The sequence below is a fragment of the Roseburia lenta genome (assembly GCF_014287435.1).
GTDB classification, from domain to species: Bacteria; Bacillota; Clostridia; order Lachnospirales; family Lachnospiraceae; genus Pararoseburia; species Pararoseburia lenta.
Genome location: NZ_JACOPG010000003.1, coordinates 115,344 through 173,014, shown reverse-complemented (window position 1 = coordinate 173,014; position 57,671 = coordinate 115,344). Strand labels below are relative to the sequence as shown.

50 protein-coding genes, 4 tRNA genes and 1 riboswitch (2 of these 55 cut by a window edge) are annotated in these 57,671 nt (G+C 46.4%); of the genes, 7 read left to right on the top strand and 47 right to left on the bottom strand.

Annotated elements, in window-relative coordinates; all coding sequences use genetic code 11:
• The 4 genes from H8R94_RS08300 to H8R94_RS08285 form a co-directional block, all read left to right on the top strand.
• Positions 1-391, top strand: partial view of an MATE family efflux transporter gene (locus H8R94_RS08300; protein WP_186854385.1) — the final stretch only. 974 nt of this gene lie to the left of the window's left edge; only the last 391 of its 1,365 coding nucleotides appear in the window; the start codon falls outside the window, past its left edge; it ends in the stop codon at positions 389-391.
• Between the two features lie 4 nt (positions 392-395).
• A complete protein-coding gene (locus H8R94_RS08295; protein ID WP_186854384.1) occupies positions 396-1,304 on the top strand; it encodes an RluA family pseudouridine synthase in 909 nt (302 codons plus the stop codon).
• Positions 1,305-1,370: 66 nt separating this feature from the next.
• Positions 1,371-1,937 carry a glycerol-3-phosphate responsive antiterminator gene (locus tag H8R94_RS08290; RefSeq protein WP_178010748.1) on the top strand — a complete coding sequence of 189 codons (567 nt, stop codon included), beginning with the start codon at positions 1,371-1,373 and terminating at the stop codon, positions 1,935-1,937.
• A 20-nt stretch (positions 1,938-1,957) separates the two neighbouring features.
• Positions 1,958-2,587, top strand: coding sequence for a TetR/AcrR family transcriptional regulator (locus H8R94_RS08285; protein WP_118281504.1), 630 nt, complete (start codon positions 1,958-1,960; stop codon positions 2,585-2,587).
• Here the strand turns inward: H8R94_RS08285 and H8R94_RS08280 are convergent.
• The 12 genes from H8R94_RS08280 to H8R94_RS08225 form a co-directional block, all read right to left on the bottom strand.
• Complete coding sequence (locus H8R94_RS08280) at positions 2,584-3,495, bottom strand: alpha/beta hydrolase fold domain-containing protein (RefSeq protein WP_158573044.1); 912 nt, start codon at positions 3,493-3,495, stop codon at positions 2,584-2,586. The genes H8R94_RS08285 and H8R94_RS08280 overlap by 4 nt on opposite strands.
• Before the next feature lie 220 nt (positions 3,496-3,715).
• The gene (locus H8R94_RS08275; protein WP_186854383.1) at positions 3,716-4,918 is read right to left on the bottom strand and encodes a cation:proton antiporter; all 1,203 of its coding nucleotides are present in this window, start codon (positions 4,916-4,918) and stop codon (positions 3,716-3,718) included.
• A gap of 158 nt (positions 4,919-5,076) precedes the next feature.
• Entirely contained in the window at positions 5,077-5,850 is a 774-nt protein-coding gene (gene murI, locus H8R94_RS08270; protein ID WP_243069545.1) for a glutamate racemase, read from the bottom strand.
• Between the two features lie 89 nt (positions 5,851-5,939).
• Positions 5,940-6,010: transfer RNA gene (locus H8R94_RS08265), tRNA-Gly, on the bottom strand.
• Between the two features lie 3 nt (positions 6,011-6,013).
• Positions 6,014-6,086: transfer RNA gene (locus H8R94_RS08260), tRNA-Phe, on the bottom strand.
• 97 nt (positions 6,087-6,183) lie between these two features.
• Complete coding sequence (locus H8R94_RS08255) at positions 6,184-8,862, bottom strand: AAA family ATPase (protein ID WP_186854382.1); 2,679 nt, start codon at positions 8,860-8,862, stop codon at positions 6,184-6,186.
• Complete coding sequence (locus tag H8R94_RS08250; protein ID WP_186854381.1) at positions 8,859-9,950, bottom strand: metallophosphoesterase family protein; 1,092 nt, start codon at positions 9,948-9,950, stop codon at positions 8,859-8,861. The genes H8R94_RS08255 and H8R94_RS08250 overlap by 4 nt, the downstream gene beginning before the upstream one ends.
• An 82-nt stretch (positions 9,951-10,032) precedes the next feature.
• Positions 10,033-12,735 (bottom strand): translation factor GTPase family protein, encoded by a 2,703-nt coding sequence (locus H8R94_RS08245; RefSeq protein WP_186854380.1) that lies wholly within the window; start codon positions 12,733-12,735, stop codon positions 10,033-10,035.
• Positions 12,736-12,738: 3 nt separating this feature from the next.
• Entirely contained in the window at positions 12,739-13,611 is an 873-nt protein-coding gene (locus H8R94_RS08240; protein ID WP_186854379.1) for a M15 family metallopeptidase, read from the bottom strand.
• An 86-nt stretch (positions 13,612-13,697) separates the two neighbouring features.
• Positions 13,698-13,781 (bottom strand) — tRNA-Leu (locus tag H8R94_RS08235).
• 153 nt (positions 13,782-13,934) lie between these two features.
• Positions 13,935-14,016: transfer RNA gene (locus H8R94_RS08230), tRNA-Tyr, on the bottom strand.
• 71 nt (positions 14,017-14,087) lie between these two features.
• The gene (locus tag H8R94_RS08225; RefSeq protein WP_186854378.1) at positions 14,088-14,726 is read right to left on the bottom strand and encodes a methylated-DNA--[protein]-cysteine S-methyltransferase; all 639 of its coding nucleotides are present in this window, start codon (positions 14,724-14,726) and stop codon (positions 14,088-14,090) included.
• 306 nt (positions 14,727-15,032) lie between these two features.
• Between H8R94_RS08225 and H8R94_RS08220 the strand changes: the two genes are divergently transcribed.
• Positions 15,033-15,554, top strand: coding sequence for a restriction endonuclease subunit S (locus tag H8R94_RS08220; protein ID WP_207722474.1), 522 nt, complete (start codon positions 15,033-15,035; stop codon positions 15,552-15,554).
• On the top strand, positions 15,544-16,470 hold the full coding sequence (locus tag H8R94_RS08215) for a site-specific integrase (RefSeq protein ID WP_186854377.1): 927 nt from the start codon (positions 15,544-15,546) through the stop codon (positions 16,468-16,470). Before H8R94_RS08220 ends, H8R94_RS08215 begins: the two co-directional genes overlap by 11 nt.
• A 55-nt stretch (positions 16,471-16,525) precedes the next feature.
• On the opposite strand, the gene H8R94_RS08210 is transcribed toward H8R94_RS08215, so the two are convergent.
• The 27 genes from H8R94_RS08210 to metK form a co-directional block, all read right to left on the bottom strand.
• On the bottom strand, positions 16,526-16,738 hold the full coding sequence (locus H8R94_RS08210) for a DUF3791 domain-containing protein (RefSeq protein ID WP_186854376.1): 213 nt from the start codon (positions 16,736-16,738) through the stop codon (positions 16,526-16,528).
• Positions 16,735-17,205 carry a DUF3990 domain-containing protein gene (locus H8R94_RS08205; protein WP_186854375.1) on the bottom strand — a complete coding sequence of 157 codons (471 nt, stop codon included), beginning with the start codon at positions 17,203-17,205 and terminating at the stop codon, positions 16,735-16,737. Before H8R94_RS08205 ends, H8R94_RS08210 begins: the two co-directional genes overlap by 4 nt.
• Positions 17,202-17,441: a DUF3791 domain-containing protein gene (locus tag H8R94_RS08200; RefSeq protein ID WP_186854374.1), complete on the bottom strand. Its 240-nt coding sequence runs from the start codon at positions 17,439-17,441 to the stop codon at positions 17,202-17,204. The genes H8R94_RS08205 and H8R94_RS08200 overlap by 4 nt, the downstream gene beginning before the upstream one ends.
• 16 nt (positions 17,442-17,457) lie before the next feature.
• Positions 17,458-17,694 carry a hypothetical protein gene (locus tag H8R94_RS08195; RefSeq protein WP_186854373.1) on the bottom strand — a complete coding sequence of 79 codons (237 nt, stop codon included), beginning with the start codon at positions 17,692-17,694 and terminating at the stop codon, positions 17,458-17,460.
• A 67-nt stretch (positions 17,695-17,761) separates the two neighbouring features.
• A complete protein-coding gene (locus tag H8R94_RS08190) occupies positions 17,762-20,722 on the bottom strand; it encodes a type I restriction endonuclease subunit R (protein WP_186854372.1) in 2,961 nt (986 codons plus the stop codon).
• A 15-nt stretch (positions 20,723-20,737) separates the two neighbouring features.
• Entirely contained in the window at positions 20,738-21,361 is a 624-nt protein-coding gene (locus H8R94_RS08185) for a restriction endonuclease subunit S (RefSeq protein WP_186854371.1), read from the bottom strand.
• Positions 21,362-21,363: 2 nt separating this feature from the next.
• Complete coding sequence (locus H8R94_RS08180; protein ID WP_186854370.1) at positions 21,364-22,959, bottom strand: type I restriction-modification system subunit M; 1,596 nt, start codon at positions 22,957-22,959, stop codon at positions 21,364-21,366.
• Between the two features lie 30 nt (positions 22,960-22,989).
• Positions 22,990-25,026 carry a glycoside hydrolase family 13 protein gene (locus H8R94_RS08175; protein WP_186854369.1) on the bottom strand — a complete coding sequence of 679 codons (2,037 nt, stop codon included), beginning with the start codon at positions 25,024-25,026 and terminating at the stop codon, positions 22,990-22,992.
• Positions 25,027-25,359: 333 nt separating this feature from the next.
• Positions 25,360-27,219 (bottom strand): ATP-dependent zinc metalloprotease FtsH, encoded by a 1,860-nt coding sequence (gene ftsH, locus H8R94_RS08170; RefSeq protein WP_207722473.1) that lies wholly within the window; start codon positions 27,217-27,219, stop codon positions 25,360-25,362.
• Between the two features lie 12 nt (positions 27,220-27,231).
• Positions 27,232-27,753 (bottom strand): hypoxanthine phosphoribosyltransferase, encoded by a 522-nt coding sequence (hpt, locus tag H8R94_RS08165; protein ID WP_118281495.1) that lies wholly within the window; start codon positions 27,751-27,753, stop codon positions 27,232-27,234.
• Positions 27,746-29,173, bottom strand: a complete 1,428-nt coding sequence (tilS, locus tag H8R94_RS08160; protein ID WP_186854368.1) for a tRNA lysidine(34) synthetase TilS — start codon at positions 29,171-29,173, stop codon at positions 27,746-27,748. Before tilS ends, hpt begins: the two co-directional genes overlap by 8 nt.
• Positions 29,174-29,176: 3 nt before the next feature.
• Complete coding sequence (locus H8R94_RS08155) at positions 29,177-31,018, bottom strand: SpoIIE family protein phosphatase (RefSeq protein ID WP_186854367.1); 1,842 nt, start codon at positions 31,016-31,018, stop codon at positions 29,177-29,179.
• 102 nt (positions 31,019-31,120) lie between these two features.
• Positions 31,121-31,423: an FtsB family cell division protein gene (locus tag H8R94_RS08150; protein ID WP_186854366.1), complete on the bottom strand. Its 303-nt coding sequence runs from the start codon at positions 31,421-31,423 to the stop codon at positions 31,121-31,123.
• Entirely contained in the window at positions 31,420-31,845 is a 426-nt protein-coding gene (gene yabQ, locus H8R94_RS08145; RefSeq protein ID WP_186854365.1) for a spore cortex biosynthesis protein YabQ, read from the bottom strand. The genes H8R94_RS08150 and yabQ overlap by 4 nt, the downstream gene beginning before the upstream one ends.
• Complete coding sequence (gene yabP, locus H8R94_RS08140) at positions 31,845-32,129, bottom strand: sporulation protein YabP (protein WP_118281490.1); 285 nt, start codon at positions 32,127-32,129, stop codon at positions 31,845-31,847. The genes yabQ and yabP overlap by 1 nt, the downstream gene beginning before the upstream one ends.
• Before the next feature lie 69 nt (positions 32,130-32,198).
• Positions 32,199-32,438, bottom strand: coding sequence for an RNA-binding S4 domain-containing protein (locus tag H8R94_RS08135; RefSeq protein WP_118281489.1), 240 nt, complete (start codon positions 32,436-32,438; stop codon positions 32,199-32,201).
• A gap of 79 nt (positions 32,439-32,517) precedes the next feature.
• A complete protein-coding gene (locus H8R94_RS08130; protein WP_118281488.1) occupies positions 32,518-32,790 on the bottom strand; it encodes an HU family DNA-binding protein in 273 nt (90 codons plus the stop codon).
• 182 nt (positions 32,791-32,972) lie between these two features.
• Positions 32,973-34,706 (bottom strand): phospho-sugar mutase, encoded by a 1,734-nt coding sequence (locus tag H8R94_RS08125; RefSeq protein ID WP_186854364.1) that lies wholly within the window; start codon positions 34,704-34,706, stop codon positions 32,973-32,975.
• 44 nt (positions 34,707-34,750) lie between these two features.
• The gene (locus H8R94_RS08120; protein ID WP_186854363.1) at positions 34,751-36,010 is read right to left on the bottom strand and encodes a PEGA domain-containing protein; all 1,260 of its coding nucleotides are present in this window, start codon (positions 36,008-36,010) and stop codon (positions 34,751-34,753) included.
• Positions 36,011-36,024: 14 nt separating this feature from the next.
• Positions 36,025-37,032, bottom strand: a complete 1,008-nt coding sequence (locus H8R94_RS08115; RefSeq protein ID WP_186854362.1) for a phosphotransferase — start codon at positions 37,030-37,032, stop codon at positions 36,025-36,027.
• 78 nt (positions 37,033-37,110) lie between these two features.
• Positions 37,111-38,451: a CCA tRNA nucleotidyltransferase gene (locus H8R94_RS08110; protein WP_118535442.1), complete on the bottom strand. Its 1,341-nt coding sequence runs from the start codon at positions 38,449-38,451 to the stop codon at positions 37,111-37,113.
• The gene (proS, locus tag H8R94_RS08105; RefSeq protein WP_118281483.1) at positions 38,451-39,890 is read right to left on the bottom strand and encodes a proline--tRNA ligase; all 1,440 of its coding nucleotides are present in this window, start codon (positions 39,888-39,890) and stop codon (positions 38,451-38,453) included. The genes H8R94_RS08110 and proS overlap by 1 nt, the downstream gene beginning before the upstream one ends.
• A 93-nt stretch (positions 39,891-39,983) precedes the next feature.
• A complete protein-coding gene (locus tag H8R94_RS08100) occupies positions 39,984-40,961 on the bottom strand; it encodes an AI-2E family transporter (RefSeq protein ID WP_147403372.1) in 978 nt (325 codons plus the stop codon).
• An 11-nt stretch (positions 40,962-40,972) separates the two neighbouring features.
• Entirely contained in the window at positions 40,973-41,629 is a 657-nt protein-coding gene (locus H8R94_RS08095; protein ID WP_118281481.1) for an RluA family pseudouridine synthase, read from the bottom strand.
• Positions 41,630-41,682: 53 nt separating this feature from the next.
• Positions 41,683-42,375 (bottom strand): response regulator transcription factor, encoded by a 693-nt coding sequence (locus H8R94_RS08090; RefSeq protein WP_118281480.1) that lies wholly within the window; start codon positions 42,373-42,375, stop codon positions 41,683-41,685.
• Positions 42,368-43,495: a sensor histidine kinase gene (locus H8R94_RS08085; RefSeq protein WP_118281479.1), complete on the bottom strand. Its 1,128-nt coding sequence runs from the start codon at positions 43,493-43,495 to the stop codon at positions 42,368-42,370. The genes H8R94_RS08090 and H8R94_RS08085 overlap by 8 nt, the downstream gene beginning before the upstream one ends.
• A 124-nt stretch (positions 43,496-43,619) precedes the next feature.
• Positions 43,620-44,801: a methionine adenosyltransferase gene (metK, locus tag H8R94_RS08080; RefSeq protein ID WP_118281478.1), complete on the bottom strand. Its 1,182-nt coding sequence runs from the start codon at positions 44,799-44,801 to the stop codon at positions 43,620-43,622.
• A gap of 104 nt (positions 44,802-44,905) precedes the next feature.
• Positions 44,906-45,005: riboswitch (SAM riboswitch) on the bottom strand.
• A 292-nt stretch (positions 45,006-45,297) separates the two neighbouring features.
• On the opposite strand from metK, the gene H8R94_RS08075 reads away from it, so the two are divergent.
• Positions 45,298-46,491, top strand: a complete 1,194-nt coding sequence (locus H8R94_RS08075) for an HD-GYP domain-containing protein (protein WP_118281477.1) — start codon at positions 45,298-45,300, stop codon at positions 46,489-46,491.
• 74 nt (positions 46,492-46,565) lie between these two features.
• On the opposite strand, the gene H8R94_RS08070 is transcribed toward H8R94_RS08075, so the two are convergent.
• The 8 genes from H8R94_RS08070 to glgD all read right to left on the bottom strand — a co-directional run.
• The gene (locus H8R94_RS08070) at positions 46,566-47,858 is read right to left on the bottom strand and encodes a UDP-N-acetylglucosamine 1-carboxyvinyltransferase (RefSeq protein WP_186854361.1); all 1,293 of its coding nucleotides are present in this window, start codon (positions 47,856-47,858) and stop codon (positions 46,566-46,568) included.
• A 123-nt stretch (positions 47,859-47,981) separates the two neighbouring features.
• Positions 47,982-49,736 (bottom strand): ABC transporter ATP-binding protein, encoded by a 1,755-nt coding sequence (locus H8R94_RS08065; RefSeq protein WP_186854360.1) that lies wholly within the window; start codon positions 49,734-49,736, stop codon positions 47,982-47,984.
• An 18-nt stretch (positions 49,737-49,754) separates the two neighbouring features.
• A complete protein-coding gene (locus H8R94_RS08060; protein ID WP_186854359.1) occupies positions 49,755-51,491 on the bottom strand; it encodes an ABC transporter ATP-binding protein in 1,737 nt (578 codons plus the stop codon).
• Positions 51,492-51,551: 60 nt separating this feature from the next.
• Positions 51,552-52,571 (bottom strand): peptidyl-prolyl cis-trans isomerase, encoded by a 1,020-nt coding sequence (locus H8R94_RS08055; protein ID WP_118281473.1) that lies wholly within the window; start codon positions 52,569-52,571, stop codon positions 51,552-51,554.
• A 94-nt stretch (positions 52,572-52,665) separates the two neighbouring features.
• Positions 52,666-56,208 carry a transcription-repair coupling factor gene (gene mfd / locus H8R94_RS08050; protein ID WP_186854358.1) on the bottom strand — a complete coding sequence of 1,181 codons (3,543 nt, stop codon included), beginning with the start codon at positions 56,206-56,208 and terminating at the stop codon, positions 52,666-52,668.
• Positions 56,205-56,783 carry an aminoacyl-tRNA hydrolase gene (pth, locus tag H8R94_RS08045; RefSeq protein ID WP_186854357.1) on the bottom strand — a complete coding sequence of 193 codons (579 nt, stop codon included), beginning with the start codon at positions 56,781-56,783 and terminating at the stop codon, positions 56,205-56,207. The genes mfd and pth overlap by 4 nt, the downstream gene beginning before the upstream one ends.
• A gap of 156 nt (positions 56,784-56,939) precedes the next feature.
• The gene (spoVG, locus tag H8R94_RS08040; protein WP_118281470.1) at positions 56,940-57,212 is read right to left on the bottom strand and encodes a septation regulator SpoVG; all 273 of its coding nucleotides are present in this window, start codon (positions 57,210-57,212) and stop codon (positions 56,940-56,942) included.
• Positions 57,213-57,215: 3 nt separating this feature from the next.
• On the bottom strand, positions 57,216-57,671 hold the 3' end of the coding sequence (glgD, locus tag H8R94_RS08035; protein WP_118281469.1) for a glucose-1-phosphate adenylyltransferase subunit GlgD. It continues 684 nt past the right edge of the window; 456 of the gene's 1,140 nt are visible here — the last part of the coding sequence; its start codon lies beyond the right edge, outside the window; its stop codon occupies positions 57,216-57,218.

The following is a 57,671-nucleotide window of genomic DNA, read 5'->3' as shown; positions in this document are numbered from 1 at the left end:
CAGCCTGACCTACTCTGTCATCCTCTGGATCTGCGTGCAGGCATTTCCGCAGATTTTTGCCGGTATGTTTACAAACGATGCCAGCCTTTTAGCCTTCTCCGCTAAGGCTCTGCGCATTTACTGTGGTGCACTCTTTATGATGGGTATCCAGATCGCCTGCCAGATGACCTTTGTCTCCACCGGCAATGCAGTCTGCTCCATCATTGTTGCTATCATGCGTAAATTTGTGCTCCTGATCCCGCTCATTTACATTCTGCCACATTTTCTTGCCGACAAGACCATGGCTGTTTACACTGCGGAACCGATCGCTGACATCTTAGCCGTCACCTTTACGATCATCCTCTTTACCGTCCAATTCAAAAAGGCATTGAAAAATTTAGGGCAGGCATAGATACATGAAACGAACGATTGACTATCAGATCACAAGAGCAGATGAAGGTATACGCATCGAGCATTTTTTAAGGCGGCAGGGCTTCTCCGGTCAGAATCTGACACTCATCAAGCGCATGCCTCAAAACATCCTGCTCAACGGTCAATTTGTCTATATGAAGGACAAAGTCCATGCCGGCGACCACTTGCGCGTCCAGATCAATGAGGAGGTTTCTTCTGAAAAGATCCCTCCCGTAGACCTGCCACTGGATATTATCTATGAGGATGAGGATATCATTGTTCTCAACAAGGCAGCCGGCATGCCCATTCATCCTTCCATGGCAAATTACGAGAATTCACTTGCAAACGCTTTGGCATATTACTATGAGAAACAGGGCAAGCCTTTTATTTTCCGCTGTACCAACCGTCTGGATCGCGACACATCCGGTCTTACCATCGTTGCAAAGCATTTAGTAGCATCCAGTATCCTGTCCGATGCTGTGGCAAAAAAGGAGGTGCGACGGGAATATCTTGCCATTTGCAGTGGCATCCCGGATCCCACCACCGGCACCATTGATGCTCCCCTTGCCCGGGTAGACGGAACCATCCTTGCAAGAGAGGTCGATTTTTCGTGTGGCGATCGTGCCATCACCCATTATAAAGTCGAAAAGGCACTAAACGATCACGCCCTTGTCTCCCTGCAACTGGAAACCGGTCGCACACACCAGATCCGCGTACATATGAAATACATCGGGTATCCTCTGATCGGCGATTATCTCTACAATCCCGATATGCGCTATATGAAGCGGCAGGCACTCCATTCCTATCGCATGTCCTTTATTCATCCGATCACAAAGGAACCTATGACCTTTACCGCAGCTCTGCCACAGGATATGGAGGATGCACTTATTTGTCTTTGTCCAGACAGGTTATAACGCTTTTCTACTTGTTTTGTGCTACAATCATGACAATAGTAGGTTGATTTTACAAGGAGTATTCACATGAAAAAAGAATTTAAAGAGGCATTGGAGGACTCTCCCATCATTGCAGCCATCAAAGATGATGCAGGACTTACCCGCTGTCTGGACTGTGACAGCCAGATCATCTTCATTCTTTACGGCGATATCATTACCATCCCTTCCATCGTAGAAAAGGTAAAAGGCAGTGGCAAACTGGCATTTGTACACATGGATCTGATTCAGGGGCTGAGTTCCAAAGAAGCAGCCGTTGACTATATCTCCAAATTTACCAAAGCTGACGGCATCATTTCCACGAAAGCCCCCCTGATTTCCAGAGCCAAGGATTTGGGCTTGTGTACCATTATGCGTTTCTTTTTTATCGATTCCATGGCATATGACAGCATTGAGAAACAATTAAAAAACACAAAGCCTGACGTTATAGAAGTCTTGCCCGGGCCAATGCCAAGTGTCGTCCGCCGCATCCGTAAAATGAACCACCAGCCGCTAATCTCCAGCGGTCTGATCAGTGAAAAGGAAGACGTCTACGCACTTATCGATGCCGGTGCAACTGCTATTTCAACCACCAATCAGGATGTATGGTTTTTATAGATATAAGATAGGAGAATCATATGAAAAGAATCAAACAATTTGAGCGCACCGACCGGGATATTACCAATGCCCTCTTACTTCTGCTAGAAAAGAACCGTTTTGAAAAAATCACTGTGGCTCAGATTATTGAAGAAGCCGGGATCAACCGTTCTACCTTTTATCAACACTTCAGCGATAAATACGAGATCGTTGAGCGTCTGCAGGCCAAGTACCTGGACGAGTTTGTCGCTGTGGCACAGTCTGTCGGCGCCATGGAAAATCCGGATCTCAATGATTATGCTATCGCACTGCAGGCCTATTTTCAAAAAAACCGCTCCATTTTAAAAAAGATTTTTTCCATACAGTCTAGTTCTCTTCCGCTCAAAGACCGGATCCGTCAATATCTGGAAGAGATGTTGGGGAAAAATCTTCATCAGATTTCACCTTTAGAAGCCAGTCTCTTCGCCGGAATGACCATAGATTATATGCTCTACTATCTGAATCTGGATTCCAGCCTTGACACAGATTTTATCAATCTCTTTTTCCAGACTTTTTATAATATGGCAAAAAACTTCTTCCGCCTGGAGTCACCCGAGGCAGAAGAAGCCTTTCAAAATCTTTTACAGAACTATTCATCCCGTCACTTTTCTGTAGCTGACAAACCTGTCTAAGCCTGTGTTTTGTATTTTTCAAAAAAAGCTATGGTATCGCGCAGAACTTCACGGCTTTCTTCCGTGCCACGTCCTGCTGTTGCAAAGGCATGAAAGCAGTCCGGATAAGACTTATACTGACAAGGGCTGCCCTGTTTTTCCAACTTGTCCACAATTATCTTCTGATCCACTGCCAAAGACTCCGATTCATCCCAGGCTAAGAGCACCGGACAAAAGCCATGCAAATCATCCAGATACGGGTTGGCATACACATTATCCAGATCCTTTTCTTCCAAAAGCATATCTTTCAGTGTTTCCAAGCCGTCCGGCGTCACTGTAAAGTCTTTATTGCCCTCAAAATGACGATCAATGCGCCCAGCGAAATCAATCGGTGCAGAATATGGTACAATGCCTGCAGGTTTCTTAACCTCCTCATCACGACACTTCATCATGGTTGTAATACATAGGTAGGCACCTCCTGATTCCCCGATCAGGAAAATCGGTGTATTCTTGTGTTCCTCCAAAACTCCCTGATAAAAAGCAAAGGCATCATCCACAGCCGCCGGGAATCTATTTTCCGGAGCCAGCCGGTAATCCAGTGTATAGACATCCCGCTTCGTTTCTGCCGCCAGCATAGAGGCATAACCTCTGGACGAAAAGGCATTACCACAGATCAACCCGCCGCCATGGATATAGATAATGATATAGTCATCTTTCTTTTGCTCCGGTCGATTGATCTCTCCGGTCACTCCACCGTAGGTAACCGGAAGGAACTCTATGCCTGGTTCTGCCGGCATGCGTTTTTGCGCTGCGAAGACCACTTCACGCAAATTCAAAGGATCCATCTTTCCGTCAAATTTTGGTGCAAAGCCTTTCTCCATCATCATCTTCATTCCTGTTTTTAATGTTTCCATTTCTTGACTTGCCATCATTGACCTCCTAAAAATTATTTTTTCTAGGATTAATATAATAGGTTCTATGACATCTTCCCACCATTAAAAAAGCATTTATGTGTGTTTATCATACGCTTTGTTGTTTTTGTATGTTTAAATACATAGAAAAAATGTGCCTTTTATACAAAAAATCCGACAGTCGGGCAATATCACATGCCACATCTGTCGGATTCCATTTCATATTTATTTCCCAGACTTATGCTTTCTCTACTGCACTTTCTGCCGGCTCATCACCCTTGAACACTACCTTCAAAAGGATTGGGGTGATCAGCGTGGTGACAATAACGACCAGAATGATCGGTGCAAACAAATCTTCGTTGATCAGTCCTACCTGACGTCCTTTTTCTGCAACGATCAGGGCAACCTCACCTCGGGAAATCATACCAACACCTGTCTGCAAAGACTCTTTCCATGTAAACTTGCAGATCTTTGCGCCAAGTCCGCATCCTACCATCTTGGAAATGATAGCGATAAGTGTCAGGATCACTGCAAACATCCATACCTTTAAGGTCATACCACCAAGGGTAACCTTTAAACCTACACTGGCAAAGAAGATACATGAGAAGAATACAGTTGATACATCATGGATCTTGACATCAACATAATCTCTGATCTTTGACTGGCATAACATAACACCGGCAAAGTATGCACCGGTAATATCCGCGATACCAAAACCGATCTCTGATACATAGGCTAAGATAAAGCAGAATGCAATGGCAAAGATTGCCACACGTCTCTTGTGGTCATTTTTTTCGATCGCAAACTCCAGGCGGCTGGTAACCATAAAGAGGATCAGGATCAATACAAAGTATAATACAATCTTGATCAATACGGTTGTTGGCTTTACGGAAGTATCCTTCATGCTGGAAACAACAGCCAGAACGACCATACCCAGGATATCATCGATAATGGCTGCACCCAAGATGGTCATACCAACCTTGCCGGACAATCTGCCCATCTCTCGCAGAGTTTCTACCGTGATACTAACGGAAGTCGCCGTCAGTACAACACCGACGAAAAGACTCTGTAACATCTGATCGTAATTGCTCAGATCTTCTCCAAAGTAAATGGCATAACCGATCATACCACCGATCAGAGGTACAATAACACCGATCAATGCCGTAACAAAAGAGGCTCCGATATTGGCCTTTAATTCCTTTAAGTCTGTATCCAGACCTGCGGAGAACATAAGGAAAATAACGCCCATCTCTGCCACATATGTAAGCAGTGTACCGGTATCGCCCTCCATAGACATAAGTCCCAGTGCAGAAGGTCCTAAGATCACACCTGCCAAGAGTGCTCCTACAACCTCCGGCAAATGTACTGCCTTACACAGCAGTCCCAATACTTTTGTCGAAATTAAAATCAAAGCAATCCAAAGTAAAAATTCGTAATTCATAACGCTCACCTTTTCTTTCTTTCATTTTATATATTTGTAAAACCATACGGTTTCCTTTGAACCGCAATTATTTTACTCCTATCATATTCCTAATGCAAGCGTTTATGGGTTTTTCCACACCTTGATGAATTCGCCTCTTATTCCCATAATCTTACTGCCTAGTAGTGCAATAATTTTTCAAATAAATCTTCTCTTTCTTTGGTAAGATCACTGTTGTGAAATTCGATTTTTCCTTGTCTTCCGGTCGCTTCCCGCAAAAGACCGTCCACAGCAAGCCGTCTGCGCATTTCCCGCGCTGTCCCGGCACCGCCGTCAAAGATCTCCACCTGATCGCCAACGATCCGTTCGATGACCTTGCGCACAAAAGGATAGTGGGTGCATCCCAAAACGACCGCATCCAGATTCTTTTGATAGGGTTCCAACAGATCGCGCAGGAAACCATAGAGTTCCGGGCTGTCAATATTGCCCGCTTCCACAAAATCCATAAGTCCCGGACAGGCAAGCGGCATCACGTTAGCATGACCGCCAAATTTTTCAATCAAATGATGCAGTTTTTCTTCCCGGATCGTGATCGGTGTCGCCATCACAAGGATATTGCCCTGAGGATACTTTTCTGCTGCCGGTTTGACCGCCGGCTCGATCCCTACCAGCGGCAGTTCCGGGTACATGAGGCGCAAGACGCGCACCGCCGCACTGGTAGCCGTATTGCAGGCGATCACAACGCCCTTGGCTCCCATTTTCATAAAATCTTCTGTATGTGCAATGGTGAGTTCGCGCACTTTTTCTGTACTCTTTGTCCCATACGGTGCATTCTTAGAATCACCAAAATAATAAAAATCTTCTTCCGGCATCGTTTTGATCAGTTCACGCAAAACACTGACTCCACCCATGCCAGAGTCAAACACCGCGATCGGTGCTTCTCTTTTATCCATCATCTGCCCCTTTTCTGTCTGCTTTTCCCAGACTACAAGATATAAATGTAAAAAGCCTTGATCCATATCGAATCAAGGCTTTTCTTAAGAGCGGGTGATGGGAATCGAACCCACGTATTCAGCTTGGAAGGCTGATGTTCTACCATTGAACTACACCCGCAGATGCCCAGTTCCGGAATCGAACCAGAGACACGAGGATTTTCAGTCCTCTGCTCTACCAACTGAGCTAACTGGGCTCGTCGTTTCACAACAACAAGTTGATTTTATCGAAAATCCCCCTGCCTGTCAAGAACTTTTTCGATATCTGACAGGCGGGAAAATCATCATCCCAGACTAAGATGGCATGCGGCTTTCGTGACAGGTAAAGTAAACGATCTGCCGCTCCTTTGCTATGTCAGAAAGAAGTTTTAAGGCATGCGTAATCTTTTGCTGGTCTAAATTGGTAAAAGGATCATCCAGTACGATCACCGGCTGTTCCTTATGATACAAGACATCCACCAGGGCAAATCTGGCACAAAGCCCTACCAGATCCTGATAGCCATGGCTCAAATAATCACTGGAATGGGTGCTTCCCTGACTCAGCACCTGCACGGACAGATCCATGGTAATATCAAAATCCATATCCTTGACGGAGTCCTTATATTTATCATCCAGAATCGCCATATAGTGTTCCATGCCCTGACGCAAAGGCCGCATATAAGTAGACAGGAATTGCTCCTTGGCGATCTTTAAATATTCTTCGGTCTTGGTAAGCAGGTCTACCTTGCGGTCGCACTCTGCCTTTTCCTCCAGAAGTACATCACGACGGTTCTCCGCATCTTCAATGCCGTCCAACTCGACTGACAACTGGTGCAGCGACTCTCGATCCTGTGTGATGCCCTTTTGCATATCCTTGATCTCCTCATCGATCTGTACCTGTTTCTCCTGTAACTGCTCGACGGAAAGCGCGATCTCCTCTACCTGATTATCCTCGGCAAATGCCTGGATCTTTTCCTGCAAACTAGCGATCTCTTCCTGTAACTGACCATAACGCTGCCGTTTGCTCCAGATCAGATGCAGTTGTTCCTGCAGGGAAGTTCCTTCTTCCAACGGAAATCTGCCCAGATATTTTTCCAAAAGCCGCTTCTGTTCCTCCATGGTCAGACGGATCAATTCCAACTGCTTACGGCAGTGAATGTATTCCTCATAGGCATTTTTATCTTTCTTCAACTGTTCTAAAAGGTCTGCCTCATTGCCCTCATGGTAAAGATCCATGTGATATACCTGGGCATATCGGTCTAATATAGTATAAAGTTCCATGCGCAGATCAGCCATTTCCTCTACGGCATCTGTTGTCTGCGCTGTCGCCTGATGCTCCTCATCCCGCAGGCGCACATAATGATCCAGATTAACACGTATCTCATAAACCATCTGCTGCATGCTGTCTGCCGGTGTCAGTTTAAAATCAGCCAAAAATGCTTTACAACGGATTGCTAAGACTTCTCTTGTTTCCCGGCTCTGTGCCAGTGCCTCCGCAGCCTCTGCGAGTTGTCCCTGCAAGTCTTCCTGCTTGTTGCGATGTAAAGATCGTATTCTGCCGATCTGCATAATAGCGGCTACTCCTGTCGCTGCTGCGCCGACAAAGCAAAGAATCTGATAGATCGTACTGCCGTCTGCTTCCGGGGCAAGGATCCGGAAAGAAAATCCTCCCAGGAGTAAGGCTGCAAATAAAATAAAAAGCAATAGAACCCCTGCCGTCTTGCCCGCTGTCCTGCCGGTCTTTTGTGCCATATCCACACGTGCCTTGATGTTTCGATAATTCTCATCCTGCTCCACGATACGACCATCCAGACGCGACAGTTCCACAACGTCCTTTTCTATCTGGGATAATTCTTCCTCCGTCGGAACCTTATTGGCAAAGAAGTATTTTAACTGATCTAACTGTGCCGTTGCCTCCTCAGACAACTTGGAGTGTTCTCCCTGCATCCGCAATTCCTGCACGCGGACAGACATATCCTTCCACTTGGAAAGATCCTCCTCATCCGGTACTTGGTCCCCAAAGAGGTCTTCCCACTTCTTGATCTGCTGCTCCGGCGGCAATTTGATCGCTAAGTCTTTCTCTGTCCGCCGGCTCATGTCATACTGACGCTCCACATCTTCCAGTTTTGCGTGTTCTTCCTCACTTGGCAATCCGGTCGCAAAGAAATCATCCAGGACATTCATTTCTTCCTGCTGTTTTTCCAAAAATTCTTTTTGCTGGCGATATGCCCCCATATCCTGCTCGCGCTTGCTCTGCGTGCGGATGGCTTCCGTGATACGGTTCTTTTCTGCCTCCATCCAATTTAAGGACTTTTTCTTTTCCTCTAACTTGTCAAACTGCTTGCGGTAGCCGTCTAAGATCGCCGCCTTCTTATCGATCACTTCACTGCATCTGCTGATCTCTTCCTTGATGACATTGATCTTGCCGTTGTTGACCTTGCTCCGCCTGGTATAATTTTTACGCACTTCACTGACACGGTTCAAAGCCTCATCAAAGTTGTTGATATCGTCCTTTGCCGATGCCAGATTTCCCATCTTGGCATTCAGACTGTCCGTCATCGCCGTTGATACCGATGCCTGCGGGATAAAGATACTTTTTTCAAAAGAATCCCGATCTACCTGAAAGAGTTCCTCACCCAAATTCTGTGAAAAATCGTCACAGGCTGCCCCGGTATTGGTATCGATCAGAGTAAAGGTGTCATCCTTATCCGTCTTGCCAAAACTACGCTCGACCCGATAGCGCTTGCCTTCTGCCTCAAAGATCAGATAACCGCCACAGACACCGCCATCCCAAGGCATATAATGCTTGCGCTCGGTCAGCATCTTGGTGCGTGCCGAATAGTCCATGCCGTAGAACATGGCTTTCAAAAACACACTAAAGGTCGTCTTTCCCCAGCCATTTTCCTGACACAGGGCATTCATGCCGTCAGAAAAATCGTAAGACCATTCTTTGATTGTCCCAAATCCGGTAATATAACAGGAAATTAACTTCATACTTCTATGTCCTCGCCCATAATTGCTTTCATGCCCAACTCAATAATGGCTGCTCTCTCATCTTCCGACATATGCTGTCTTTCCATCAGACGGACAAACTCTCCTTTGAGAGACTTGTCATTACGGAAACTTTCATAATCGATCTGTACCGATGTGCGATCATATATCTTGATAAAAAAGAAGTCCTGATCCAGACTGCGGCGCAGGCGCTCGCAATCAATATCGGTATCTATATTTGTCTCACCGGTCACGATGATCTTGATCAGATCCTCCGATGAGATATCTTTCACACATTCCTTGGCAGCACGGATGATCGCCGCCATATCCATCGTCGGATCGACCTCTACTTTGACTTCATGCAGCATCCTTTTTGCGATCGGCACAAATTCCGTATGGATCTTGCCCTCGGTGATATCCAAAAGGACAAAGCCCTTCTCTCCGCACTCATCAAAGCCGCGCCCTTCCAGACAACCACTGTAACAATAAACGCCGCGGTCATCCAGCCTTTCCTTTTTGTAGGAATGGATATGTCCCAAAGCAAGATAATCGATATACTTGCCCCGCAGCATAGATAGGTTTACGACCTCTGTCCGGTCATTGCCCTGATAGTCCGATTCCTGCCCATGCAAAGCGACAATATTGACACGGTTCTGATCCAGCACCAGATTCATGCCCAAGGTCTGACTGTTTTCCTTGACCAGTTCCATGCCGGTAATGACCACATCCCCATAATCATAGGATGTCCATTCGTCCGTACCAAAGAGTTTTAAGTTGGTGATATTCTCCTGCTCGGATAATTCTTCCACAAAATCCAATTGATCGTGGTTGCCCCTGATATAGCAAAAATCGATCTGCGGATGTCCCTTGATCTGCTCGATCACACGGGTCTTTGCCGTCTTTCGTACATTGGGCTTATCAAACAGATCTCCGGCGATCAGGATCACACGCACGTCCTGCTCTGCTGCATACGCCACCATACGCTCAAAAGTATCCAGCAATTCATCCCGTCGCATGCCGGCGGCTTCCCGATCCAGATTGCTTTCCATCTTGGAATCCAGATGCAGATCTGCACAATGAATTATTTTCATATTGCTACCTCATTTATAAACGTCTCATACCATGTAGATTAGTATACCACATACTCCTATGGCTTGTCTGTCAAAAATTGTCTCATTCCAGCGGTTTGAATGCTTCCATAGCCTCCCGATTGACGCGTTCTACTTCCTTTTCCAGATCCCTTGCCGAAAATCGCCTTGCCCCTTCGCCAATGACGATCATCTGCTCCCGGCGATCCGATGTTGCCACCGTCACCTCGTATTTATCCGCCATATCATGGGTCGTGCGCTCAATATAGGCATCTGCCGTCTCCGCTTCCCTGGTGTAGACTACATGGATATTATGATAATCCACCACTTCTTCCACATGACCACGCACCCGATAGGCATCGAAAACAACGATCACTTCCTGTCCCACATGCCCCTGATAATTGCACATGATATCCAGCAGTCTGCCTCTGGCTCCGTCAATGCTGGTCTTGGCGATCTCATCCAACTCTTTCCACGCAAAAATGACATTATATCCATCGACCAGAAGATATTTCTTTCTGATCGCAACCTTCTTGTCTCTAGCGTGTGCCTTTTGATAGGCTTCGCGTGCTTCCTGCATCCGGTCTTTTTTGTCTGCATCGATCACACGCTTCTCTGCGCCCGGCAATCGCCGCTTGATCTCCCCAAATTCACGGACAAAGATCTCTTCCAGATCCGATTCCAGTCCGCCGTAACCGTCATAGCCCTGGGGCTGTCCCTGCCGCATGGCTTCCGCCCTCGCCTTGGCTGCCGCAATGACCTGATCCATGCTCGCTTCCTGCTTTTTCTCATACAGATAGGACGCCATCGGCATATGCATCTTGTCCTCGACCTCGTACCAAGGCACCAGATAGCCTGCCCCGTGACCACAAAATACCGAATCACAGGTATTGCGCAGATCCTTATCCGGGTCATAGGCAATCTCTGCTACCACCTCATCCTGATTGTGGCACGGAAAATAGCCTTCCAAAGCAAGTGTCATCTGCCCTAGACCACCGGTTACCTGCGCCAGCACTGCACCGTAGTCCCGCATGAGGGCTACCGGCGCGATTCCCTGCAAGACGGCTGTCTCATTTTCTAAGATTGGTGCGTCGAACTTGCCATACATCCTGCTCATATCCGTCATAACACGTCCCAGCGCCTGCTGCGGCATCTCGATCCGCACCCGGTAATATGGCTCTAAGAGCACGCTCTGCGCCTTGCGCAGTCCCTGTCGAACTGCCCGATAGGTTGCCTGTCTAAAATCTCCGCCCTCCGTGTGTTTTTTGTGTGCCTTGCCACTCACAACAGTCAGGCGCACATCTGTAAGAGGAGATCCGGTCAAAACGCCCCGGTGTGTTCGCTCCGCAAGGTGTGTATAGATCAGGCGCTGCCAGTTCAGATCCAGGACATCCGGTGGGCAGTCCATGGCGTATTCCATGCCGCTTCCCTGCGGCAGTTCCTCAATCAGTATATGCGCCTCCGCATAATGACGCAGGGGTTCAAAATGCCCCACACCCTCTACCGCACCGCGTATCGTCTCCTTATAACGCACTTTTCCTGCACCAAAGGTAACCAGAATACCGTATCTCTTTTTCAACTGCTGCTGCAGGACTTCCGTCTGAACCGGTCCCATAAGATGCACATGCACCTGTCTTGCCCTCTCCTGCCAGGTCACACGAAGGGTCGGATCTTCCTCCTCCAACTGCCGCATATAAGATAGCAGGACATGAGGCGCACAAGCTTCCGGCGGAATCACTTCATAGGAAAGTACCGGTTCTATGATCGCATGTTCTTCCCGCGCGCAGTCACCCAGTGTCATACCTGCATAAGACCGGCTCAAGCCTAAAATAACGCAAACCTCGCCTGCCTCCACCCGATCTACACACTCGTAACATTCCCCGGAATACAGGCGGATCTGGTTTACTTTTTCCAGACAGGTCTCCTCCACAGCTTCCTCCTCGGCATCACTGTCTGCCCCTGCGAAATGAATGGCATAGGCCAAATTATCTTTGATATGCATTGCCCCGCCCAGGATCTTGAGATAAGTCAGACGGTTGCCCTTTTCGTCCCGTCCAATCTTAAAGCATCTGGCAGCAAAATCCTGCCCCCAGGACGGCTGACGCATATAGTCCTGCATGAGGCGCAAAAGTTCCTTTACTCCCTGCACTTTGAGGGCAGACCCAAATAAAACCGGAAAGATCTGTCTTTTTGCGATCGCCTCCACCAGGAGTTTCTGATCTAGGTCACCGGTATTTAAAAAAGCATCCAAGAGCGGTTCACTGCACAGGGCGATATGTTCCTTGTCTCGATCGCTCATAGGCGCATTCCCATAAAAAGCCCCAAAGTCCATGCAGGCATCCGCTAATTTTTCCTGCAAATGAGAAAGTAATTCTTCCTTGCCTCTGTGACTCACATCCATTTTATTGATAAAAAGGATGCATGGAACATTATAATTTTGCAAAAGTTTCCACAGGGTACGCGTATGTCCCTGCACACCATCAATCCCACTGATCACGAGAATGGCATAGTCCAGTACCGACAGGGTACGCTCCATCTCCGCTGTAAAATCCGCATGTCCCGGTGTATCTAAAAGTACATATTCCGCATCTCCATACGCAAAGCGTGCCATTTTTGAAAAAATGGTGATTCCACGCGCTTTCTCCATGGCATCGGTATCCAGATGGGCATCCCCATGATCTACCCGTCCCATGCTACGGATCGCCCCCGTCTCATACAAAAGGGCTTCCGATAAGGTTGTCTTTCCGGCATCCACATGTGCCAGAATACCTATGGTCAATCGTTTCATTCGCTACATTTCCTTTTCAAAATGTTGATAATCTTTTGTTCCCTTCCAATCGCCGCCCCAGGTAAAACCATGCCTTGTAAAAATCTGATAGCAGATATCCTCATGCGTGATCATGTGCGGACGAAGATTGCTTCGATCCTTATAAAGATCATACTGCAAGTAAGGGCTGGCTCCCGCCGCCGTCACATCATTTGCAGGCACATAAGGATTTTCCAGAGGGTTGATATCGATCGCCATGCCATATGCATGCTCAGATGTGACATTTGTCCCTGCGATCTTACGATAATGAAAAGCGGAGGTATTATCCTGATTGATAGAGTCGATATCAGCCTGCTCGGCATCACGCGTCGTATCGTCTCCGTAAAACCGATCGATCCGATACATGGAATGGATCTCATATCCCTCCTGAAAAAGTTCTAAAAAGATCTGTCGGCAATCCTCTGCGACCTTTGTATTCACAACGATCTCTCCCACCTGTATCTCATGCTCATAATTATAATGTAAGACCTTAAGGTAAGACAGGTCGTCGTAAGAAATATCCGGGTTATCTATATAAGATTTTCCCTTCATATCTTCTTTTTGTTCCTCAGTAAGCTGACTTGAAGTAAAATATTTGTCCGGATCATTCAGATCAAGGCTTGCCGCATCTAGAATCTGCCCTGCTTTCAGATTCTCGATGCTCTCTAAGATGGTCGTCTCCTGCCCCGCTCCGGGCGTTTCACTCTGACTTGCCGGTGCTTTTTCTTCCGACCTTTGCACCATTCCGTGCAGATATACGATGCCCAAAATCAGTACCGCCAGCATGACGATAAGGCTTCCGTAGCGTATCCGATGGGAAGTTTTTTCTTTCCGATTGTCTGCGCCTTTTTCTGCCATGCGCCGATCCCTCCTATTGCTATAAATTGCCTATTATACAAAAGAGGACCTCTTTCTATTCAGAAAGAAGTCCTCCTTACAGAAACTGCCGCAGACCGGAATCGAACCGGTACGATGTCACCACCACAGGATTTTAAGTCCTGCGCGTCTGCCAGTTCCGCCACTGCGGCTTGTTAGAGCACTTAACGAGAACAAGCATAGCGCCGTTCGAGTTTAGTGCGATACATACTTGACCCTTAGTGAGAACGAATGTCAGTGAAGTTCGAACTTAGTAGTCAAGTGTTGTTACGAGCACATATGATACCTTTAAATCTTACGTGCAATGGGTGGTGGTGGATTCGAACCACCGAAGCAAGATGCAGCAGATTTACAGTCTGTCCCCTTTGGCCACTCGGGAAACCACCCATTTCAAAACAAATTCATGTCCTGACAAAATAAGATTATAGCACAGGCTTTTTACGCACGCAAGAATTTTTTTATTCGTCGTGTGGGTCTTTCATACCATATTTTTCCAGATCGACTCTGCCATTTTCTACCACAATACCATCCGCCTGAAGTCTCCTTGCCTGCTCCTCTGGTCCATCAAAAGCAAATGCACCGGAGAGTTGTCCTTTGGCATTGACAACACGAAAACAGGGAATATGGTCCGGATCCGGGTTCTTGTGCAGGGCATTTCCGACCGCCCGGCACATTTTCTCATTGCCAGCCATCTTTGCCACCTGTGCATAAGTTGCCACATGCCCCTTTGGGATCCGCTTGACGGCTTCATATATACGCTTGGTCGGACTGTCCGTCACCAGATCATAACTTTCAGCGATCATCCGCTTGACATCAACATCCGGGATGGTTCCATCCAGCCGTATGGTATTCCAGTGCTCTTTATTCTGATGATAGCCGGGCAGGACAGCCTCGTAAGCATCCCTCCAGAAATCCCGCCACTGGGGATCCACCTTGACATTCAAATGGATGAGTCCATCCATTTCATAAGTCCATAGAAACGCCTTTTTACTGCCCTGCACCCGCACCAACTGCCAATTCGGATCATGGAAGGGTGCTTCCTGATAAGTCTCGGGAAAAGTCAATCCATAGGCTAAGGCTTCTTCTCTCGTTTTCACTTTATCACCTCTGATCTTCTCTGTATCTCCTGCTCTAGTTCATCCGTCACCATTCCCAGAATCCCACTTATATTTCTGCCTGCACGATTCGTCCAAAATCCGTAAAATTTTGCATCTTTACGTGTCAGTCCACACGATAGACATATAGACCATCCGCTGACTATAGTATACATAGGCAGGAAAATTTATGCAACGAGTTTTAAGGACTTATTCTTTAACGTTTTCTATCATCAATGGCTTACCCTTGGATCCATTTTCAAGTATACTTGGGAACAGCGTAAGGTTTTAGATTTACTTATTCAACCTGTGACAGATGGACCACATGAAACTCCTGAACTAGTTGAAGAAGGCGTTCCTTTTATATCAGTTGATGCTATTGTTGATAACAAGATTGATTTCAGCAGAAAGCGTGGAAACATATCCGAAAAATATGATGAACTTTGTTGCAAAAAATATAAACCACAGTTACACGATGTATATTTGGTGAAGTCAGGTTCTACTGTAGGAAAGGTCGCAATTGTTGAAACTACTGAAAAATTCAATATATGGTCGCCTTTAGCAGCAATGAGATGTGGAGACAAAACATATCCATATTTCCTGTATAATTTGTTACAAACAAAAGATTTGCAGGCTCAGGTCGCTGATAAAGCATCAAACGGAACGCAGCCTAATTTAAGCATGAGGGAACTAGAAAAATTTCCTGTTTGTGTGCCTTCAAATATTGAAGAGCAAAAGAAAATTGGTGCTTATTTTGAACAGTTAGACAACCTCATCACCCTTCATCAGCGTAAGCCTATCATAATATTGGGAGGTTTTTATGCTGAATAACATAGACAACACAGATTTATTCTATAACTACTACGCACAATGGATTGAAATTTATAAGGAGGGGGCGATAAGAAAGGTTACAATGGACAAGTATCGGTTAACGCTAGCCTGGATACAGAAGTTAGCGCCAGACCTAAAAGTTGGTGACATGACAAGAATAACCTATCAGAAATTATTGAATGATTATGCTGAGTTTCACGAAAGGCAGACGACAATGGATTTTCACCATCAACTAAAAGGCGCCATCCTAGATGCAGTCGATGAGGGGCTTATCGAGAGAGATCCTACACGAAAGGCTATTATTAAAGGAAAAAATCCTAAAAAGAAAAAAATCAAATATTTAAATCAGTTTGAACTCCACAAACTATTGTCAAATTTGAATTTGGGACAAGAAGTCAACTGGGACTGGTTTATTTTATTAGTAGCCAAAACAGGCATGCGATTTTCGGAGGCTCTAGCGATCACTCCTAGGGATTTTGATTTTACAAAGCAATCCTTATCCATCAACAAGACATGGGATTATAAAAATGGTGGTGGGTATATGCCCACCAAAAACCAATCGTCCGTACGAAAAATTCAGATCGACTGGCAACTTATAATCCAATTTTCAACATTAGTCAAGGATCTACCTGAGGACGAACCCATATTTATATCTGGCAAAGTCTACAACTCAACCATCAACAACATCCTAGCGCGATATTGTAAAAAAGTTGATGTGCCGATAATATCCATTCATGGACTGCGGCACACACACGCTTCACTTCTCCTGTTTGCAGGCGTATCAATTGCAAGCGTTGCTCAAAGGCTGGGACATTCAAGCATGACTACAACGCAAAAAACTTACCTTCACGTCATTCAGGAACTCGAGAGCAAAGATGTTGATTTGGTTATGCGCTCACTGTCAAGTCTAAACTAATAACTAAACGCTTACGCTGATGAAGGATAATGCTCCCTAACTTCAATATATCTCTTTAGCCACGAGAACTGTATTCTTGTCCCAATTCATCTGCCAAATATGCATCACTCATACAATGCATATCTGATACGCCGTCTCTCATCATTTTGTAAACATCAGAACAATAAAAAAAATCCAATGCCGCATCCAGTGAAATTCCTTGCCGGCTCGCAAAACTTTCAATAATACGACAGTATTTTTTCTGAAGTAGGATCGGATTAGCCATCATACTTTCTCACTCCCTTCATAACGCAATAGAAATAATGCTTTTTCTGTACGAAAACATATTTGAAGATTAGGCTTTTCATACCGTAGACGTTTTAGAGCCTCTGCCTTATCAATCAAACCATCAAAATACAATTCCACTGTATTGAACACCTTATCATTGGCAACACCACCAAATACAAGGTCATAGTCAGCCACGTCTTTTCCCCCACGACAACTCAAAATAAAATCAAGCCATTCCTCAGAATAGGATTCGAATTTCAAAACTTTCAGTTCGGGCTCATATTGCTCATCATATTCATATTTAGAAATAATACCGTCTTTTCCCTGACGTTTAAATTTTCCACACCATTTTTTTGCCTGTTCATACAAGGGTGTGACATAAAAGCCGCGCCCGAAATCAACATTTGGACGAGAATGAGCCAAATCCGGCTGCGAGATCGCCAAAAATGAACCATGATAAAGAATCACACTTCCACCCCCTTTTCCACCATCACACGAAGAATATCATCTACAATGTATTCTTTGCTCTGGGTATGAAGCACTTCATATTCCGGTACAATATAATTGTTCAGAATATCACTCTGTTCGGTCAATGCTTTATATACAAAATCAGCATCCACCCCCAATTTTGCTGCAACATTTTCAATGCAGAATACAACAAACTCAAGTTCATTAGAATCCTTAATGATTTCATCTGTCATCATGCAAAAACTCCTCTGCTCATCTTCTCATCCCTTCACCACAACTTATTCTCGGAGACTCATCTGGGATATCCGACATATACTTTGCAGTGAACGCTGCATTAACTTCCGATATTTCCTTAGTCCCATCTATGTATTCTCTAAAAAATTCCATCAGGTCGATTCCGCCGCTCTCACACCCCTCTGTTTCTTCCCACTGTTTTACAATCTGAATTCTTTCTGATTTTGTAGTATCTTTTATAAGTGTGCTTTTCAATATAATATCCTCTCTTTCAAATCATGCAACTAGAAATCGTTCATCACCACAAGTTTTCTTCTTTACACTATCCAAGCAATGGACTGATTTCAGACATCAAAACTTCCTTAAACTCTTTTATAAGCGCTCCATTAAATTTAAACTTAGGGAGCGCATCAACTGTGTTATCTTTATATGCCGCATAGTCAGCCGCTGCTTTTAACTTGTTTTCATTGGCAAGTTCTCCATCCTTAAAATTGTATGCTTCATATTTTACATCCTCAAAGGGTACAAACCATTTTGAAGAAAACTTTTCAATTTCTTTATCTATAGCAGCGTAACGCATCTGATTGATAATAACAGAAATATCCTGACCCATAAATCGGGCTTTATCCTGCTCAATCTCATCTAAGACTTGCAATAATAAGTCACTTAGTCTCGGATTGTTCTCGGCGAATTCTTTTACCATCTCCTTCAATTGTAAAAGTTTATGCTCAAACTCAGCCTCATCAAAATCTTCATTTTTCTGATCCAAGAAATCAACAAACCCCTGCAATAGTTCTACAATGTATTCGAAATCAATCCTAAACTTGCTATGAGCCACTAAATCATAATCATCTCTAATTGGCTCATCATCTGTATCGTCTATCGGATCTTTCTTCAATTCCTCCATTACATTATTATAGACTGCGGCGTAATCCTCATATATATCCTGACCAAACTCGAATTTACCCAGCATTTTAGGTTCAAATGTAGAAAACGATTTCAGATGCGCATAGTCATGATCCAAGTCTCTAAACAATTTGATGAATGTCTTCTTTTGTTTTTTGGACAGGTTCACAACGTCCTTGGGCTCAGGTGCAAAGGTTCTTATAGTCTTTAATGATAACGTGAAATTTTCAAGCACCGTATCCCAATCTTCTGCTATCGCCTGCCCTATCCCCCCTTTCGAATATAACACAAGTGCATCATTAATTTTTTCTTTGTACTCTTTTGGATTCCTGAATGTAACAATCTGCCCATACTCTTTATTCTGGTCAAATAAACGATTTGTTCTGGAAAACGCCTGTATTAACCCTTGCGGGCTCATCGGCTGCCTGTCAATGAATAATGTTGACAAACAAGGTGCATCAAAGCCTGTAAGCAGACGATCTACCACTATAACAAGATCCACCTGCTGATCTCTGCTCAACTTGTAACGATTTCCCTTTCGCGCTAATCGATCATTCAAATTACTATTATATGCACCCAGCCCCTCAATTCCATATTTCGTTCCAAATATGTTGTTATAATACATAAGGTACCGTTTCATAGCATCTTGGTTTGTCTGCGATGTTTCTTCATTTTCAGACACTGAAAAAGTAATAGCCACTTTTGGAAAATCAGGAAGCGCCTTTTTTATTTCTTCATTGATTTTCAGTTCATCCTCACCAGCCTTGATTTTCAATATCATTTCATAGTACTTCTGAGCAATTGCAATCGATTCTACAGTCAGCATAGCCTCATAAGTTTTTCCTCGCCCATTTTGCATTCCGAATTTCGAAGTAGACTGATTCAGTATTACATTCAGAACATTTCTCATATGTCTTTCACTGTGATAATACTTTTCTTCGTCTTCTTTTTCGATACCTTTTGGTCCTAGGTTTTCAACATTAAAGCCTAATACCGCGCCATCGTGAATTGCTTCTTTTATTGTGTAACTATGGAGACATGGACCATATAATTCCTCTGTAGTCTGCGGCAAATCCCCTTTTTGCTCATATTTATTTTCTTCAAATATAGGTGTCCCAGTAAAGCCAAACCACAGGGAATGATTAAAAAATCTCTCTATATCTCTTTTTGTCTGTGGCGTCACAGCCCTATGGCACTCATCCACAACAAAAGCCACCTTAAGAGCCTTTATCTTGTTATATTCCTTGGTTCCTTCTTTCAAACGACGATTAATCATTACCTGCATCTTCTGTCTTGTGGTTACGATCATCTGTCTGTTATCGTCGACCAATTTCTTAATCAAACTACCCACATGCTCTGTATCATCAACATCAATAGTGTCGTTGTCAGCATATGACTGAAAAGCCCCTTTTGTCTGTAAATCCAAATCCTTCCTATCAATCAAAAATATCGTCTTTTGAATCGATGGAATATCCATCAAAAGATTTCTTGTAGCCTTGTAAGATGTCATGGTTTTTCCAGAGCCTGTTGTATGCCAGATATAACCAGATTTGCCTGTTTTTGACGCGGTTCTCATAGCTTCAATTGCATGAATCTGATATGGTCTTAAGATAAGAAGTTTCTTCTTGTCATTATCCAACACCGTATACTTTGTAACCATCTCATGTGCTTCCGGTATTTTAAGTACTGCCTGTGCAAAATCCAGATAGTCACACACCGGATCATTTTCATCATCAATCCACCCTGTCAGGAACTTTTTATTTAATTCTGTATCTCTGGCGGATGAAAAATATTTTGTGTCATCCACATTACTAACTACAAACATCTGAACATTTGAGAAAATCCCATGGAATTTTCCCTCTGCAATATATTTCTTTATCTGCCTATACCCATCCATATATGAATGTTCTTTGTTCTTCAATTCAATATGAATCATAGGAATTCCGTTGATAAGTAACGTCACATCAAATCTTCTGTCTCTACCATTCTCATCCGCTTCATCCCTAAATGCCTGATACTGATTAATCACTTCATAGACGCTTGTTCCCCCTGCAATATGTTCATTATTCATAACAACAAGATGCAGTGTCTCATTTCCCCTTTGAATATGAACATAAACCTTGCCATTTTCTCCAATCAGCCACTTTCCCGCGTCATAAAAAGAAGCATGAGATAAATCGTTCTTAATCTTGGCAAATTCTGATTCACTAAGTGGAACATCATCCAATTTTGCCTTGTTATTCTGCTCTAATATGTATTTAAAATTACTCCACAGGTCTTCTTCTGTCCTAATATCCGGTCTATAAGTCCACTGCGATTCTCCGCTGCAAAGTTGATCTATAAGACGCTTTTCTATTACTGACTCCAATTCTGCCATAGTCGCTTCTCCTTTCTATGCAAACATATTTTTTATCATATATTTTTTTAAGATTTTCAATTCATAATACTTACGCTGATGAAGGGTGATAAGATTATCTAATGATCTAAAATAGTCTCCAATCTTCTGCTGTTCTTTAATATCTTGCGGCAACATCAACTCTGTTTTGAAGAAATCTGTTGGAGCAATATTTAAAAGTCCATGATTTCTTGCACCTTCTGCCGCAATAGCCTGAATGTCTTTGTGCCAGTTGCTTGTGTCATAATATGTTGCAATAAAATCAGAACTTGTTACATCTTCATCTTTTATCTTAAAAACAATGTAAAGTGTTGATAATACACCGTTTTCATATCTATCAAGACGCTTAATTGCACCCCAAGGTGCATCATTTGATGTGCTTTTATTATATGCAAACTCCCCATTGTAAATCAGATAATATCCACTGACATCTTTGCTGGCCACGCGCTTATCAAAGAACTCATTTTGATCAATGAGTCCATATTGTGCTGATATAGTAAGCGGTAATTCTGATACATAATCTTGGTTCTTACGCGTCACTCTTTCCGCAATATCTTCTAACTTAGGCTGTTCCCAATCATCAGTAAAACCCTTAAATCTTATATTTGGTGTATTCCCCATTCTTACACCTCCTCAAATATCTTGATAAACTCTTTCACTGCCTCTTCTGTTTCTGAGGAGTTAAACGTAAGGTCACCAAGCATTGAAATCATAGTCTCGTTGCATTCTTTAATGGACTGGTTGGTTTCCTTTATTCTCTCCGTAAGTGCCTTTAAATCGATTTCTTCCTCTTCCTCACTTGTATCCACATATCTCGGAATGTTGAGGTTAAAATCATTTGCCTTTATGTCTTCATAGGAAGCCAGATATGTCTGCTTTTCAACTGTTTTTCTATCACTATAGAATTCTAAAACCTTATTGATGTGTTCCTCATTCATCACATTCTGCTTCTTTTCCTTCTCAAAAAGATTAGATGCATCAATGAAAAGCACATCCCTACCCTCTCTATGTTTCTTTAGGACAATAATACATGTTGGAATTGATGTATTGTAAAACATATTTGATGGCAAACCAATAACTGCATAGATTGCCCCATTCTTTAGCAACGTCTCTCGAATACACCCCTCGGCAGCCCCTCGAAACAAAACACCATGTGGCAAGACAATCGCCATCGTTCCATTTTGCTTCAGGTGATAGAAACCATGAAGCAAAAATGCATAATCTGCTTTTGACTTCGGTGCGAGTTTACCACCATAATCCATAAATCTTTCATCCTGCTTAAAGCCCTCAGCGGCTGACCAATGCGCTGAATATGGAGGATTCATTACAACTACGTCAAATTCCGTTTCTTCGTCAGTTGGCCAATCAGCATCCAATGTATCACCATTTCTTAAATGCTGATTCTCTGGTAGCACGCCATGAAGGAACATATTCATTCTCGCCAAATTATATGTTGATGGCATAAGTTCCTGACCATAATACTTGATATAATCCGGTTCACTGGAATAATTTCTGCAACTAAGCATCAATGATCCTGACCCCATACATGGGTCATATACCTGCAATCCTTTTTTATCTTCTAAACCTGTCATAGCAATTCTACAAAGGATCTGTGCCGGTCCATGAGGTGTGTAGAACTCTCCCGCCTTCTTTCCCGTCTCAGATGCGAACTGGCCTATTAGATACTCATAGGCATTTCCAAGCACATCACCTTTCGCATGAATTAAATCAGCACCGTCAAGCACCCTTATCACCTCTGCTATCGTAGCACTCTGCTTCTGGTCTCCAGTTCCAAGTCTGTTAGAATACAAATCTACATCTGCAAACAGCCCATTAAATAATTCATCCGATTCCTGAATGCGATTAAAAGCGGCCTGTAATTTTTCTCTGTTAAAAGCATTGTTATTGACCATATTTAACATGCTCACATATGTCATATCAGGTTCCAGGGTGTAATGCATAGAAGTCCTTAACTCTTGAAGCAAATCTTCTGCATCATCCGTTTTCATAACGTCTTCATACTGTTTCTGCGCCTCTCGCAGATCATCCGGGGATTCGTCATTCAACAAATCATATACTTTTGCCAGATATGAATCTGATAAATACTTATAAAAAACCAATCCCAGTAAATATGTTTTGTATTCGTTGGCATCCATCTTGCCACGAAGCACATCTGCTCCACTCCATAATACCTGTAATAAATCCTTGTTTTCCGCCATTTTTATCCTCCTCAGCACCTCTGATCTTCTCTATATCTCCTGCTTAAATACCATACCGCTATATGCCGCAAGGGCAACATGCATCATACCATCCTTAACCGCATACTTGGTTGGCATGATCGAATATCCTTTTTCGTTGGTGAGCATCGCCTGTACCATAAAACCATCTGCCACCTCAGCCAGATAGACCGGTACATCTGCCTCTAGGGTCTCCGCGCCTACATTGACAGCCACCACATAGCGTTCCTGCTCGTTAAAACGTCCATAGGAGATAAAGTTCTTCATCCGCTTTAAGAATTTAAAGGAGCCGCGCCGCAAGGCACTGCTGCACCTATGCACCATGATCATATCCCGATGATAATCAACCAGAGGATAATCCGCCTTTCCCCACGGATAGGTACGACGGTTATCCGGGTCGGTAAAGCCACACACACCCGCCTCGTCCCCATAGTATAAGGTCGGTGCTCCAGGCCAGGTCATCTGCATCAGGACTGCCACCTTATAAAGCGGTATATTGATATCCTCGGAGGCTGCCGCCACCCCCAGCGCAGAGGCTCTGCCCACCTTATGATTGGTTCTGGTCAAAAAGCGAGAATGGTCGTGATTTGACAACTGGTTCATGGCTGTATAAAGAGAGGAACCTGTAAATTTGGTCATATAATAACGCATGGCATTTTCAAACCGCTCACTGTCGCCTTGTGCTCCCGGCTCATAGGCATCACTGTGTTTCTCCATTCCAGTCACAAAATAAGAGATCGGCTCCATAAAAGCATCATAATTCATGACCGTATCCCAGGCATCGCCCCGTAACCAGGAAGACGCATCCCCATAATGCTCTGCCAAAATGATGGCATCCGGGTTTGCTTCTTTGACAGCCTTGCGGAAATCCCGCCAGAACTGATGGTTAAATTCCGGACTGTGCCCTAAGTCTGCCGCCACATCCAGACGCCAGCCATCCGCATTATAAGGCGGAGAAACCCATTTTTTCCCGATCTCCAAGATATAGCGGTAGAGATCCTCCGAGCCCTCGTAATTGAGTTTCGGCAGTGTATCATGCCCCCACCAGCCTTCGTAAGTACCATTATCCGGCCACTGGTTTTCATCATAAAAATGAAAATAATCGTGATATGGGCTGTCTGCTGCTTCATAGGCTCCCGGTGCATAGCCCTTGTCAGGGCGATAGATCTTTTCCCGATTCAGCCATTTATTAAAGGAACCACAATGATTAAAGACACCATCCAGAATCACACGGATGCCTCTGGCATGTGCCTCTGCGATAAAATCCGCAAAGAACTGATTGGAGGCCTCCAGATTTTCCTTTGCCGTCACACGATTGATAAAACGACTTGCCCCGGCATTGTCCCTTGCACCTTCCGGCAGGGTCTGCCCTTGGTCTAAGACAATCTTGCCATAATGGGGATCGATATGGTCATAATCTGCAATATCATATTTGTGGTTGGAAGGAGAGACAAACAACGGGTTGAAGTAGATAACCTCTACTCCCAGACTTTTCAGATAGTATAATTTCTGCCGCACCCCTTCCAGATCTCCGCCATAGAACTCAGCCACACCAAAATCGGCATTTGGCAGCTGGTTCCAATCCTTGATCTGTCGGCTCATAGTCTTAATGTAATGGTACTCATTGTCCAGCACATCATTGGTCGGATCTCCGTTGGCAAAACGGTCGACCAGGATCTGATACATGATAGCGCCCTTTGCCCAATCCGGCGTCGCAAAGCCCGGCAGGATGCGAAAGGCATACTCCGGTCGGATCTCCTGACTCACGCCGTATTTATCAAAATAGCATTGCTCCTGCTCATTCTCCCGAATTGAAAAACAATAGGAAAATGACTGGTCTCCCAACTGCACCTGTGTCTCATAGTAATCAAAACGCTCGCCTGCCTGTGCCGGGCGCATCAGGTAATGCGTATCCTGCGCCAGCAGATAGATCTCCCTTGCATGCCCATGTGCGACACGCAGACGAATGGTGACCCGGTCGCCCGGATTTGCCTCCATAGGGACCACATACTGTCCTGTCTCATCGCTGTAAATTGCTTCTGTATTCATACTCTTATCCTCTTATCTCGCATGTTATCTTCTTTTATCATACTCAGTTTATCTTGTCTTTTCTAGGGATTTTTGTAGATTTTTCTCAAATACAGAAAAAATAAAATAGAAAGTAAAAAAGACAGCTATCGAACGCTGTCTTTTTAGGAGAAGGTATTTTTACTATGGGGTTAGCAAAAATATTTATATAATGTATTGGGGGGTTTTTACGATTGTTATTATATAATGCGTCCACCCATAAGTGTTCACAAAGTTACTAATTTTGCATAGATGTTTTTGTGCAACATGTACAAAAATGTCTTTCAAATAACAATCATAAGCCCTTTTCCCAACTTAAATTCCTTCCACAACCACGCCTTCTTCTTCCGGCTGCGGGATCGGATCACCGCCAAAGAGAGCCTCAAACTCTGCACGTCCGATCTTTTCTTTTTCCAGAAGGAGTTCTGCACACTTGTGTAAAACATCTTCATGCTCTTTGATCAGTCCAGTTGCCTTGGCATAACATTCCTGAATGATGCGCTTGACTTCGCCATCAATGGTCGATGCAACCTGCTCACCATAGCCTCTGGTATGTGCCAAGTCCCTGCCGATAAAAACTTCATCCTCATCATTATCGTAGTTGATCGGTCCGACTTCTGCGGAGAAACCATACTTGGTGACCATATCCTTGGCTGTCTGGGTCGCCTTCTTGATATCCGAAGATGCCCCTGTCGTGATGTCGTCAAAAATGATCTCCTCCGCCACACGACCGCCCAGAGAAACGATGATATCCTGTAACATCTTACCCTTGGTGTTGAACATTTCATCCTTTTCCGGCAGCGGCATAGTATAACCCGCTGCTCCCTGTCCGGTCGGAATGATGGATACCGAATAGACCGGTCCGACATCCGGGAGGACATGGAAGAGAATGGCATGTCCAGCCTCGTGGTATGCCGTGATCTTCTTCTCTTTTTCGGAAATGATACGGCTCTTTTTCTCCGTACCCAGACCTACTTTGACAAAAGATCTCTTGATATCATTCTGGCAGATATAAACTCTGCCCTCTTTTGCCGCTAAGATTGCCGCCTCATTTAAGAGATTTTCCAGATCGGCTCCGGTAAAGCCTGCGGTCGTCTGTGCGATCTGCTTGAGATCCACATCATCCCCCAAAGGCTTATTCTTGGCATGCACATGCAGGATCTCCTCACGTCCGCCAACATCCGGTCGTCCAACAAAGACTTTGCGGTCAAATCGTCCCGGACGCATGATCGCCGGATCCAGAATATCAACACGGTTGGTCGCTGCCATCACGATAATACCCTCGTTGACACCAAAACCATCCATCTCGACCAGCATCTGGTTCAAGGTCTGCTCACGCTCGTCATGTCCGCCGCCCATACCGGTTCCGCGTCGTCTTGCCACGGCATCGATCTCATCGATAAAGACGATACAAGGCGCATTCTTCTTTGCCTCTGCAAAAAGGTCACGCACACGGGATGCACCGACACCTACAAACATTTCAACAAAATCAGATCCCGAAATACTGAAAAACGGCACGCCTGCCTCTCCGGCAACTGCCTTGGCAAGCAAAGTCTTACCAGTTCCCGGAGGTCCGACTAAGATCAGTCCCTTAGGAATACGGGCACCCACCTTGGTGTATTTTGCCGGATCTTTCAGAAAATCTACGATCTCTTCTAACTCTTCTTTTTCTTCTCTCAGACCTGCTACCTGTGCAAAACGCACCGGCATCTTGTCCTGCGTTGTCATCGTAGCACGGCTCTTGCCAAAATTCATCATCTTGGTATTGGCTCCGCCACCCACCTGTGCCTGTGCATTCATCATCATCATAAAGAGGATAAATACGACCGCAACAACGATCAGCATTGGGAGCAGGCTCTCCATGAAGCCGCTGTTGGGAACATCATTTAAACTGTAGTCAACGCCTTCCTCATCCAGGGTATCCTGCAACTCGCCTACATCAGACACATAGACGGTAAATTTCCCACCGGCAGTCGTCGTGATCGTCACCGATCCGGTCGGCACCTGTTCATTCTGGTGAATGACTGCGGATGCCACTTCGCCCTTTGCCAATGCCTTGTCAAACTGGCTGGAAGTATAAGTTGCCGTCTGTGGATTGGAAATGGAATACCAAATAAATACCACGATCAGGATCAGCACAACATATAAGCCCAGACCCACTCTATTCTTTTTCAATGATTGCCTCCTTTATAACTCTACAACCCCGATGTATGGCAGATTACGATACTTCTGGTCATAATCCAGACCATAGCCTACAACAAACTCATCCGGAATCGTGAATCCGACATAATCAACGTCCACATCTACCTCACGGCGATCCGGCTTATCTAACATGGTGCACAGACGAACGCTCTTGGCATTGCGCTCCTTAAATACATCCTGTAAAAAGTGCAGAGTGTTGCCGCTGTCGATGATATCCTCCACGATCAGGACATTGCGTCCATCTACCGGAATCTCGACATCATTCTTGATCTTGACCTCACCGGTAGATACGGTACCGGAACCATAACTGGAAGTTGTCATAAAATCGATCGTTACCGGAACGGTGATCCTTTTTGCCAGTTCGCAGGCAAAGAAAGATGCGCCGCGCAGAATACAGATCACATATACGCTCTCTCCTTCATAGTCTTTGCTGATCTGCGCTCCTAACTCTGCAATTCTTGCTGCCAGATCCGCCTCAGGGATCATCTCTCTGATTGTCTCACTCATTTTCATTTTCCTCCAAAACCTGTATTTTTAATATTCTTTTTGTATGATCGTCTACTTTATAATACGTACTGATCCGATAACCAACCGCCCAGATCACATGGTCGCCATCGCATAAAAGCGGAACCCGATCACGTTCCCACCTGGATACCTTTTCGTTGACAAAATAATCCTGTAATGACTTGCGACCACCGGACGCCGTCACGGTCAGATAGTCTCCCTTACGCCTATAGCGTAATTGAATAGCATTCTTTATCTTATCATAATCGAACCATTTCGTATAGAATTTTCTAGGAATTTCCATCTTGGGATCATAGGAAAAACTCGATACCTCTATATATTTTCCTGTCTCCGGCAAAGGGATACGGATTCCTTCTTGGATCTCCTCCGCCGAAAAAGTATGGCAAAGATCCTCTTTTTCAAGGCCACTGTCCCCACATCGCATTTCCAAGCCTTCGTATGTGCGGGCAACACTCAAGCCATAAGGCAGTTCCACTCTGCGCCCCGTCTGCGCCGCTAAGAGTTGATCCAAGGCTTCCAAATGTGCCGTGCTGATGTCCCGCAGACCGGCTACATAAGCCGCCAACCACAGGTATAGGACCTGACACCGCAAAAAGGAAGGCTGGTCTTTCAAAGGTTCTGCCAAGAGCAGATCTCCCTGCCTAGACTGGGCAAGCAGGTCTTTTGCCACCTGTCGGATATAATCTGCCACCTGCCCCAGATATAAGGCTTCCCTGCCCAGATGATCGCCTGCCTGAGCATTGATCTTTTGCAGTTCCGGCATGACCTGATGACGCAGGCGGTTCCTGTCATAATGGATATCCGTATTCGTGCTGTCCTGGCAGTAGGACTGCCCCAGACCCGCCAGATAGGCTTCCACTTGTGCCCGGCTTGAGGATAGGAAAGGACGGATGATACGTCCCCTTTTGACCGGCATGCCCCGCATGCCCTCCAGTCCCGTACCCCGCACCAGATGAAAAAGCATGGTCTCTCCGTTGTCTCCGGCATGATGGGCTAAGGCAATGCGCACCGGGTGCCCCAGTTCTTTTTCCCAAGCCTCGGCTTCCTGCGTAAGAACCGCATAACGCGCCTCCCGCGCTGCTTCCTCCACAGCCGTCTGCGCTAAAACCGCATCCTGCAGGCGGTCTTTGACCGATATGGTCCGCTCCTCTATTCCCAGATCCCGGCACAGTTCTTCTACGAAATATTGATCCCACAGGCTCTCCTGTCCCCGGATGCCATGTTCTACATGAATACAGCGCAGACAGATCCCCAGACGGTCACGCATCTGCCATAGAAAGCGTAAGAGCGCCACAGAATCTGCCCCACCCGACACGCCGACCAAGACACCGTCACCCGGATGTATGAGGTCTTCCTGCTCTATGAATCTGCAAACACTTTCTTCCCATTTTGCCTGCTGCATTTCTTACCTTTCCAACGCCTTCAAGACCAGCACGGTCATATCATCCGCCGCTGTCCCTCCGGTAAAGAGCAGGACACGCTCTATGATCTTTCGTGCAAATGTCACGGCATCTGTATCTGCCAGTTCTTCGATCAACTGACGCAGCATCTCTACCGCGTCCTCAACCTGCAAATATTCTAACACACCATCCGTAACGAGTACAAGATAGTCCCCTGCTTCCAGATAGGACCGAAAAGGCAGTGCCTCCAGGGAAGCACTGGCTCCCATAGGCAGGCTGTCCGCCTCGATCACTTCCGTCCGCCTTTTATGGCGCACAAAGGAGACATGTGCCCCCACCTTATAACAATCCACGATCCCGGTATATTCGTCCACCAGACAGGCATCCAGCGTCGAAAATCGTTCTGCCTCCGCGCCAAAGATCATTGCCGCATTCATCAGGCGCAATGCCATATCTATGGTAAAACCGGCTTCGGCAAACTGCAAAAAAAGGCTGACGACCGTATCACTCTCCTCGTGTGCCTGTCTTCCGCTGCCCATCCCATCGGATAGTGCCATAACAAAGACTCCCTGCTCCAAGCGTCTGGTGCCGAAACTGTCCCCGGAGATCGTCTGCCCCCGCTGTAACATCTTGGCAACGCCATAGGTGCACTCCAGTTTCGGTCTTGTCACAAAGACATAGTCTGCCCGCTCGCGCCCCACAATACTGCGGTTCTGTTCAACCATCATAAGAGTTTGTCCGGTACAGGTCTCTATGATCGCCAGCACCTCCTTGCTGGTCATGCAGACACCGGCGCGCGCCGCCAGTTCCATAAGGATCCGACAGGTTCCGTTTTTCCGCCGGTAAAAATGCAGATTCCATACCCTAAGCCCGACCTCGCGCAAATGGAAACGGATCTTTGCCAAAAGCCAGCGTTCTTTGTCATCGCAAAGCCTGTCCGCCTCCATACAGTCTTCCATCACATATGCCATGGCATCGATCTGTCCGGCGATCATTTCCCTATGCTCACACAGGCGGCGATACCATGCCAGATTTAACTCGGTACGCTCAAAGATTCCCAGTGCTTCCCGGATCAAAGGTTCCGCCCGCTCGCACTGCCGCCCGATCTTCTCCTGTAAGACCGGATCGATCTTTTGTCCTTTTTCTGCCTGGGCAAACAACTGCTCCATGGCAAGTGACATGGCACTCCCCTGTGCCAGACATGTCTCGTAGCGTCCACAATCTCCGCAGATCCGTCCCCGCAACTCCTGCTGCATGGCGACAAATCCCATGCCTGCTTCCCCTTCTTTCGGTCTTACCAGCGCCTCCATGCTCTGTGCCAGCCCACTCATGGCTCTGGAATATTCTCTTGCCTGGAGGGGAAGGACACGGGTACCGGTCTTTTTTTGCATACTGTGCCAGACCTCCTCCAAAAGATCCATCCCCCGACAGGTAAAATAGGCTCCACCAGCCACCAAAAGCCCCTCCAGCACTGGCAGGATCCCATAGGGAAAGGTCATGGTCTGTGTCGCCGTCATCACGCGTCCGCCATAGGTGATCGCCACCAGGATCATGCCCAAAAGGCTTGTCTGCCCCATGCGACGCACCAATATATGCATATGCCAGAAGATCGCAAGTACCACCATCCAGACTAAAAATGTCACGCCGTAGCGAAAGAGGGCTGCGATCGGCAAAAAGAGTACCATCCACAAATAGGAAAACGGCACACACAATCGCCTGTTCTCCTCGTTCAGATAACACGCCCCAAATATGACTGCCACAAAAGGATAGCATCCCAGCATCTTAATATGGCAGGCCAACAGCCCCAGAAGCAGATAAATCAAAGTTCTTGCAATCTTGTCTTTCATAATGTGCCTCCTATTTCACTTGCAGAGGCTATTATAAAAGGACTTCCCTGCATTATTTGTCAAAGGAAGTCCTGCTTATCTTTTTTCTATCATCTTTATGTTCTATTTTTCGCGAAAAATCGTCTCATTATCATAAACCAAGCCCAATTTATCCTTGGCAACTTTTTCTTTGTATTCATCCGACTGGATATACTGTTCCTGTTCCTCCAGTTCCTTTTGCTTGTCCTCTTGCTCGCTCAGTTCTTTCTGCTTGGTCTGCTCCGTCTGCACCAAGGCCTCATTCTTCTGGTATAGGCGCACCATCTGCACGGAGAGCACCAGCACTAAGAATATACCAATGCAGAGAAAAGAGATCCTTCCTGCGCTATTTCTATTTTTCTTTTTCTTTCTCGGTCTTCTACTCATATATCGTCCCTTTTTTCTTTTTGTTCTGTCCATTTTGCCAGAAAGGCAAACAGACGATCACAGCCTTTCCCCATATAGCGGTAAAGGCTTGAAAAAAATTTACAGATGACAGCAAGTGGGACATACAATATCCGTCTTGCCAACTTACTACCTATAGCATAATACAAAATCATCCCGGCTGCACCTATAAATAATTGACAAAAACGTAAAATCCCCTCCGTTTCTGCATTTTGTACCTGCCAAATAACAAGACCTGCAACGATCCAATAGGAAAAATCGCCCAGAGCCGCCCCCTCTTTGGTAATTTTGCTGATGCGTCGCAGGGTGCGGATTAGATCGTATCCCAATCCCAGACCTATGCCCAGAAGAAACATGACCCAGAGGATATGTCCCTGTTCCGTCACAAAAGAATACAAATGCATTATTTAAACATCCGTCCTAAAAAACTCTCGCCCATCGCCTTAGCGGAGACAACTTCGGAATAGAGCAAGGCGTCTACCCTGCCTTCTACTTCCAGATCGCCTTTTTCCACAGACAGGCGGTTGATATGGAGATCATTGCCCTTGATGGTAAGCATCCCCTCCGAGGTTTCCAATAAGATCTCCCGCAGATCAAAGGAGATCACATCTAAAATCCCGGTAAGGCTGATCCCTTTGCGGTTCGTCATCAATAATTTGTGGTTGGTCATGACCTGTTTTTCTTCCATAGGATCTCCTCCTGATACATTCTTATATCTCTATCCTATGTCAGAAATCCAACTTTATGACAGCAATTCCTATAGGTAACGGAACATGTCCTTTGCCTCTTCCTTTTTGGTCGTATCTAAGAGTGCCAGCACCTCGACCTTGACCGGCTTGTTGCCAAAGGCGATCTCAATGATGTCTCCTACCTTGACCTTGACCGAAGCCTTTGCCTCTTTGCCATTGACCATGACACGCCCTGCATCACACGCCTCGTTTGCCACAGTGCGGCGTTTGATCAGACGGGACACCTTCAAAAACTTATCTAAGCGCATTGTCCTTACTTCCTTCCTGCTTATACAAAAAAGGCTCAAAACCGAAGTTTTGAGCCAGATGTTCATAAAACAATATGAATTAGTTCATCATATCCTTTAAAGCCTTACCAGCCTTGAACTTAGGAGCCTTAGAAGCCGGGATCTTCATCTCAGCGCCAGTCTGAGGATTTCTTCCTGTTCTAGCAGCTCTCTCAGATACTTCAAAAGTACCGAATCCAACTAACTGGATCTTCTCACCCTTCTTGAGTTCTTCTGCAACAACATCTGTAAATGCCTTTAATGCTGCTTCTGCATCCTTTTTTGAAAGATCTGCCTTGCTAGCCATAGCTGCAACTAATTCTGTTTTGTTCATATTAACTTCCTCCTATGGAATATAAAATAAAATATTATGTCAGAGGTCTGCCTCCAAAATAACTACAAAAATATTTATAAAGGTTTTACCTATTTTTGTCAAGGCAAAGCCCTTATATTTTCAAGGTTTCCCGACGTTTTTCCATATTATACAAAATAATAAATAATCTTTGTGTAAGAATACTACAACATCTTTTCTACCAAGGCATTGACAGCCGCTTTCATAGCCTCTGCCTTAGCATCTGCATCCGCCAGGGAACTTCCCTTGATACCAAAATAGAATTTAACCTTTGGCTCTGTACCGGAAGGACGGACGCATACCCATGCATCATCCGTCAGTTCATAATAAAGCACATTGGAACTTGGAAGTCCGGTCGGGCGTACGGCACCGGTAGCAATATCAGTGATCGTATCGTTCTTATAATCGCGGACGGCTGTCACCTGATAAGCACCGATCTCCTTTGGTGCCTCTGCACGCAGGGTATTCATGATCTGTCCGATCTTTTCCAAGCCCTCGATGCCCTTTAAGGTAATGGCTGTAATGCCATCCTGATAATAACCATAACGCTCATACATAGCGATCATAGCATCCCAGAGGGTCATATTCTTGGTCTTGTAATATGCGGCAGCCTCACAAAGAGCCATAGAAGCCACAACCGCATCCTTATCTCTTGCATAGGTGCCTGTCAGACAGCCGTAACTTTCTTCCATACCAAAGAGGTAAGTTCCCTTGCCTGTCTTTTCCATTTCTAAGATCTTCTGACCGATGAACTTAAATCCAGTCAAAACTTCAACCAATTCGATGCCGTAGTAGTCTGCGATCGCATCTGCCATGTTGGTAGAGACGATTGAACGCACAAAGACACCATCTTCCGGCAGTCCCTGTAACTCTTTCTTTTGTCCGATCAGATAATCGCCGATCAGACAGCCTGACATATTACCGGTCAGAGGATGATACTCGCCGGTCTTGGCATCCTTGACATATACGCCAAGTCGGTCAGCATCCGGGTCTGTCGCAAGAACAAGATCAGCATCCACTTTCTTTGCCAATGCCAGTCCCAAAATGAAGGCTTCCTTTGCCTCCGGGTTCGGATAGGAAACGGTAGGGAAATCTCCATCCGGCAATTCCTGCTCCGGTACCACATAGACATTGGTAAAGCCAAGTTCTTTTAAGACACGTCGCACCGGGATGTTTCCGGTACCATGCAGTGGTGTGTAAACGACCTTGATCTGAGATCCCACTGCATCAATAGCATCCTGATGTACGACTAATTTCTTTAACTCTTCGATATAAGGATCGTCGATATCCGCACCGATCGTCTGATACAGACCTGCTGCAATGGCTGCATCCTTGTCCATCTTCTTGCATACAGCGTAGTCTGAGATCGCCTTAACCTCGTTCATGATGCCGCTGTCATGTGGCGGTGTGATCTGCGCACCATCTTCCCAATATACTTTGTAGCCATTGTACTCTGGTGGATTATGACTTGCAGTAATATTAATACCAGCAATTGTATGTAATTTACGTACAGCATAAGATAATTCCGGTGTTGGACGAAGGGATTCAAACACATATGCCTTAATGCCGTTTGCTGCTAAGCAAAGTGCTGCTACATCTGCGAATTCCGGTGACATATGTCTGGAATCGTAGGCGATCGCTACGCCGCGATCCTGACCGCCGACCTTTAAGATGTAGTTGGCAAGCCCCTGTGTTGCCTTGCGCACGGTATATTCATTCATACGATTACAGCCTGCACCGATAATACCACGGAGACCCGCGGTGCCAAATTCCAATTCCGTGTAGAATCTCTCCTCGATCTCCTTCTCATCTCCTGCGATCTGACGCAGTTCTTCCTTTGTAGCCTCATCCATGTAGTCGCTTTCCAGCCACTGCATATACTGCTCTTTGTAACCCATAGTATCCTCCTTATATGTGTTCTGTTTTTATGATAATTGCCAGACTAATTTTCGTCAAGCAATGTAGATAACATCTTTGAAATGGTCGTCAGGTAGTCCGTATCCGTAAGACTGGAAGAACTGCTGTCCGAAGTCTTGGACGAACTGCTCTTACTTGATGAACTCTTGCTGGTCGATCCGGTAGACTTGTTACTATTGGTACTGCTGTTTGATGAACCGCTGCTCTTACCGGTATCGGAAGATGTTGATGTATCTTCTTCACTCTGCTTATCCCCTGTCGTGCTCTCACTTTCTGCCAGATCCAGTGAGATCGTCGCACTTTCGGAATTGACGATCAGTGTCTTTTGCCAGTCATCATATCCCTCTGCCACAACCTTTAGGGTATGAGATCCATAGGTAACCGGCACTGCCTGTCCGACCGTGATCTGCTGTCCGTCAATGTAGACCGATGCACCTGCCACTTCAGATGTAACCGTCAACTGACATACTTTTGGTCCACTGCCTTTTAACTGATCAAGATCAACTAACGTTGTCTCTCCGCGTGCCACGGTATATGTCCCGGTTCCGCCATAGCCCTTGTTGGCAACCGTGATGGCATAGGTTCCTTCCGGCACCTCCAGAAGCATATCCCCAGTGATCTTAGTAAAGATCCGGTTGCCGATACAGATCATACTATCCACAAAGATGGAAGAATTCTGCAATTGGATATACCCATGCCCAGTCGTCACAATGACGGACCAGACCTCTTTGTCCTTGCCAATAACCTGCAAGGTGTCATCCGTCCCGATCATATCCAAACTAATGCTTGCATCCTGAGAAAAAGCCATAGTATTGGAAGTGATCCGGTACTGGGTCTGCCCGATCGTAAAGATCCCTTTTCCCATGTCGATCTTGTAATTGGTGACATCTGTCTGATTCCAGACCTGATCAGACATCTTCACGCTGCTCAGGGCAGATGCCGCCGTAATGTCCCCGAGTTGTACAACCTGCCCTGGTGTAAAATGGATCGAACTATAAGAATCCCCATACTTATCCATAAAACGGGTTCCCAGCGTATAAGCATAGCGCACCTGACGTTCAGACTCCGGCGCATACAGGGTCATCGTCTCTCCCACCATATCCATTTGTTCAATAACAAAATCCTGCGTATCTTCTTCCGTGTCTGCCTTCTCCTCCTCTTGCTTTGCGGCAGGCGCACGATAGGTAAAAGGTTCGTTCGATTCCTCTTTCCCACAGGCACTCAGAGCGCCAAGACAAGCAAGCAGACACAGCAGAATACCGCTTGTTTTTCTTATGTTTTTCATAGGTCGATTATAAACTATTCCGCCAGATTATACAATAAGACCAGAAATTCCTGACGTGCCTTCTCCTGCGCCAGGATCTGCCGCAATTTGTCACCGTCACGCTTGGACGACCATGTCTTTTTGTTGTTATTGTAATGATTGGCGATCTTCCAGAATTTTTCCGGATACAAAAGGCGCAGATAGAGTTGCTGCAACTCCCCCGTGCGGAAAGGGCGGACTCTCTGGTAGGTCATGAGCATCTGCCTGCCCAGTTCCGCGTTCCAGCGGTTCTTTTCCAGGGCTTTTCTCGTATATTTTGCCAGATCGCTCATGGCGCTGTCCATGCGCATGCTCTCAAAATGCTGTATGTGCGAAGTTCCGCTGCAATCCAAGACATTGTGATGGTGATAATCGCCATGGCATAACTGTAATTCTTCCTTTAGGGAAAGTATCTCTTCTTCCACTTGCTCCCCCTGTCCGTAAAAAGTCCCGTATGCCTGCTCGTACAAGTCCTCAAATCCCGTCTTCTTTTTCTTCTTGCGGATATAATTCCGCAGGTTCTTAAGTTCCCGGTTATGCCGTCTGACTTCCTCCGCCAGCAGATGCTGCGGCGCAAAAAAGACCTCCTTTTTGTCTGTCTCTATCGTTTCCAACTGCAAGTGCAGGTCTGCCAGTTTTCTTGCCCCCTCCAAGACCTCAAAGGCATTTTTGACGTCACACTCCCGCCCGGGCTGGTAAGACTTTAAAACATAGGTCGGTCCGCCTTCTTCCCGGACCGCATATGCCCCCTCCTGTGTCGGCAGGATCTGCTCCACAGCAGGATCCCAGGTCTTTAGTTCTGCCAGCACCTGCGCCAGTCCTTGTGCTTTTTCCATGGATCCGGTAAAAGACTTTAACATATAGACCGCCCCTGCCGTATGTATAAAAAGACTCCCCCTTCCTTTTGTCACGCCCGTAACTTCCAGAGCATAGGCTCCCAGCAAATTTTCTCCCTGTCCCAGACGCGGAATAACAACCTGTGTTTTCTCTATATTTTCACACATAAAAAAATCCTCCATAAGACGAACATGATGCTTCGATATCTGTTCATCTTATGAAGGAATCCTTCAGATTATACCTATCTATCCCTGCTGTTCCAACTCTTTTCTTGCCTCTGCAAGCAGGATCTCTTTGGTATTACATGCCGGGTCTTCGACCACCTTGGCAAAGAGTTTATCCAGGACCTGACCGATCTGTTTTCCCTGTGGCAGACCCAATGCCAAAAGTTCCTTGCCGTTGATAGCTAGATCCTTTTTCTGTATGCAGGCATGGTCTGCTAAGATCTCCTCGTAGAGTTCTTCAAAACGGTCGATCGCCTCTAATTTTTCCGCCCGCATATAGGTACTCTGCGCCAGAGCGTCTGCACGCTTGACCGTAAAGATCTGTGGGAAACATTCCAGCCCCATCTTTACCATACTGCGCCGGATGCTCTTTTTGGTCAGCGCCGGACGCAGATCATGAAAACGGACCAGGCGCTTGACCGCGCGGATCGTATCATTATCAAACTTGAGTCGGTGCAAAATCTGCCCTGTCATCTCCGCCCCCACTTCCGGGTGTCCGTGGAAATGATCGATGCCATCCGCATCGGTCGTACGGCACTGGGGCTTTCCGATATCATGAAAAAGCATGGTCAGTCGTAAGATACGGTCTGGCGGAACCCCCATGATGGCATGTATGGTATGTTCTCCCACCGAATACTGATGGTGGATGGTATGCTGGGGTGTCTGCATCATTGCGTCAAACTCCGGCAGAAATACGCGGCTGAGTCCACTCTCATAGACAGCCCGCATCTCCTCCGGGTGGTCTGATGTTAATAGTTTGACCAGTTCTACCATAATGCGCTCTGTACTCACCTTGGCAATGGTCGATGCCAGAGTGCAGATCGCTTCGTAGGTCTGTCGCTCGATCGTAAATCCCAACTGTGCTGCAAAACGCACGGCACGGAGCATCCGCAGGGCATCCTCAGAAAATCGCTCACTCGCACATCCCACACAGCGTATAAGACCACGTTTCAGATCGCCCACGCCGTCAAAGAGATCTACCAAGCCCTGACTGTCATTGTAAGCCATGGCATTGATGGTAAAATCGCGCCGCTTGAGATCTTCGGATAAGAGATTGGTAAAGGCGACACTCTCTGGGTGTCTGCCGTCCTTGTATTCGCCGTCAATGCGATAGGTCGTCACCTCATAACCGGTCTTTCCACACATGATCGTCACAGTCCCGTGTGCAATACCGGTATCGATGGTATGAGAAAACAAGTCCTTGACTTCCTGGGGGGATGCCGAGGTCGTGATATCCCAATCCGCCGGTTCTTTCCCTAAAATGCTGTCGCGGACACAGCCACCTACCGCGTAGGCTTCGTGTCCGCAACTTTCCAAACGATCTATAATTGTGATTACGTCCTGTGGTAATACGATCTTCATTAATATGCTTTGCCCCAATAAACTAACTTCTTAGCCGGTTTTCCACAACATACACAGACATCTGAAATCTTTTCCTGTGTAAATGGCATACATCTGCTGGTCGCTGTTGTCTCTTCTTTGATCTTGTCTTCACAAGCCTGCTCACCACACCACATTCCGCGGATAAATCCCGGCTTGTTGGCTACGATGTCCTTGAACTCCTCGTAGTTGTGTGCGTCGTAGGTATGCGCATCTCTGTGTGCTCTTGCACGCTCTAACATCTCTGTTTGCATGGTATCCAAGATCTCTGTGATCTTTTCTGCCAATGTATCCAGAGATACCGTGATCTTTTCTCTGGTATCACGACGAACAAGGATCGCCTGATTTGCCTCGATATCACGAGGTCCCATCTCTACTCTTACCGGAATACCGCGCATCTCCTGTTCAGAGAACTTCCATCCCGGAGACTTGTCCGTATCATCTAACTTGGCACGGAGTCCTGCTGCACGCAAGGTCTCCAATACTTCGTGTGCCTTATCCAGCACGCCTTCTTTATTCTGCATGATTGGAATGACATCCACCTGAACCGGAGCGATCCTTGGTGGCAGTACCAGACCGGAATCATCCCCATGTACCATGATGATAGCACCGATCAGACGGGTGGTCATACCCCAGGAAGTCTGATGTACATACTTTAACTGGTTGTCCTTATCGGTATATTGGATCTCAAATGCCTTGGCAAAACCATCCCCAAAGTTGTGGCTGGTACCGGACTGTAAAGCCTTGCCGTCATGCATGAGTGCCTCGATCGTATAAGTTGCCTCTGCACCTGCGAACTTTTCCTTGTCTGTCTTACGTCCGCGGATGACCGGCATAGCCAGAACTTCTTCACAGAAGTCTGCATAGAGGTTCAGCATCTGCTGTGTACGCTCCTCAGCCTCCTCTGCTGTTGCATGTGCTGTGTGACCTTCCTGCCACAAGAACTCTCTGGAACGAAGGAAAGGTCTGGTCTCCTTTTCCCAACGGACAACAGAGCACCACTGGTTATATACCTTTGGCAGGTCTCTGTATGACTGGATCTCATCCTTATAGAAATCGCAGAACAAAGTCTCTGAGGTCGGTCTGACACAAAGTCTTTCCTGTAATGGATTGAGTCCTCCATAGGTGACCCATGCAACTTCCGGTGCAAATCCCTCGACATGATCCTTTTCTCTCTCTAACAGACTCTCCGGGATGAACATTGGCATGTAGACATTCTCTACACCCGTCTCCTTAAATCTACGATCCAGTTCATGCTGGATATTCTCCCAGATCGCATAACCGGCAGGTTTGAAGATCATACATCCCTTGACACTGGAATAGCCCATCAATTCTGCTTTTTTTACAACATCCGTATACCACTGTGCGAAGTCAACATCCATAGATGTAATGGCTTCTACTAATTTTTTATCCTTTGCCATCATGGCCTCCTTCATCTTTCATCAATACCATTTATTCTAAAAAAATCCACAAGTCTTGTCAAGGCTTGACATCAGCGGACTTTGCCTTATTTTTTAGGTAAAACGGTAGATCTCCCAGATCAAAAATGCACTTGCCGGTCCTAAGATCACACCCCAGATCCCATAGATCTCCAGTCCCAGATAAATACATGCCAGAACAATGAGAGGATCAGCACCGACGCTCCTGCCGATGAGTTTTGGTTCCAGATACTGACGGAGCAGGCTGGTGCCCCCTGCCAAAAAAAGATAATAGATGCCAAGCCCAATCTTCTTTTGCAGGAACATGACGACCGCCCAGGGCAAAAAGATCAGTGATGTTCCGATAAAAGGCAGGGCATCACAAAAACCGATAAAAACGCCCACCAAAACCGCATAGGGGTTGCCCGTCAAGAGCAGGGCAACAATACAGATCGCCGTGATGATCAGCATGATGATCCCCTGGGCGCGCAGATAATCGCCGCCTACCACGGACAGATCTTTTGCCAGAGACACAACCACCTGCCCGAAGGTATTCTTTTTAATCTGCTCCTGTAAAAGGGCATAATCCTTGGTCATAAGGATGGTCGCCACCAAGGTCACCGCCAGAGCCACCATGCCGCCCAAGGTATCCTGCATGCCGCCGAAAGGTGACGCCACGTTGTCTACAAAATGGTCAAGCATCTGTTCTGTGTTAAATTTTGCCATGAGTTTTTCGTAGGCTTCCCCGAACAGACCGGACTCCTTTGCCCCCTCCCAATACAAGAGTTCTTCCCGCCGCCCCCACAGATCCATAAATTCCTTTACCAGATACCAGAGCAGCAGGCAGACACCGCCCACGATCAGGAGATTGCGCAGGATCAGAAGAGTCTTATGCTCTTTTTTCCTGCATGCCGACCGCCGAAAAGCGCCCGCCAGATAAAAGGCTACAAAAAAGGGAAGCACCATCGGCAGCAGCCACTTCATAAAGGCATATACCAAGAGGGTGATTCCCAGTAGTTTAATTGTATTTCTGATAAAATGATAATTCTGCTCCATAGGATCAGTATGTAGCAAATTCTTCCTTTTTATGCAAAGAAGTCACCGAACTCTCTGCCACGAGGCTTGATGGAAAAATCCATGCCCTCCTCGCTGACCGGATGCGTAAACTGCAGGCGGTAGGAGCAGAGACAAAGCGGTTCTCCGGTACGGCTGCCACCGTATTTGACATCGCCTAAGATCGGTGCCGTACGGCTTGCCAGTTGTACGCGGATCTGGTGGAAACGACCGGTATCCAGATGGATATCCAAGAGGCTGCGATCATCCAGACGCTTGACCACTTCATAGGAAAGGCGCGCTTTCTTTGCCCTTGGGTTACTTTCCGTAACCACCATGGCACGGTTCTTTCTCCCATCTTTTACAACATAATCTTCCAAAACGCCTGTCTCCGGTATATTCTCTCTGGTCACGATGGCGTAATAATATTTGGCAAACTGCCTTGCCTTTAATTCTTTGCCAAGAATGGCTGCTGCCGCCGCATTTTTTGCAAAGACCAATACTCCCTCGACCGGCTGATCCAGACGGTGGATCACCCCTACATAGTCGCTCTCGCCCTTTGCCACACGATAATTGCGGATCATGCTGACCATATCCGGCTCTGTCATCTTGGCGGTCTGCGTTGCGACCCCTGCCGGCTTATAGCAGACCAGCACATCCTCATCCTCAAATAATACCTCTAACTCCATACTTTCTCCTTCCGCGCCAAGCCGCTATGCCCCCATAGGCGGCTGCGCTTTCTTTATACCTTGAACCGATATCCCACGCCCCAGATCGTCTCGATGTATTGTGGTTTATTGGTATTCAATTCTATCTTTTCACGGATCTTCTTGATATGAACGGTGACCGTCGCGATGTCTCCGACCGAATCCATATCCCAGATCTCCTTGAACAATTCCTGCTTGCTAAAGACATGATTTGGATGCTCTGCCAGAAATGCCAGAAGTTCGAACTCCTTGGTCGTAAACTGTGTTTCCTCGCCCCGGATCCATACACGTCTTGCCGACTTGTCGATCTTGATATCACGGATCTGGAAGGTATCGCCTTGGGTCTGCTGATTGCTGCCCACCAGACGGTCATAGCGTGCCAGATGAGCCTTTACCCTTGCAACTAATTCGCTCGGTGAAAACGGCTTGGTGATATAGTCATCCGCGCCCAGTCCCAATCCACGGATCTTGTCGATATCCTCTTTCTTGGCAGAAACCATAAGGATCGGCGTATTCTTGACCTGACGGATCCTGCGGCAGATCTCAAAGCCATCCATATCCGGCAGCATGAGATCCAGCACAAAGATATCAAAATCTTCTGCTAGGGCACGCTCGCATCCCTTGACGCCATTCTCCTCGATCACGACCTCAAAATCCGATAACTCCAGATAGTCCTTTTCCAGTTCCGCGATCGCTAGTTCATCCTCGATAATAAGTACTCTACTCATTTGGTACCTCCTGATATTTTCGTAAAACAAAGTACATGACTGTACCTACATTCTCTTTGCTGGTTGCCCAGATTTTTCCACCATGATCCTCAATGATCTTTTTGACAATGGAAAGTCCGATACCGCTTCCGCCTGCCGCAGAATTGCGCGAAGCATCTGCCCGGTAAAAGCGGTCAAAAATATATGGCAGGTCTTTGTTGGAAATACCCTTGCCGTTGTCCTCGATCTCGACCTGGATAAAGTCGCCCACATCCTTGATCCGCATACTGATAAAGGACGGCTCCTCTGCCCGCATATACTTGATGGCATTGCCGATGATATTGTGGATGACCCTGCCAAGCTGCTCCGGGTCAGCAATCATCAGGGTATCTTCATCTACATAATTAAAGAAAGTCAGCTGCATGTGCTGATTTTCCAGATCCATTTCCAACTCTTCCATACAGTCGGTGAAGTAGTCCTTGACGTTTAGTTTGTGGAAATTGTATGGGATCTTATTGGTATCGATATTGCTGTATAAGGTCAGTTCATTGATGAGGGTGTTCATCTCATTTGCCTTGTTGTAGATGGTCTTTAGATAGCGTTCCTGCTTCTCCGGTGTGTCCGCCACCCCATCTAAGATCCCCTCCGAATAACCCTTGATCGCCGTGATCGGCGTCTTTAGGTCATGAGCGATATTGGAGATCAGCATACGGTGTTCCTGCTCCGCATCCAGTTTCTCCTGCGCATTCATCTGCAAGCGCTTGCGCATGGCCTCAAAACTCTCACTGAGTTCACTGATCTCATCATGTCCCTTGGTATCAATGGAAAAATCCAGATTGCCGTCCCGGATATTCTCTGCCGCCTTATTGAGTTGGCGCAGACGGGAAATGATACCGCTGTATGTCCAGATCACTAAGATCGCCGCTGTAAAAAAGAGGATCAGGATCACAGAGATCATAACATCGACCACCAGATTCTTAAAATCCGGCAAATGGGCGATATACTCATAACTGGTACTGGACCATTGGATGTTCAGCGTTGGCAAGATCGTATTGATGGCATATAGCCCTATGGCTGCCATGATAATCGGTACAAATATGATAATGCAAAAGGATATGACAAGTCGCGTCCGTAACTTCATAAACCATTCCATCCTTTATATAGAAAAAAGTCGTGGGATGTCTCATTCATCCCACGACTTCATTATATCACTTCATCCCCTCAAAAAAAGCATTCCATCAAAGTTTTATACTTTTTTTAGAATCTTAAAGATATTTTTTCAGATCTTCAACTTTGTCCAAAGCTTCCCAAGGAAGGTTCAGATCATTACGTCCAAAGTGACCATATGCTGCTGTCTGCTTGTAGATCGGTCTTCTCAGATCCAGCATCTTGATGATACCAGCCGGGCGAAGATCGAAATGATTACGAACGATCTCAACTAACTTCTCATCAGATAACTTGCCTGTACCGAAAGTATCTACCATGATAGATGTAGGCTGTGCAACACCGATCGCATAAGACAACTGGATCTCGCACCTGTCAGCCAGACCTGCTGCAACGATGTTCTTAGCAACATAACGTGCTGCATATGCTGCGGAACGGTCAACCTTTGTGCAGTCCTTTCCAGAGAAAGCACCGCCGCCGTGACGAGCCATTCCACCATATGTATCTACGATAATCTTACGTCCGGTAAGACCTGCATCACCGTGTGGTCCACCAATAACGAAACGTCCGGTCGGGTTGATGAAGAACTTTGTCTCATCATCTACCAGTTCAGCCGGCAGGATCGGGTCAAAGACATATTTCTTGATGTCTTCATGGATCTGTTCTTGTGTTACATCTTCGTCATGCTGTGTAGAAAGAACAACAGCCTCAAGTCTCTTTGGCTTACCAGCCTCATCATATTCTACAGAAACCTGTGTCTTTCCGTCTGGTCTTAAGTAAGAAAGTGTACCATCTTTACGTACCTTAGTAAGTTGAAGTGCCAACTTATGAGCCAAAGAAATCGGATAAGGCATGTAATCTTCTGTCTCGTTGGTAGCATAACCAAACATCATACCCTGATCTCCGGCACCGGTATCCAGATCATCTGTCAAAGAACCCTTCTTTGCCTCTAAAGCCTTATCAACACCCATAGCAATATCTGCTGACTGCTGGTCTAATGCAACCATAACAGCACAGGAATTGCCATCGATACCCTTCTTACCATCATCATAACCGATATCAAGAACCGTCTTACGAACGATTGCAGGAATATCAAGTTGTGCCTTTGTGGTTATCTCGCCTGTTACAAGTACAAATCCGGTACATGCTGCTGTCTCGCAGGCAACACGGCTCATCGGATCCTGTTCCATACAAGCATCTAAGATTGCATCTGATACAGCATCACAGACCTTGTCCGGATGTCCTTCTGTAACAGACTCTGAAGTAAATAATAATTTTTCCATTTTCTTCTTCCTTTCTGTATTACCCTTTGGTTCCTTTTTAACACCTCAAAAAAAGCATTAAAAAATCCGCCATAAGCGGATTTAATTGTCTAAGATAATCAAATCCCTTATTGTTCGAGTTACTCGCTCAGGTAGGCACCTTCCATCTTCCGGGGTTGCCGTGGTTTCATCGATCCTATGTATCTCCGCCACTCTGAATAAGAGAAAATACGATATGGAATTTTCAAATCTGTGACTTTCATCAGTGATGACTTTACACCCCATATGGGTATTTGTCAAGAAATCCCCCTATACAATTCCTGCATTTTGTAGTCGTCTCCTAGTCTTACCCCGCAATCTGTATATATTTGCCCATTTTGGCATTTTTCTTTAGCTTTCGACGTAAATCGTCAGAAAACTATTGCCAGATGGGAGATATTACATATATAATATCTCTGTGTGTATAATTTTCTTTCATTTACGAAGCAATTACACACCTTTGGGGGAAGAACATAATATGATAAAAGTAAGCGTAAACCGATTACAAGCCGGCATGGTCGTTGCCAAGCCGATCGTTACAAAAAGAGGACAGACCATCGCATCTGCCGGGGCCAGTCTGACATCACAGTTGATCGCCAAGTTATCCTTTTACCGGATCCAGACCGTTATGATCGATGAAAATTCGATCCCACAGGAGATCCGCGAACAGGCAGTCACACTGGAAGTTGCCGAGCCAAAGCCAGAGGCTCCTGCCCAAAAGCTGGTCGCAAAACCGGTCACAGAGCAAAAGACAGAGACTCCGCACCCGCAGGTCCATCCGCTCGAGACAACGTCGCATAGACAGCGCATACAGTCCACGCCGCAGTTTCAGGCATTTCAGACCTCTTATACACGCAATATGATCTCTCTGAAAGAGGATTTTGATCTCATCATTGCAGGACAGGTTGACGGTGCATGTGACCATCTTCTGTCCGAGGCAGCATCCTTATTTGCTTCCAAGACTTCCTTGGAACTTTTTGACATGATACATACCATGCGTTCTGTCGATGATTCCGTCTACGCCCATTCTTTGAATGTCGCTTTGATCTCCAGAGCCATCGGTAAATGGATGCAGTTCTCCAAGGAAGATTTGAACACCCTGACCTTGGCAGGGCTTTTACATGATATCGGCAAGACCCAGATCCCTTCTGAGATCTTAAATAAACAGGGCAAACTGACCGATGAGGAATTTGACATCATCCGTTCCCATGCCAAACTGGGACACAAGATCTTAAAGGACACCGACCTGGATCTTCGTATCAAGTTGGCAGCCTTACAACATCACGAACGTTATGACGGATCCGGTTATCCACGCGGTCTGGAATCCGATGAAATCGATACTTTTGCTTCCATCGTTGCCATCGCTGATGTATATGATGCCATGACGGCAGCACGCTCTTACCGTGCTCCCAAATGTGCTTTTCAGGTCATTGCCGCTTTTGAAGATGACGGTTTCCAGAAGTACAACCCAAAAGTCATCTTTACCTTTTTGCAGCGTGTGGCAGCCTGCTACAACAACAGCCGTGTCCTTTTAAGTGACGGCACCGCCGGACAGATCGTGTATCTCAACAAAAATACCTTATCCCGTCCGATCGTCGACACTGTCGAGCATGGCTTGATTGACTTATCCCAGTCTGCCAACAAGGATCTGTTCATCAAGGCAATCCTTTAACATTTCTTATAAAATCAAAAACGGCTATCTTTATCACATACATGACAAAGATAGCCGTCTTTTTATCTTTTGATCTAGGAAACCCGAAACATAAACTTCTGGATCTCTTTTTCGCAATTTGTCCGTTCGATCTGTGCGCCCAGACTGCGCAACTTGATCTCGAAATCCTCATAACCGCGCTGGATGAAATGAATATCTTCCACGATGGTAATGCCATCTGCTGCAAGCCCGGCGATCACAAGGGCTGCACCTGCACGCAGATCCGGTGCACTCACGCGCGCACCTGTGTATTCCTTAATGCCACGGATAATGGCAATATTGCTCTCCACCTTGATATCTGCTCCCATGCGGGAAAGTTCATCCACGTACTTGAAGCGGTTCTCAAAAATGCTCTCGGTAACGGTAGACGTACCATCTGCCATACCAAGCACAACCGTCATCTGCGGCTGCATATCTGTCGGAAATCCCGGATACGGAAGCGTCGTGATCTGGGTATGGGTCAAGCCCTTGTTGGCAACAATACGAACAGCATCATCAAATTCCTCGATCATACAGCCTGCCTCGATCAACTTGGCAGATGTAGCTTCCAAATGCTTTGGAATAACATTTTTGATCAGGACATCACCCTTGGTCGCTGCTGCCGCGCACATAAAGGTTCCCGCCTCGATCTGATCCGGAATGACAGAATAAGATGTCTTGTGTAACTTTTCCACACCTACGATACGGATCACATCCGTACCTGCACCACGTATATTGGCACCCATGCTGTTTAAGAAGTTGGCAACATCTACGACATGCGGCTCCTTAGCGGCATTTTCGATCACGGTCTTGCCCTCGGCAAGTGCCGCTGCCATAAGTACATTGATCGTAGCACCGACAGATACCTTATCCATGTAGATATGGCTGCCTACCAGATGGTCTGCCTTTGCAGAGATCAAGCCATAACTGATGTCCACATCAGCGCCCAGTGCCTTGAATCCTTTGACATGCAGGTCGATCGGTCGGCTGCCGATCACGCAACCACCCGGCAATGCTACTTCTGCTCTTTTGTATTTTCCAAGTAAGGCTCCCAGAAGATAATAGGAAGCACGGATCTTTTTGATGTATTCATAATCTACGTTCAACTGTCCGATGGTTGATCCGTTGATGCGCGCTGTGTGCCGGTCTACGCGCTCTACCACTGCGCCGATATCGCTCAAAGCATCCAGCATGATGTTGATATCCCGCACATCCGGCAGATTATCTATGGTCACTGTCTCATCCGTCATAATGGACGCTGCAAGAATTGCGAGCGCTGCATTCTTGGCACCACCGATCTCTACTTCCCCTACGATCGGATTTCCCCCCTTAATTACGAATTGTTCCATATAACACCTCGTTACTCATTTATTCCAAAGGCTCTCGCCTATATTTACCCATTGATAAAAGACATTATAGCACATACTACATCATATGCACCAGTAAATCTTGCGTCACTTGAAAAAGTCAATCTATTTGCCACATACAAACTGACTGCGATACAATTTCGCATAATATCCGTTCTTCTCCAACAATTCCTGATGATTTCCCTGTTCTAAGACCTTACCGTCCTGCATATAGAGGATCACATCTGCTTCGCGGATCGTGGAAAGTCTGTGTGCTACGACAAAGGTTGTTCTGCCTTCCATCATGGTCTGGAAAGCCTCCTGTATCTTCATCTCCGTACGCGTATCAATGGAAGATGTCGCCTCATCCAAGATCAGCATAGGCGGCAATGCCAGCATCAGGCGGGCAATACAAAGAAGTTGCTTTTCTCCCTGCGAAAGACTGCCGTCATCGCCCTTGATATAAGTATCATACCCATTTGGCAAACGTTTGATAAATTCATGCGCATGGGAAGTTCTGGCTGCCTGCACCATCTCTTCTTCTGTCGCATCCGGGTTGGCAAACAAAAGGTTTTCCCGGATAGTGCCCTCTTTCAGCCAGGTCTCCTGTAAAACCATGCCGAATTTTTCACGCAGGTTGGCACGCGAGATAGACCGGATATCGACACCATCAATGGTGATCTTGCCATGTGTCGTATCATAGAAGCGCATAAGCAGGTTGATAAGCGTCGTCTTACCGCTTCCGGTCGGTCCGACAATAGCAATACGCTGTCCCGGCTCTACGGTCAGATTTAAGTGCTCAATGAGCGGTTTGCTCGGATCATAGGAAAACGCCACGTCCTCAAATACGATCTTTCCTTCCACATCCGACAGATGATTTTCCCGGCTCTCCTCCACTGCCGGTGCATCAATGATCTCAAAAATACGCGCTGCGCAGGCAATGGCGTTCTGTAATTCCGTGACAACGCCGGAGATTTCATTGAAAGGCTTGGCATACTGGCTTGCATAGCCTAAGAAACTGGTCAGTCCACCGACCGTGATGCCGCCGAAGATCGCAAGAATGGCACCTGCGACACCCACACCACTGTAGATCAGACTGTTGACAAAACGTGTTGTCGGGTTGGTGATGGAAGAATAAAAAGTCGCCTTGAAGGAACTGTCTGCCAGGCGGTCATTCAAGACATCAAATTCCTCTTTTGCCTTCTCATTATAAGAAAAAGCAGATACAACCGACTGGTTTTCGATCATTTCATCTGCATATGCAGTCTGTTCGCCGCGGTGCTTCGCCTGCAACTGGAACATAGCATAAGTCCTGCTTGCGACAAACTTTGCCACCAGAAGGGATACCGGAGTCAGGGCAATAACTACCAATGCGATCGGCAGGCTGACACGCACCATAAAAAAGATCGTGCCCAGAATGGTCAGTACACCGGTAAACAACTGGGTAAATCCCATCAAAAGACCATCGGAAAAGACATCCGCATCCGTAGCGATACGACTCATATAATCACCATGGGAATGGGAATCAATATTTTTGATCGGCATGACTAACATCTTCTCGAAAGCCTTTTGCCGCATGTTTTTTGTAATGTCATAGGTAATGTAATTATTGATACGGTTCATAAGCCACTGGAAAAAGCAAGTACCCACGATCGCCAGTGCCATCTTTTCTAAAATCTGATACAGTCCATCCCATTGGATCTGCCCGCTGCCGATCATACAATCGACCGCCTTTCCCGTAAGTACCGGAACCAGCAGGGTGAAGATGACTGTCAGTACCGCACAGATCAGGCTGAGAACGATCTGTAAACGGTAGGTCTTTAATTCCACCAGAACACGTTTGATTACTTGAGATTGTTTGATTTCATTTTTTGTACTCATGATTGCTGACCCTTCCTCTTACGAGTTTTGCTCTTTTTCGTCTTTTGGAAACTGTGAATAGTATATTTCCTGATAAATGGCATTGTCCCGCAGCAGGTCTTCGTGTTTGCCCTTGCCTACGATACAGCCATCTTCCATGACTAAGATCTGATCCGCTTCCATCACAGAGGAAGCACGCTGCGATACGATAAAGGTCGTCGGATGCCAAGGCAGCCCGCGGATCGCCTTGCGCAGTGCTGCGTCCGTTGCCACATCCAGTGCAGAAGCCGAATCGTCCAGGACCAGGATCTTCGGCTGTCCCGCCAGGGCTCTGGCAATCATCAGTCTCTGTCTCTGTCCGCCGGAAAGATTTCTGGCATCCTGTAGGATCTCCTCATCCAGACCATGCTCTTTGCTTTCGATGACGTTGTCTGCCTGGGCTGCATGGACGGCTGTCGCGATCATATCATCTGTAATATCCTCCCGTCCGAAACGGATATTGTCCCGGATGCTTCCATGGAAAAGCACACCGCGCTGCGGTACCAGACCTACGATCTTTGTCAGTTCGTTTTCCTTGTAACTGCGTACATCCTTGCCGTAGATCAATACTTTTCCCTTGCTGGCATCATACATATGGTTGAGCAGGTGCAAAACGGTAGACTTACCGGAGCCGGTGCCGCCGATGATACCAACGGTTCCATGATCCGGCACCTTAAAATCAATATCCCGGATCGCCATCTCGCCCGCCTGCGGATAAGCAAAGGATACCTGCTCATAAGATACTGCATCCGCCTCCGACGCCTTTTGTGTCTCTGTCACATAAGTCCGCTCATCATATGGCATTTCCATGATCTGCTCCACTCTGGTAACCGAAGCGTAGGCACGCATAAGTACCACGATCAGGTTTGCCAATTTGATCAGTTCTACCAAAATCTGTGACATGTAGTTGACAAGTGCTACGACCTGTCCCTTGGCAAGGATCCCCATATCGACCTGGGTAGAGCCAAACCATATGACTGCCACAACACCAAGATTGACGATCACATAGGTGATCGGGTTCAGAAGTGCAGAAACCTTGCCGGCACGCATCTGGTCGGCATACAGGTCTTCTGTCTGCGTCCCAAATGCCTGCTTCTGCTGATCCTGATTACCAAAGGCACGGATCACACGGGCTCCCTCTAAGTTTTCACCGACTGCCAAAAAGACGCGTTCCATCTTCTTTTGGATCCGGCTAAAGATCGGCAGGGTCGACTTGGTGATACCATAGACGACCAGCCCTAAGAGGGCGATCACGATCACAAAGATCAGGGTCGACTTGACATCAACGATCAGTGCCATGATCATCGCACCAAACACGATAAACGGAGAGCGCAGGAAAAGACGCAGGAACATATTGATACCACTCTGTATCTGGTTGATATCCGATGTGATACGTGTTGTAAGTGCCGATGTTCCCACACTGCCATGGCTTGCCGCTGACATATCCATGATGCGGTGAAAAAGATCTGCACGCATCTTAGAAGCCGTGTAGATGGCTGCTTTTGCCGCAAAATACTGTGCCGTGATGGCAAATGCCAGACCCAAGATGGCAAACAAGGTCAAAAGCAGGCACATATGGATCACATAGTCCCTATCCCGGTTTGCGATTCCTACGTCGATAATGGATGCCATTACCAGCGGAACCAGGAGTTCAAAAATTGCCTCCAGCATCTTAAAGAGCGGTGCAAATATACTTTCTTTTTTATAATCTTTTAAATATTTTCCCAAGAACTTCATTTTCTATCCCTTACTTCAAAAAAAGCAAAAGCAAGGACTGCGCCTTGCTTTTGCCTGTCATTATTCTGCCGTTGTGTCTGCTGCCGTTACCTTTTCAAAGAAAGTATCGAACTGTACTTTCTTCCATTGCTTCTTATCGGTCGTCCAGGTAATTTCCTTTTTCCAGCCCTTCAAGACAGACTCTAAATAGTCACTGCGCTTTTTCTCCTCAAGCGTTGTCATCGCTTTTTGGGTTGCTTCTTCATCATACGCGCTATCTAAGCGGATGACATAGTAACCATCGTTTCCTACATCTACAACAGATGAGATCTGTCCCTCGGAAAGAGCATCTGCGGCTGCGATCACGGCTTCATCCAAAGAAGTGTCATCCTTTCCGTAGGATGCTGTCTTGATGGTCGCGCCCGCTGCCTCACCGTCTGTCTCCAGATCGGTTGAAGTCGTAAGGGCTTCTGCCTTTGCCTTTAATTCCTTTTTCTGGTCGTCGGTATAATATCCAGTATTGCCAGAGGAATCTTTATAAGTCACGGATCCGAAATAAGCATAAGTGATCGTGCGCTGTGCAGCCTCCTCCTCGGTCACTGTCACATCTGCCGACTCCTTGATGGCTTCGGATACCTTGGATGCGATCGTCTGATTAGTCAGATACTTTTCTACGATCTCCTCGGTCGCCGTCATAGCGTCCAGTGTATCTTCCGAATTGTTCTTGATAAATGCCTTAGCTGCCTTTTTGATGGACTTTTTCTCATCATCGGAAAGGGTCACATCATAATCAGAGGCATGCTGTTCCAAGAGGTAATCTTCCTTCATGGACTTCATGACATTTTTCTTGACGTTATCCTCAAGCGTCGTGCCATCATCTTCCTTTGTCCACATATCCGTACCCATATACTGTAAATATGTGGCATCATACAAGGACTGTGTATATCTGGCAACGAAATTGCCGTAACCCAGTGATATGCTGTCCTCTCCTTTATTGATATTTACAAGTGTTGCATCTGCATTCAGACCGCATCCGGAAAGCAGGGTCGCTCCCGCAAGCGTCAACGTCATTGCAGCAACAAGAATATTTCTTTTTTTCATACTGACTTTATCTCCTTGTTTTCGGCTTACCTTGCTATTATAGCCATTTTGCAGGTAAGGGGCAACCTCTAAACCTTTGAATATTTTGTGTCGCCTAATTCTCCGATTTTTGATTTAATGCCAAGCCCTGCAATTCTTTTACAAATGTCATGACCAGATCCGGCAGATCCTTGGGCTTGATCCTTGAATTTTTCTTGTAAAAATAATGGAAAGCCGGATGTTTGGCATCTGCCGTAAAGGTCACATAAGGTTTATTCTTCTCAATGACTGCCGGGATCCCGCTGGCATCGATCGCCGCGCGTTCAAAGAGGGTAAAAACGATCTCCTCCGGTCTTTGTACAATGTCTGTGACAAATGCCTTGTGAGCCTCCATACGGAGCATGGCAATAAACAAAAGGTTTTGCACAGACCGGGATGGTTCTCCGAAACGGTCGATCAACTCATCTAACATCTCATCGCGTCCTTCCTCGGAATCGATGAGTGCGATCCTCTTATAAAGATCCAGGCGCTGTTCCTCACTGGCAACATAAGTCTCCGGCAGATAGGCATCGATATCCAGATCAATCGTCGTGTCAAAGTGCTCCTCCACCATGCCGCCTTTTTCTTTTTTCACAGCCTCGCCCAGCATCTTACAGTAGAGGTCATAGCCGACCGCCGCCATGTGTCCGTGCTGTTCCTGTCCCAGAAGGTTGCCTGCCCCGCGGATCTCCAGATCCCGCATAGCGATCTTGAAGCCGCTTCCCAGATCCGTAAATTCCTTGATGGCAGCCAGACGTTTCTCTGCCACTTCTTTTAACATTTTGTCCCTTTTATACATCAAAAATGCATAGGCACTGCGATTACTTCTTCCCACACGACCGCGCAGCTGATACAACTGGGACAGTCCCAACTGGTCTGCATCATGGATGATAATAGTATTGACATTGGAAATATCCAACCCGATCTCTATGATAGTCGTTGATACCAGAACATCGATCTCCTGATTGATAAAGCCATACATGATCTTTTCCAGACGGCTCTCCGTCATCTTGCCATGCGCATATGCCACATTGGCTTCCGGCACCAGTTCTTCGATCTTTGCCGCAACATCCGCGATCTGCTTTACCCGGTTAAAGACATAGTAGACCTGCCCGCCACGCGCCATTTCACGGACGATGGCTTCCCGGATCATTTCTTCATTGTATTCAAAAACAAAAGTCTGGATGGGCTGGCGCTCCATAGGTGCCTCTTCCAAGACACTCATATCCCGGATGCCGATCAGGCTCATATGCAAGGTTCGCGGTATCGGTGTCGCTGATAAGGAGAGCACGTCGACCGTCTTTTTCATCTGCTTGATCTGCTCTTTGTGGTTGACACCAAAACGCTGTTCCTCGTCAATGATCAAAAGTCCCAGATCCTTATAGGAAACATCTTTGGAGAGCAGGCGGTGGGTTCCGATGACAATATCGATCTGTCCGGTCTTTAGACCTTCGATCGTCTTTTTCTGTTCTGCTGCACCGACAAAGCGGCAAAGCAGTCCAATATTGACCGGATAGTGGGACATACGCTTTAAAAAGGTATTGTAATGCTGCTGCGCCAGGATGGTCGTCGGCACCAGATAAACGACCTGCTTGCCGTCCTGCACTGCCTTAAAGGCTGCACGGATAGCGATCTCCGTCTTGCCATAGCCGACGTCCCCACAGATCAGGCGGTCCATGATCTTGCTGCTCATCATGTCCTGCTTGACTGCCGCGATCGCCTCCAACTGTCCGTCAGTCTCCTCGTAAGGGAAAGTTTCCTCAAATTCCTGCTGCCAGACGGTATCCGGTCCATAGACATAGCCCTGATTCTGCTCGCGCAGGGCATAAAGATCCACCAATTCCTTGGCAACCACGCCGACTGCTGCACGCACACGATTTTTGGTGTTGACCCAGTCCTGGGTTCCCAGTGTATTTAATTTTGGCTTTTTGCCATCCTGGCTGCCGTATTTTTGAATAGCATCCAACTGGGTCGCCGGAATATAGAGATTGCCGCCCTTGGCATAAGAAATCTTGATATAATCCTTGACGACCTTATCCACTTCGATCTTTTCAAATCCCTGATAGATACCCAAGCCATGATTTTCATGAACAACATAGTCCCCAATCGTCAGATCTGACAGACCGGCGATCTGTTCCCCCTCATATTTGCGGGTTTTCTTCTTTTTCCGCCGTGCCCTGCTGCCAAAAATGTCCTGCTCCGACAAAATGACAAAAGATGACTCCGGGAACTCATAGCCCCGCGCCAGATTTCCCACAGATACCATAATCTCACCCGGATAGATTTCATGGTCGTAGTCTTCCGAGAAAAAGGCATTCAGATCCTGATCCATGAGGTTTTCTGCCAGATGATTACCACGGGTCCGCGATGGGCTGAGCAAAAGGATACGGTATTTGCGGTCTTTAAATCTTTTCAGGTCTTTGACCAGAAGTTCAAACTGATTGTTGTAGGCGCCCACAGAGACCGCACGCACGCCGGTATGCCCTGCAATGGAAAGCAGTCCCTCGCGGCTATCCAAAGTTGACAAGACCACACCCGGATGTTTTTGCAGCATAGCAAAGACGCTCTTGGTAGTCAGCAGCATTTCCAGTTGTCCCGGCAGGCAGTAGCCCTTTTCCAGACGGCTGGTCATACTGTCCGAAAACTCCTGTTCAATAACCTTTCCCTTTTCGTCCAGATGCACCAGTTCATCTAAAAAGACCAGAGTCTCCGGCGGAAAATAGGAAAGCAGACTTTCCGTCTGGCTGACAAAGTAATTCAGATGTGTCTCCAGACCAAGCCCCAGTCCCCATTCTCTGGTCTCGGTCGCCAGTTGTTCCACTCCGGTCTTGATCCGGTGTGCTTCTTCCGTGCGCATCAGACTGCGATACTTCTGATACAGTTCTTCCGCATCCGCCTCCATACGCTTTAGACCGGTCTCGATCTCCTCCTGGGTCAGCACAAGTTCCATCGCCGGATAGACCGTCACATGTTCTACAGAGTCGATGGACTTTTGCGTTGCGACATCAAAATAACGGAGCGAATCGATCTCATCGCCCCACAACTCCATACGGATGGGATGTTCTTCTGTCAAAGGAAAGATATCCACGATCCCTCCACGCACGGCAAACTCTCCCGGATGTTCCACCTGGGTCACATTTTCATAGCCCAGCATGACCAGTTTCTTTCGCATTTCATCCAGATCCACCGTCTCTTCCAGATCAATGGTAAAAATGCCCCGTTCATAAGAGGAAAGGGGCGGCACACGGTTCATCAGGGCATCCATAGTCGTTACGACCGTGACCGGTCTATGCTCAATGAGTGCCTGTACGACAGAAAGACGCTCTCTGGTAAGAGCGTTGCTGTGAATGTCCGACTGATAAAAGAGCAGATCTCTTGCCGGATAATACAGAGTGTTTTCATCAAAAAACTGATAACCCTCATAGATCTGCTTTGCCCGCATCTCGTCAAAGGTAACGATCAGTTTGATCGGCACATCATAACCGATGCCATAGATCAGATGCGGTTTCAGACTGTCGATCAGCCCCGACACCTCGTAGATGCGTTTATCTTTTTTTAGATGTTCCCGCAGTTCCTCGATCTGCGGCATCTCCTCAAAAGGTTTTAAAAATGTTTTCATGATACTTCCACTTTTCCATTATAGCGGCTCATCGCCTTATCCACGTCTTCCGACAAGATACAGTCGATCGCCTGCGCCGCGCGCTCATAGGACAATTCCACCAGACGTCTGTCCTCCAGTGCAAAACGTCCCAGCACATGTGCGATCATATCTCCGTTTGGCGGCAATTTGCCTACACCGATGCGCACGCGCATAAATTCCTCGGTATGACAGTGGGCGATGATATTCTTCAAGCCGTTGTGACCGCCCGCACTTCCTTTTTTGCGGATACGCAAGGTTCCCGGATCCAGTGCCACATCATCTGAGATCACGATCAGATCCTGTGCCGGATCCAACTTGTAAAAATGCAGGATATCGCCCACACTCTCGCCACTTAAATTCATAAAGGTCTGCGGTTTGACCAGAATGACCGCCTGTCCTGCGATCCTGCCCTTTCCGATCAGAGCTTTGTGTTTTCGTTCCGTCACAGAAATACCATTCTGTTCTGCCAATAAGTCTATGACATCAAAGCCAACATTATGTCTGGTTCTTGCATATTTATCTCCCGGATTTCCCAATCCAACTATTACATACATACGATCATCCTCATTTCCTGCCTGATAACGTGATTTCTACTGATATACAATTTAGCTGACCGTGCCAAAAATTGCAAGATGACAAAAATACAAAAACGCAGGTCAAGGCTGCCCTCGACCTGCGTTCATCCCCATATACATTCCTATGCGGATCTTCTATACTGCTTCGCTATGTAACAACTCCTCGTTGTACTTTTGCAAGATCAGATTCTGAATCAGTTCTCTCGTAGAGGACTTGATCGGATGGGCAATGTCTTTGTACTCGCCCTCAGCTGTCTTGCGGCTTGGCATGGCGATAAACATGCCTTTTTCGCCCTCAATGATCTTGATATCATGGATCACAAATTCCTCGTCGATCGTAATGGATACCACAGCCTTCATCTTGCCTTCTTTTTCAATCTTACGAATTCGTACATCTGTAATCTGCATATCTTACCCCTCCCCATTTGCCTGGTGTGCTTCGTAACGTTTTTTCTTTTCGGAAACGATCCTGATCTGACCTTCACCGACATACTTGCTGCCACTCAGCAGGGTCTCCGAACTCTCCACAATACAATTCTCAATATATACATTGTCACCGATATAGGCTCCATTCATAATGATGGAGTTCTTGATGACACTGTTGTTGCCCACAAAGACTTTCTTGAACAGTACGGAATCCTCCACTGTACTGTTAATGATACAGCCACTCGCGATCAGACTGTTGCTGACCTTGGAGCCTGCATTGTATTTGGCTGGCGGCAGATCATATGCCTTGGAGTAGATCTGCGGTTCCTGATGGAAGAAGTAATCGCGGATATCCTTTTTCAAAAAGTCCATATTGGTGCGATAGTAACTCTCCACAGATGCGATATTGCTCCAATAACCGTCCAGCATGTATCCATAGAT

Coding starts and splice junctions, on each gene's coding strand:
- H8R94_RS08295 (WP_186854384.1), top strand. CDS start 396: ATGAAACGAACGATTGACTATCAGATCACAAGAGCAGATGAAGGTATA.
- H8R94_RS08290 (WP_178010748.1), top strand. CDS start 1,371: ATGAAAAAAGAATTTAAAGAGGCATTGGAGGACTCTCCCATCATTGCA.
- H8R94_RS08285 (WP_118281504.1), top strand. CDS start 1,958: ATGAAAAGAATCAAACAATTTGAGCGCACCGACCGGGATATTACCAAT.
- H8R94_RS08280 (WP_158573044.1), bottom strand. CDS start 3,495: ATGGCAAGTCAAGAAATGGAAACATTAAAAACAGGAATGAAGATGATG.
- H8R94_RS08275 (WP_186854383.1), bottom strand. CDS start 4,918: ATGAATTACGAATTTTTACTTTGGATTGCTTTGATTTTAATTTCGACA.
- murI (WP_243069545.1), bottom strand. CDS start 5,850: ATGGATAAAAGAGAAGCACCGATCGCGGTGTTTGACTCTGGCATGGGT.
- H8R94_RS08255 (WP_186854382.1), bottom strand. CDS start 8,862: ATGAAGTTAATTTCCTGTTATATTACCGGATTTGGGACAATCAAAGAA.
- H8R94_RS08250 (WP_186854381.1), bottom strand. CDS start 9,950: ATGAAAATAATTCATTGTGCAGATCTGCATCTGGATTCCAAGATGGAA.
- H8R94_RS08245 (WP_186854380.1), bottom strand. CDS start 12,735: ATGAAACGATTGACCATAGGTATTCTGGCACATGTGGATGCCGGAAAG.
- H8R94_RS08240 (WP_186854379.1), bottom strand. CDS start 13,611: ATGGCAGAAAAAGGCGCAGACAATCGGAAAGAAAAAACTTCCCATCGG.
- H8R94_RS08215 (WP_186854377.1), top strand. CDS start 15,544: ATGCTGAATAACATAGACAACACAGATTTATTCTATAACTACTACGCA.
- H8R94_RS08210 (WP_186854376.1), bottom strand. CDS start 16,738: ATGATGGCTAATCCGATCCTACTTCAGAAAAAATACTGTCGTATTATT.
- H8R94_RS08200 (WP_186854374.1), bottom strand. CDS start 17,441: ATGATGACAGATGAAATCATTAAGGATTCTAATGAACTTGAGTTTGTT.
- H8R94_RS08190 (WP_186854372.1), bottom strand. CDS start 20,722: ATGGCAGAATTGGAGTCAGTAATAGAAAAGCGTCTTATAGATCAACTT.
- H8R94_RS08185 (WP_186854371.1), bottom strand. CDS start 21,361: ATGGGGAATACACCAAATATAAGATTTAAGGGTTTTACTGATGATTGG.
- H8R94_RS08180 (WP_186854370.1), bottom strand. CDS start 22,959: ATGGCGGAAAACAAGGATTTATTACAGGTATTATGGAGTGGAGCAGAT.
- H8R94_RS08175 (WP_186854369.1), bottom strand. CDS start 25,026: ATGAATACAGAAGCAATTTACAGCGATGAGACAGGACAGTATGTGGTC.
- hpt (WP_118281495.1), bottom strand. CDS start 27,753: ATGAGTGAGACAATCAGAGAGATGATCCCTGAGGCGGATCTGGCAGCA.
- tilS (WP_186854368.1), bottom strand. CDS start 29,173: ATGCAGCAGGCAAAATGGGAAGAAAGTGTTTGCAGATTCATAGAGCAG.
- H8R94_RS08155 (WP_186854367.1), bottom strand. CDS start 31,018: ATGAAAGACAAGATTGCAAGAACTTTGATTTATCTGCTTCTGGGGCTG.
- H8R94_RS08150 (WP_186854366.1), bottom strand. CDS start 31,423: ATGAGTAGAAGACCGAGAAAGAAAAAGAAAAATAGAAATAGCGCAGGA.
- yabQ (WP_186854365.1), bottom strand. CDS start 31,845: ATGCATTTGTATTCTTTTGTGACGGAACAGGGACATATCCTCTGGGTC.
- yabP (WP_118281490.1), bottom strand. CDS start 32,129: ATGGAAGAAAAACAGGTCATGACCAACCACAAATTATTGATGACGAAC.
- H8R94_RS08135 (WP_118281489.1), bottom strand. CDS start 32,438: ATGCGCTTAGATAAGTTTTTGAAGGTGTCCCGTCTGATCAAACGCCGC.
- H8R94_RS08130 (WP_118281488.1), bottom strand. CDS start 32,790: ATGAACAAAACAGAATTAGTTGCAGCTATGGCTAGCAAGGCAGATCTT.
- H8R94_RS08125 (WP_186854364.1), bottom strand. CDS start 34,706: ATGGGTTACAAAGAGCAGTATATGCAGTGGCTGGAAAGCGACTACATG.
- H8R94_RS08120 (WP_186854363.1), bottom strand. CDS start 36,010: ATGAAAAACATAAGAAAAACAAGCGGTATTCTGCTGTGTCTGCTTGCT.
- H8R94_RS08115 (WP_186854362.1), bottom strand. CDS start 37,032: ATGTGTGAAAATATAGAGAAAACACAGGTTGTTATTCCGCGTCTGGGA.
- H8R94_RS08110 (WP_118535442.1), bottom strand. CDS start 38,451: ATGAAGATCGTATTACCACAGGACGTAATCACAATTATAGATCGTTTG.
- proS (WP_118281483.1), bottom strand. CDS start 39,890: ATGGCAAAGGATAAAAAATTAGTAGAAGCCATTACATCTATGGATGTT.
- H8R94_RS08095 (WP_118281481.1), bottom strand. CDS start 41,629: ATGGAGTTAGAGGTATTATTTGAGGATGAGGATGTGCTGGTCTGCTAT.
- H8R94_RS08090 (WP_118281480.1), bottom strand. CDS start 42,375: ATGAGTAGAGTACTTATTATCGAGGATGAACTAGCGATCGCGGAACTG.
- H8R94_RS08085 (WP_118281479.1), bottom strand. CDS start 43,495: ATGAAGTTACGGACGCGACTTGTCATATCCTTTTGCATTATCATATTT.
- metK (WP_118281478.1), bottom strand. CDS start 44,801: ATGGAAAAATTATTATTTACTTCAGAGTCTGTTACAGAAGGACATCCG.
- H8R94_RS08075 (WP_118281477.1), top strand. CDS start 45,298: ATGATAAAAGTAAGCGTAAACCGATTACAAGCCGGCATGGTCGTTGCC.
- H8R94_RS08070 (WP_186854361.1), bottom strand. CDS start 47,858: ATGGAACAATTCGTAATTAAGGGGGGAAATCCGATCGTAGGGGAAGTA.
- H8R94_RS08065 (WP_186854360.1), bottom strand. CDS start 49,736: ATGAGTACAAAAAATGAAATCAAACAATCTCAAGTAATCAAACGTGTT.
- H8R94_RS08060 (WP_186854359.1), bottom strand. CDS start 51,491: ATGAAGTTCTTGGGAAAATATTTAAAAGATTATAAAAAAGAAAGTATA.
- H8R94_RS08055 (WP_118281473.1), bottom strand. CDS start 52,571: ATGAAAAAAAGAAATATTCTTGTTGCTGCAATGACGTTGACGCTTGCG.
- mfd (WP_186854358.1), bottom strand. CDS start 56,208: ATGAAAACATTTTTAAAACCTTTTGAGGAGATGCCGCAGATCGAGGAA.
- pth (WP_186854357.1), bottom strand. CDS start 56,783: ATGTATGTAATAGTTGGATTGGGAAATCCGGGAGATAAATATGCAAGA.
- spoVG (WP_118281470.1), bottom strand. CDS start 57,212: ATGCAGATTACAGATGTACGAATTCGTAAGATTGAAAAAGAAGGCAAG.